The sequence below is a fragment of the Pseudomonas taiwanensis genome (assembly GCF_013393345.1).
Lineage (GTDB): Bacteria > Pseudomonadota > Gammaproteobacteria > Pseudomonadales > Pseudomonadaceae > Metapseudomonas > Metapseudomonas resinovorans_C.
Genome location: NZ_QJRF01000069.1, coordinates 113,210 through 167,650, shown reverse-complemented (window position 1 = coordinate 167,650; position 54,441 = coordinate 113,210). Strand labels below are relative to the sequence as shown.

Here is a 54,441-nt window from a genome sequence, read left to right as displayed (position 1 = left end):
GTTGCTGGCTGGGCAGCCACCGCTGGACGTGGCGCTAAGCCTCGGCTTCTACGATCAGGCGCATTTCTCCGGCACCTTCAAGCGCTTCACCGGCGTGACGCCGGGGCGATTCCGTCGCGCCGCACGTACCTGAGAGTCTGTCCACGATCTGCTGCGCGTCGGCCCTGCGGCGTTAAAAGCAGGCTCGGAATGCTCATTTACAACTAGTAAATTCCGCTTCCTCGCCTCCTTTTGCCTTGCATGGCTCTAGCTCGCGAAATCGTGATCAGACTCTGAGTTTTCTCCAAGACCACTCGCTTGCATGGCCTCGACACTGGCCGCCGTATTTCACGGAGGTCCGAAGCCATGCTCGCGTTGTTCCTGTTGGTCGCCAGTACCCATTTCGCAGCGCTGCTGTCGCCAGGTCCGGATTTTTTCCTGCTGCTGCGGGCGGGACTGGTCAGAGGGCTGCGCCATGCAGATGGTTGTGCGGCGGGTATCGCCCTGGCCAATTTGCTGAGCATGCTGCTGGTGTTGCTGACCCTCAGCCTGTTGCCCGCTTCCGACGGGACGTTCTGGCAGGTGCTGCAATTGGCTGGTGGAGGCTACTTCGTCTGGATCGGTGGCCGGGCAGTGCTGGCTCGACGTGAGCTGGTGTTGCCAGAGGCGGAGGCGGGGAGACAGGGTTCGTGGCGCCATGGCTTCATGGCGGGGTTGCTGGCCAGCAGCCTCAACCCCAAGCTGCCGATCTTCTACGCAGGCCTGTTCGGCGTCCTGCGCAATGCGGCGATGCCGGGTTGGGGGCTGGCCATGAGCATGGCCTGGATGACCGCGGTGGTGCTGTTCTGGGATATGGCGCTGGTGCGGCTGCTCGGCTATCCGCGCTGGCGAGGTTGGCTGCAGTTGCGGGTCAGGGCGCTGGATAGGCTTTGCGGTGCGTTGCTGCTGGTGCTGGGGGCATGGTTGCTAGCCGGCGTGTAGGAGCGAGCTCTGCTCGCGATCGGTTCGGCGCGAAGCTTCGCGAGCAGAGCTCGCGCCTACATACGTGTCGCGGGAGAGGCTCAGTCGCGCTCCAGCAGCCAGGCGCGCTTGCCGGGGGAGTATTCGGGCATCTCGTCGATATGCGCGCCGTTACGCGCTTCGAGGATTTCCAGCTCATCACCGTCGTGGACGAAGATCCATGCCGCGCCCTGGTTGCCGTTCTGCAGCCAGATGCTGTCGTTTTCGCCACTCATGGCTGCGCAATCACCCGCGAGGCAGAGTGCGTAGCGATCAGCGCCTGGGAAGCCTTCGAGGCTGCCATCGGGGTTGAACTTGACCACGCCGCCCTGGCCTTGGCCGTCGACGATTGTCCAGGTGCCACCGAGGTAGGCGGTGTAGAGCGCGTGCTCGAATGCACTGCCGGGCGGTGCGCCGTCTACGGGAGACTTGTCCGGGTGGACGAAGCGTTGCTCGGGGAGGTTTTCGCTGGCTTTCTGCACCAGTTCCGGGCCGTCCACTGTGAGCTCTTCGTGGTAGTCGCCGTAGAAATCCACTCGCCAGGCGCCATCTTCCTGGGCTGCGAGGCGTCCTTCGCCCAGCTCGAAACCATTGCTGTAGTGGGCTTCGCCTGTCTTCTGGTCGATCTGCCACTCCAGGTTGGGGCCGTAGGCGAGCAGAGACTCGCGCAGCTTGCCTTCTTTGGCTGCGGCATTGATGGCTGCCTGGTTGATCCAGATGCCGCTGGGGTCAGACGGGGCGCTGGAGCAGCCGCCAAGAATGGCCGCGCAGAGCAGCAGGGGGAGGGTGTGACGCATGACGTATTCCTTCCGGAACGATAGCCACGGACCGGACGGCCCGTGGCAGGGAGGCACTTATTCGAGGACCAGAATGGCGTCCATTTCCACCTGGGAACCACGCGGCAGGGCGGCTACGCCGATGGCTGCGCGAGCCGGGTAGGGCTGTTCGAAGTAACGGCCCATGACTTCGTTGACCTTGGCGAAGTGGGACAGGTCGGTCAGGAAGATGTTCAGCTTGACGATGTCCTTGAAGGAACCGCCGGCGGCTTCGGCCACAGCCTTCAGGTTTTCGAACACCTGAACGGTCTGGGCTTCGAAGCCTTCGACCAGTTCCATGGTTTTCGGGTCCAGCGGGATCTGGCCGGACATGTAGACGGTGTTGCCGGCCTTGATGGCCTGAGAGTAAGTGCCGATGGCGGCAGGTGCCTTGTCGCTGCTGATGACGGTCTTGCTCATGAGAACTCCTTGGGGCTCTTGGGATCAGCTACGCCCGCACGCGGGTGATACGGATCACCCCTTTGAGCGCGCGCAGCTTCTTGATCACTCGCGCCAGGTGCACACGGTCGTGCACGCTGACCACCAGCTGGACCACGCTGATGCGACCATCGCGCTCGTCCATGCTGATCTTCTCGATATTGCCGTCGGCGGCATTGACGCTGCTGGCCAGCAGGGCGATCAGGCCGCGCTGGTGCTCCAGCTCGACGCGCAGCTCGACGTTGAACTCGCCGGCAACGTCCTTGGCCCACGACAGCTGGATGCATTTCTCCGGGTTGTGCCGGATTTCGCTGATGTTCTTGCAGTTTTCCAGGTGCACCACCATGCCCTTGCCAGCGGAAAGGTGGCCGACGATGGGGTCGCCCGGAATCGGCGTGCAGCACTTGGCATAGCTCAGCACCAGACCCTCGGTGCCACGGATGGCCAGCGGACCTTCGGGGTTCGGCAACTGCTCGCCGTCGCTGGCCAGCAGGCGACGGGCGACTACATAGGCCATGCGGTTGCCGAGGCCGACGTCTTCCAGCAGGTCTTCGATCACGTCCAGGCGGTACTCGCCGAGGACGGCCTGGATGCGCTCGGGGCTGATCTTGTCCAGATGGCTTTCGAAGCCGGCCAGGGCCTTGTTCAGCAGGCGCTCGCCGAGGCTGATGGACTCCGAACGGCGCTGTTGCTTGAGGGCGTGGCGGATATGGGTGCGCGCCTTGCCGGTCACGACGAAGTTGAGCCAGGCGGGGTTCGGCCGCGCGCCGGGTGCCGTGACGATTTCCACGGTTTCACCACTCTGCAGCGGCTCCGAGAGGGGCGCCAGGCGACGGTTGATACGGCAGGCGATGCAGGTATTGCCGACGTCGGTATGCACCGCGTAGGCGAAGTCGACCGCAGTGGAGCCTTTTGGCAGCTCCATGATGCGACCCTTGGGCGTGAACACGTAGACCTCGTCGGGGAAGAGGTCGATCTTCACGCTCTCGATGAACTCCAGCGAGTTACCGGCGCGTTGCTGCAGTTCCAGGATGCCCTTGACCCACTGACGAGCCCGGGCATGGGTGCCCTTGGGCTGGTCGTCCTCGGTGGATTTGTACAGCCAGTGCGCGGCAATGCCGTTGTTGGCCATCTCTTCCATTTCGCGGGTGCGGATCTGGATTTCGATGGGCACGCCGTGCATGCCGAACAGGGTGGTATGCAACGACTGGTAGCCGTTGGCCTTGGGAATCGCGATGTAGTCCTTGAAACGGCCCGGCAGCGGCTTGTACAGGTTGTGCACGGCGCCGAGCACGCGGTAGCAGGTGTCGACCTTGTCGACGATGATGCGGAAGGCGTAGACGTCCATGATTTCATTGAACGCCCGGCGCTTGCCGCGCATCTTCTTGTAGATGCTGTAGAGGTGCTTCTCGCGGCCGATGACCTCGCCTTCCATGCCTTCGCGGCGCAGGCAGTTGGTCACCGATTCCTCGATCTTGTTGACGATTTCCTTGCGGTTGCCGCGGGCGCGGCGCACAGCGGCACGAATACGCTCCGAGCGCATCGGGTGCATGGCCTTGAAGCCGAGGTCCTCGAACTCCACGCGCATGCTGTGCATGCCCAGCCGGTTGGCGATGGGGGCGTAGATTTCCAGGGTTTCCTTGGCAATGCGCCGACGCTTCTCGCCGGACAGCACTTCCAGCGTGCGCATGTTGTGCAGGCGGTCGGCCAACTTGACCAGGATCACGCGGATGTCGCGCGCCATGGCCATGGCCATCTTCTGGAAGTTCTCGGCCTGGGCTTCGGCCTTGGACTCGAAATTCATCTGGGTCAGCTTGCTGACCCCATCCACCAGCTCGGCGACGGTCTCGCCGAATTGCGCGCAAAGGGCTTCCTTGGCGATGCCGGTGTCCTCGATCACGTCATGCAGCATCGCGGCCATCAGGCTCTGATGGTCCATGTGCATGTCGGCGAGGATGCTGGCTACGGCGAGCGGGTGGGTGACGTAGGCTTCACCGCTGCGACGGCGCTGGCCGTCGTGGGCCTGCTCGGCATAGAAGTAGGCTCGGCGCACCAGGTTGACCTGGTCGGCGCCGAGGTAGGTCGAAAGTCGTTCGGCAAGGGCGTCTATGCTCGGCAAGATATTTCTCCTTGCCGGCCTTGGTTACCCTGCGCCGTGCGACGTCGACCAGGCATGGAATCAGAGGGCCTCGTTGGCCTCGTCCTCGAATGCGGCAAACAGCGGCTCTTCTTCAACGATGTCTTCCTGGGCGACGACGTCATAGTCGACCAGGCCGGCAGCGATTTCGCGCAGGGCGACTACGGTCGGCTTGTCGTTTTCCCAGGCTACCTTCGGCTCTTTGCCGCCGGTGGCCAGCTGACGGGAACGCTTGGTGGCGAGCATGACCAGCTCGAAGCGGTTATCGACGTTGTCCAGGCAATCTTCAACGGTAACGCGGGCCATGGTGTTCCTCGTAGCACGAAATGAATGGCTGATGCTTTGCCCAATTGGGCGAGCGGACTGGATAGTCTAAAAAATCGCCAGCAATTAGGGAAGCGCCGATTTTCGGCGCTTTGCGGGTGGAGTGTGGCTCAAGGCAGGTGCGGGAGCCAGCTATTGCGGCGATAGAGACGCGTGCAACTAGTCGAGCAGGCGGGCCAGCAGGGCACCGTGGCGGACCTGTTGCGAGTCGTGGCGCAGCTGGTTCGCACGGAAGATGGCCTTGAGGTCTTCCAGGGCCGTGGCGAAGTCGTCGTTGATCACCAGGTAGTCGTACTCGACGTAATGGCTCATCTCGCTGACCGCCTCGCGCATGCGGCGCTCGATGATCTCTTCGCTGTCCTGGCCACGGTTGTCGAGGCGCTGGCGCAGGGCTTCCTGGCTCGGCGGCAGGATGAAAATGGACTTGGCCTGGGGCATCAGGCGACGGACCTGCTGGGCGCCTTGCCAGTCGATCTCGAGGATCAGGTCATGGCCTTCGGCCAGGGTCTGCTGAACCCAGCGCTGGGACGTGCCGTAGAGGTTGCCGAAGACTTCAGCGTGTTCCAGGAAGTCGCCGTGCTCGAGCATCTGCACGAACTCTTCGCGGCTCACGAAGTTGTAGTTGACGCTGTCTACCTCGCCCGGGCGCATGCCGCGGGTGGTGTGGGAAACCGAAACGCGGATGTTGGGCTCGGCGTCGATCAGCGCCTTGACCAGGCTGGTCTTGCCGGCGCCGGAGGGGGCGGAAACGATGTACAGGGTGCCGGGAGTGGCGGTCATGGGGGCAGTCTCTTACTCGATATTCTGGACTTGTTCGCGCATCTGCTCGATCAACACCTTGAGGTTGACCGCAGCCTGGGTGCTGCGCGGGTCGAAGGCCTTGGAGCCCAGGGTGTTGGCTTCGCGGTTGAGTTCCTGCATCAGGAAATCCAGACGGCGGCCTGCCGCGCCGCCAGCCTTGAGCACGCGGCGGACTTCGCTGATGTGGGTGCCGAGGCGATCCAGTTCTTCTGCGACGTCGCTCTTCTGCGCCAGTAGGACCATCTCCTGCTCCAATCGTTGCGGATCGAGCTCGGCCTTCATCTCGGCGAAGCGGTCGAGGATCTTCTGCCGCTGGGCCGCGAGCATCTGCGGCACGAGGGCGCGCAGGGCGGTGACGTCTTCCTGCATGGCGTCCAGGCGGTCATTGAGCAGGCGAGCCAGCTCGGCCCCTTCGCGGGCACGGCCTTTCTTCAGCTCGTCGAGCGCCTTGGCGAACGCTTCCATGGCGGCAGCGTTGAGCGCCTGCGGGTCCGCGGCATCGGCGACCAGAACGCCCGGCCAGGCGAGGACTTCCAGGGGGTTGAGCGGAGCGGGTTGCTGGATCAGCGCGGCGACGCTTTCGGCGGCCTGGATCAGTTGGCTGGCGCGTTCACGGTCCACTTGCAGCGGTTTGCCGGCGCTTTCTTCGGCCAGGCGCAGGGTGATTTCCACCTTGCCGCGCGACAGGCCCTGGCGCAGGGCGTCGCGCACGGGGCCTTCGAGGTCGCGGAAGGCCTCCGGCAGGCGCAGGTGGGGTTCGAGGTAACGGTGATTGACCGAGCGCAGTTCCCAGCTCAGGGTGCCGTGGGAGCCAGCCCGTTCAACGCGGGCGAAGGCGGTCATGCTGTGCACCATGGGGTTTCCTCTCGGTTTCGACGATCAAAGGAGGGGATTGTAGCCCAGGCGGCCTGCGCCTCCCAACGCGGCGATGTCCCCCTTGCCCGAGGGCCTCTATAATGGCGGGCAGATTTCTCCCGAACAGGTAAGCCCGAATGAAACGTCCCAGTGGCCGCGCGGCCGAACAGCTGCGTCCGATCCGCATCACCCGTAACTACACCAAGCACGCCGAAGGTTCGGTGCTGGTTGAGTTCGGGGATACCAAGGTGATCTGCACGGCCAGCGTCGAGTCCGGCGTGCCGCGCTTCCTCAAGGGCCAGGGCCAGGGTTGGCTGACCGCCGAGTACGGCATGCTGCCGCGCGCGACCGGTGAGCGTAACCAGCGCGAGGCCAGCCGTGGCAAACAGGGTGGCCGCACCCTGGAGATCCAGCGTCTGATCGGCCGCTCGCTGCGCGCCGCGCTGGACATGACCAAGCTGGGCGAGAACACCATCTATCTGGATTGCGATGTGATCCAGGCCGACGGTGGCACCCGCACCGCCTCCATCACTGGTGCCATGGTGGCCCTGGTCGATGCGCTGAAGGTGTTGAAGAAGCGCGGCGCATTGAAGGGCGACCCGCTGAAGCAGATGGTCGCCGCCGTTTCCGTGGGCATCTACCAGGGTGAGCCGGTGCTGGACCTGGATTACCTGGAAGACGCTGCCGCCGAGACCGACCTCAACGTGGTCATGACCGATGCCGGCGGCTTCATCGAAGTCCAGGGCACCGCCGAAGGTGCTCCGTTCCAGCCGGAAGAGCTGACCGCCATGCTCGACCTGGCGCGCAAGGGCCTGAACGAGCTGTTCGAGCTGCAGCGCGCCGCGCTGGCCGACTGACTGCAGATCCGCACGAGGAGACGTGGGAATGGACGAACCTACTCAGTATCAGGAGCCGAACCGGGAAGTACGGCAATGGGCGATGTTCTGCCATTTCTCCGCCTTCCTCGGCTTGGTGTTTCCCTTCGGCAATCTGCTGGGGCCCCTGATCGTCTGGCAGATCAAGAAGGACCTCGATCCTTTCGTTGACGCCCAGGGCAAGGAAGCGCTGAACTTCCAGATCACCGTGGCGCTGGCCGTCGTGCTGTGCTTCCTGCTGATGCTGGTGGTGATCGGCTTCCCGCTGCTCGGCCTGGTGAGTATCGGTGCGCTGGTATTGACCATCATCGCCGGGATCAAGGCCAACGAAGGTCAGGCGTATCGCTACCCCTTCTGCTGGCGCCTGGTGAAATAGGCCGAATCGCGGACAAGAAAAAGCCGGCTCGAAAGCCGGCTTTTTTCTGCCTGGATCACACGCTCAGCAGCCAGTCGTAATCAACGATCAGCGGCGCATGCTGCGAGAAGCGCGGTTGGCGCGGCAGCTTGGCGCTGCGCACGAAGCGACGCAGGCCCGGGGTCAGCACCTGGTAATCGAAACGCCAGCCGAGGTTGAGCATCTCGGCCTGCTCGCTGTCCGGCCACCAGCTGAACTGGTCGCCTTCGCGGCTGACTTCGCGCAGGGCATCGACATAACCCATGTTGCCGAACACTTCGTCCATCCACGCACGCTCGGGCGCCAGGAAGCCGGGGATCTGCTGGCAATCGCGCCAGTTCTTCACATCCAGCTTCTGATGAGCGACGTACAGCGAGCCGCAGTAGATGTATTCGCGACGCTTGCGGCGCTGCTTGTTGAGGTAATGGGTGAGGTCGTCCATGAACTTGAACTTGTGGTTCAGGTTCTCGTCCCCGCCTTGCCCGGATGGCAGCAGCAGGGTGGCGATGCTCACTTTGTCGAAATCTGCCTGCAGGTAGCGTCCGTACCGATCGCAGGACTCGAAACCGAGTCCCCAGATAACCGCCTTGGGTTGCAACCGCGAATAGAGTGCCACGCCACCTTGGGCTGGCACTTCGGCATCGCCGGCATAGAGGAAATAACCATCCAGTTGGAAGGCAGGGTCGTCCAGGTCGAAGGCGGAGGCACGGGTGTCTTGCAGGCAGATCACGTCGGCATTCTGAGCTTGCAGCCAACTGAGGAGACCTCGCTCGGCTGCCGCTTGAATACCATTCACGTTCACACTGATGATCCGCATAAATGGCCCCCAAAAACACGTGCGTGTATGATACCCGAGCTCTTTCTATTTAGCTAAATCCGTGCCGTCCGAGGCTTTTCATGCAGGCGTATCAGCGCGATTTCATTCGCTTTGCCATCGAGCGCGGGGTTCTGCGTTTCGGTGAGTTCACTCTCAAATCTGGTCGTACCAGCCCCTATTTCTTCAACGCCGGCCTGTTCAACAGCGGCCTGGCGCTTGCCCAGCTCGGCCGATTCTATGCGGCTGCGGTGGTCGACAGCGGCATTCCTTTCGATGTGCTGTTCGGCCCGGCCTACAAGGGCATTCCGCTGGCTGCGGCTACTGCCGTGGCGCTGGCCGAGCATCACCAGATCGACACCCCGTGGTGCTTCAATCGCAAGGAAGCCAAGGATCATGGCGAAGGCGGCACCTTGGTCGGCGCCCCCCTTTCCGGTCGCGTGCTGATCATCGATGACGTGATCACCGCCGGCACCGCGATCCGCGAAGTGATGCAGATCATCCAGGCCCAGGACGCCCAGGCAGCCGGTGTACTGATCGCTTTGAATCGCCAGGAACGCGGTCAGGGCGAACTCTCGGCTATACAGGAAGTAGAGCGCGATTTCGGCATGCCGGTGATCAGCATCGTATCCCTGGAGCAGGTACTGGAGTACCTGGCCGGTGATGCGGAGCTGAAGAAGCACCTGCCAGCCGTGGAAACCTATCGCGCCAACTTCGGTATCTGACCATTCGGGGCCGGGAGTCCTCATGCTGAAGTCGTCTGCATTCCGCTACAGCCTGGCGTTGGTTCTGCTGCTGCCGGCGCTGGCCGGCGCGGCTGAGCTGTATCGCTACGTCGATGACAAGGGCGTGACCGTCCTGGATCGTCAGGGCGTTCCGCCGGAATACATCGGCAAGGGCTATGAAGTGCTCAACGAGCAGGGCCGGGTCATTCGCGTGATCCCGCCCGCGCCGAGCCGTGAGGAAATGCAGCGTCAGCTCGACGCCAAGGCGCGCGCCAGTTCCGATGCCCAGTTGCTGCGTCTCTACACCAGCGTCGAGGACGTCGACCGCGCCCTGGGGCGCAAGCTCGCCGAGCTGGATGGGATGATCGGTGTTGCCCGGGGCAACCAGCAGTCGCTGCGCACCCAGCAGGCTAACCTGCAGAGCGTGGCTGCGGAAAGCGAGCGGGCCGGACGTGAAGTGCCGGCCCACCTGGTGGAGCAGATCAACAACCTGCGCGACCAGCAGAAAGGCCTCGACACGGATATCGCCCGCTACGAGAAGAGCCGCGACGCCGCCAAGGCCGCATTTGCCGCGGATCGTGCGCGCCTGGCCGAACTGCTCGGCGGCGTTCGCTGACGCGGCTCAGTCGGCCGGTGCGACTCGCTCGAAACCCCGCACCCTTTCCCTCAGCCAGTCCGGCAAGCGCAGGCTCCTGCGATTGTCGGCGTCGGCATGCACGTAGACCACCTCGCCCGAGGTGAGCTGGTCGCCCCCACGCCAGATTCCCAGTTCGAAGGCCATGCTCGCGCCACCCAGGCGGCTGACCCGCACGCCGATATCCAGCAGGTCGTCGAAGCGCGCCGGCGCCAGGTATTCGAGCAGTGTCTTCACTGCGAAAAAGTCGCCGCCATCCTTCAGCAAGTCGGCCGGGTAGGCGACGTCCAGGCTTCGGAAATACTCGGTGATGGCGACGTCGGCGTAGGTCAGGTAGTTGCCATTGAAGACGATGCCTTGCGGGTCGACTTCGGCCCAGCGCACGCGCAGGGGGTGGAAGAAACTGAAGTCATCACGGGACAGCTTGGCCATTTCTGCTCCTTGAAAAAGAACAGGCCGGATCACTCCGGCCTGTCTGGGTTTCGCTCCGCTCAGTGACGCTTGCGGTTGGTGATCAAAGTGCCGACACCGCTGTCGGTGAAGATCTCCAGCAGCACCGCATGGGGCACGCGGCCGTCGATGATGTGCGCGGCATTCACGCCGCCCTGCACCGCATCCAGGGCGCAGCGGATCTTCGGCAGCATGCCGCCGTAGATGGTGCCATCGGCGATCAGGTCGTTGACCTGCTCGGTGGACAGGCCGGTGAGCACTTGGCCCTGCTTGTCCATCAGGCCGGCGATGTTGGTCAGCAGCATAAGCTTCTCGGCCTTCAGCGCTTCGGCCACCTTGCCGGCCACCAGGTCGGCGTTGATGTTGTACGACTCGCCATTGGCGCCGACACCGATCGGGGCGATCACTGGAATGAAGTCGCCCTTCACCAGCATGTTCAGCAGGTCGGTATTGACGCTGGCGACCTCGCCCACGTGGCCGATGTCGATGATTTCCGGCTGGGTCATCTCCGGGGTCTGGCGGGTGACGGTGAGCTTCTTCGCGCGAATCAGCTCAGCGTCCTTGCCGGTCAGGCCGATGGCGCTGCCGCCGTGGCGGTTGATCAGGTTGACGATGTCCTTGTTCACCTGGCCGCCGAGGACCATTTCCACCACATCCATGGTCTGCGCGTCGGTCACGCGCATGCCGTCGACGAAGTGGCTTTCGATGGACAGGCGCTTGAGCAGGTCACCGATCTGCGGGCCGCCGCCGTGCACTACCACGGGGTTGATGCCGACGGCTTTCATCAGCACGACATCGCGGGCGAAGCTGGCCTTCAGCTCGTCGCTTTCCATGGCGTTGCCGCCGTACTTGACCACCAGGGTCTTGCCGACGAAGCGGCGGATATAGGGCAGCGCTTCGGACAGGACCTGGGCGACGTGGGAAGCAGCGTCAAGGCTGAGGGTCATGCTGGGCTCCAGTGAAACGGATCAGAACGGCAGGTTGAGTTCAGGGGCGATGAGGGTGAGCTGGCTGCGGAATACCTGCTTGATGCGCTCCAGCTCTTCCTCAGTGTCGGCCTCGAAGCGCAGCACCAGCACGGGAGTCGTGTTGGAGGCGCGGCACAGGCCCCAGCCCTTCGGATAATCGACACGCACGCCATCGAGGGTGGTGAGGTTGGCTTCGCCCCAATTGGCCTCGCGCTGCAGGCGCTCGATCAGGTGGAACTTGGTCTCGTCGGTGACAGTGATGTTGATTTCCGGAGTGGAGACGTCTTTCGGGAAGGCCGAGAACACATGTTCGGCATCACGCTTGTCCTGGCTGAGGATTTCCAGCAGGCGTGCAGCGCTGTAGATGCCGTCGTCGAAGCCGTACCAGCGCTCCTTGAAGAAGATGTGGCCGCTCATTTCGCCCGCCAGCAGGGCGCCGGTTTCCTTCATCTTCTTCTTGATCAGCGAGTGACCGGTCTTCCACATCACCGGGCGGCCGCCGTAGCCGCTGATGAGGGAGGTCAGGCGGCGGGTGCACTTGACGTCGAAGATGATGTCCGCGCCCGGATTGCGCGATACCACGTCCTTGGCGAACAGCATCAGCAGGCGGTCCGGGTAGATGATGGTGCCTTCGTTGGTCACCACGCCGACACGGTCGCCGTCGCCGTCGAAGGCCAGGCCCAGGTCAGCCTTCTCTTCTTTCACCTTGGCGATCAGGTCTTCCAGGTTCTCCGGCTTGCCCGGGTCCGGATGGTGGTTCGGGAAGGTGCCGTCAACGTCGCAGAAGAGCGGGATCACGGTGCAGCCCAGGGCTTCGATCAGCTGCGGGGCGATCACGCCGGCGACGCCGTTGCCGCAGTCCACCACCACTTTCATGGGCTTGGCCAGGGCGATGTCGTCGCGGATTTCGCGGAAGTAGCGGTCCAGCACGTCGACCGCTTCAATGCTGCCGACGCCGCTGGCCAGGTCGTTGTTCTGGATGCGGGTGTGCAGGGCGGTGATCTGTTCGTTGGCCAGGGTTTCGCCGGCGACCATGATCTTGAAGCCGTTGTAGTCCGGCGGGTTGTGGCTGCCGGTGAGCATCACGCCGGATTTGCCAGCCAGGACGTTGGCGGCGTAGTAGAGCGCCGGAGTCGGCACCATGCCGACGTCGGTGACCTGGCAGCCACAATCCATCAGGCCCTGGATCAGCGCCTGGACCAGCTCGGGGCCGGACAGGCGACCGTCGCGGCCGACCGAAACGCAGGGTTCGCCGCGAGCCAGGCTCTCGGAGCCGATGGCGCGACCTACCCAGTAGGCGGTTTCTGTGGTGAGGGTATCGCCGACCACGCCGCGAATGTCATAGGCGCGGAAAATGCTGGCGGGCAGGGGGGGAGCGATCTGTTCGATGCTGGTCATGGCGGGGGCTTGCTCCAATCCCAGGAGGTCCTGGTCTTCGTCGAGGATGTCGATATCGAGAATGTCGGTATCTTGGAAAAGCGGGTCGGCCGATTCGGCTGGTCGGGCGGATGCCGGGGCAACATGGTTGCCGGCGGGCGTCTGGACCAGGCCATTGTCCGGCGCCGGCTCGGGTTTGCGCCTGGGTTGGCGGGCTAGCGCCTGGGCCAGGCTGTCCAGCGCCGGCAGGCGCAGACTGAAGGCTTTGACGCTCTTGCCGTTGGAGAGTTCTTGCAATAGTTGATTGAGCTGCTGGGCGTCGTCGCGCAACTTGCGTTGCAGGGCGCCCTGGCTGAGTTTCAGACCGAGCACTGCACCGCCAAGAGCGAGCAGGGCGGCCAGGGCCAGCAGCAGGGGCGAGAAGTGGGTCTGGGTCAGGGCCTGGCCGGGCGTGAAGCTGAGCTTCCAGTTCGGATTGCCACTGTCCAGGGCGATGGGTGCGGCGTCGCCGGCCTGGCCGCGCTGGGCGAGGACCTGGATCGGGGCATTGCTGAATTGCTGGGTCAGCTGCAACTGGCCGATATCCGCCGATACCGACGGCAGGCTGCGCAGCAGTCGGTCCAGGTCGAACACCATCAGCAGGGTGCCCTGGGAGACGCTCTGTTCATTCAGGCGCAGCGGCGCGGCGCTGTAGACCAGCCAGCGCTCCCCCACCTTGTAGGCTTCCGGGCTGGGTTGCTGGCCACTTTCCAGGCGCCGCAGCATGTCGAGCGCAGCGAAGTTCATCGGCGCGGCACGCTGGGTGTTCTGCTGGGCCTGCCCGGGCAGGTTGAGGTGGGCATCGACCACGCCGTCGCGATAACCCAGTCCGCGTTCGGCCGCCAACAACTGGCCAGCGTCGCCACCGGTGAGGGCGGTGATCAGGCTGGGGTCATGGGCGGCGGCACTGGTATCGGCCTGCAGTTGGGCGATGGCCTGGCGCAGGGTGGCGGCCTGACTGCCGCCCCAGGCCTGGCCGAGCTGGTCGATCCGGGCCTGTTCGGCAGGGCCGAGGACGCCGAACCAGAGCAGCGCGCCGGCGGCGACCACACCCGTGAGGGCGGCGAGCGCACCGGGGAGCAGGTCGTCAGAGCTCTTGCGAACGGCCCGGGAGTCGGCCGGCCGGATGGCCGCTCCATTGGTGGCGGCGTCCTTGCTGCTGCGCTTGAAGAGTTTCACTGAACGTCTCCTGGGCGGTTCGTCCTGGTGTGGTTCTGTCAGTGGCTGCCGGTGTGACCGAACCCGCCGGCACCACGTTCGCTTTCGTGGAACTCGTCGACCAGTTCGAAGTGCGCCTGGACCACGGGCACCAGTACCAGCTGGGCAATACGTTCGCCAATGGCGATACGGAAGGCGGTCTGGCCGCGGTTCCAGCAGGACACCATCAGCTCGCCCTGGTAGTCGGAGTCGATCAGGCCCACGAGGTTCCCGAGGACCACGCCGTGCTTGTGGCCAAGGCCGGAGCGTGGCAGGACCAGCGCGGCCAGGCCCGGGTCGGCGATGTGGATCGACAGGCCAGTGGGAATCAGGATGGTCTGGCCCGGCTCAAGGACGACTTCTTCCTTGAGCATGGCGCGCAGGTCGAGGCCGGCGGAGCCTGGGGTGGCGTATTGCGGCAGCGGGAATTCGCTGCCGAGACGGGAATCGAGGATCTTGGCTTGCAGTGAGTGCATGGAGTCTCAGGCCTGGTTGAGGCGGTCGGCGATGAAGGCGATCAGCTGGCGGGCGATCTTGCCCTTGCTGGTCTGGGCGAAGCTGGATTGGGCCAGGTCACGGTCGATGACGGTGATGGCGTTCTCCTCGCTGTTGAAGCCAATGCTCGGGTTGGCCACGTCATTGGCGACGATGAGGTCGAGGTTCTTGTCCTTGAGCTTGCGCGAAGCGTACTCGAGCAGGTTCTCGGTCTCGGCGGCGAAGCCCACGCTGAAGGGGCGGTCGGCGCGGCCGGCGAGCGTCGCGAGGATATCGGGGTTGCGTACCAGCTGCAGTAGCAGGCCCTCGCCACTGGTCGGGTCTTTCTTCATTTTGTGCTGTGCAACCACTTCCGGGCGGTAATCAGCCACAGCGGCGGCGGCGATCAGCAGGTCGCAGGGCATGGCCGCTTCACAGGCGGCGAGCATGTCGCGGGCGCTGACGACGTCGATGCGGTTGACCCGGTCTGGCGTCGGCAGGTGAACCGGGCCGGTGATCAGGGTCACCTTGGCGCCGGCTTCCACGGCGGCTTCGGCGAGGGCGAAGCCCATCTTTCCGGAGCTGTGGTTGGTGATGTAGCGCACCGGGTCGATGTTTTCCTGGGTCGGTCCGGCGGTGATCAGTACGTGGCGACCGGTGAGCGCGCGATGCTCGAAGCAGTCGGCGGCGAGCTGGGCCAGTTCCTCGGCTTCGAGCATGCGGCCCAGGCCGACGTCGCCACAGGCCTGGCTGCCGGCCGCTGGGCCGAACAGGCGCAGTCCGCGTTTGCCGAGGAGCTCCAGGTTGGCCTGGGTGGCCGGATCGCGCCACATGGCCTGGTTCATCGCGGGAGCGAGGGCAACCGGGGCATCGGTGGCGAGCACCAGGGTGGTCAGCAGGTCATCCGCGACGCCTTGCGCCAGGCGTGCCATCAGGTCGGCCGTGGCCGGCGCGATCAGCACCAGGTCGGCCCAGCGAGCCAGCTCGATATGCCCCATGGCCGCTTCGGCGGCGGAGTCGAGCAGTTCGAGGTGAACGGGATGCCCGGAGAGGGCCTGGAGGGTCAGCGGGGTGATGAACTCGCGGCCGCCCTGGGTCATTACCACGCGGACCTCGGCGCCCTGGTCGCGCAGTCGGCGAACCAGTTCAGCGCTCTTGTAGGCGGCAATGCCGCCGCCCACGCCCAGAAGGATGCGTTTCCGATAGAGCCGCTGCATAGGCCTGCCTTTATGAGGTTGAAGATGTGCTGCGGCGAAGGCGCCTCCCCAGGCCGATCGTCGCGCAAAAAAGGTGGGTTAAGATAGCACAGCGCCCGCACTGGAACAGCGGCGCGGCTCAACCATGGAGGTGTCATGAGCATCCGCAATTGGCCCGCGGCGGAGCGTCCGCGGGAGAAGCTTCTTGAACTGGGTGCGGCGGCCCTGAGCGACGCCGAGCTCCTCGCCATTTTCCTGCGAACCGGGGTGGCTGGCCGCAGTGCCGTCGATCTGGCGCGCCACCTGCTGAACGACTTCGGCAGCCTGCGTGCCTTGCTGGAGGCCGAATTGCAGGAGTTCAGCCAGCACCTGGGCCTGGGGCCGGCGAAGTTCGCCCAGTTGCAGGCGGTGTTGGAGATGTCCCGTCGCCACCTGGCCGAAGGGCTGCGTCGCGACTCTGCGCTGGAAAGTCCCCAGGCGGTGCGTGACTTCCTCAAGGCGCAGTTGCGCCATTCCCAACACGAGCAGTTCGCTTGTCTGTTTCTCGACGCCAAGCATCGGGTACTGGCCTTCGAAGTGCTGTTCCACGGCACCATCGATGGCGCCAGCGTCTATCCCCGCCAGGTGGTCAAGCGCGCGCTGGCACACAACGCGGCAGCGCTGATCCTCAGCCACAACCATCCTTCCGGGGTCGCCGAGCCCAGCGAAGCGGATCGTCAGCTGACCCGGCGTCTCAAGGAGGCGCTGGCGCTGATCGATGTGCGCGTGCTCGACCACTTCATCGTGGGGGATGGTGAGCCGCTGTCGATGGCCGAGTGGGGCTGGGTCTAGTCCAGGCTCACCTTCGAGAAATCCTGCCGGCCGAAGGGGCTGACCTGATAACCCTCGACGTTCGAGCGGGTCAGTGCGAAGGCCGTGGGATGGGCCAGGGGCAGCCAGAGTGCCTGTTCGCGGATGATCTGCTGTGCCTTTGTATAAAGGCTGGTGCGCTCGGCCGGGTCGGTGTGGCTCTTGCCATCGGCGATCAGCTTGTCGAGCCCGGCGTCGCAGTAGCGTGCGAAGTTGAGCCCGGATTGCACCGAGGCGCAGGAAAACTGCGGAGTGAGGAAGTTGTCCGGGTCGCCGTTGTCGCCGGCCCAGCCCATGAACAGCAGGTCGTGCTCGCCGGCCTTGGCGCGACGGATCAGCTCGCCCCATTCGATCACGCGGATCTCGGCCTGAATGCCCACCTTGGCCAGGTCGGCCTGGAGCAGTTGGGCACCCAGGCTCGGGTTGGGGTTGAGCAGGCTGCCGGAGGGGCGGGTCCAGATGGTGGTCTTGAATCCGTCCTTCAGGCCCGCCTGGGCAAGCAGGGCCTTGGCTTTCTGCAGGTCGTGCGGGTAAACCGGCAGGTCTTTGGCGTAGCTCCAGGTGTTCGGCGGGTACGGACCATCGGCCGCGGTGGCGCTGCCTTCGAAAACAGCCTTGATGTAGCTCGGTTTGTCGAAGGCAAGGTTGATTGCCTGGCGGACTTCAGGCTTGTCCAGCGGCGGATGCTGGCTGTTGATGCCGACGAAGGCGGTCATGAAGGCGGGGGTCTGGATCACCTTGATGTTCTTGTCGCTGGCGGCCGACTGCACGTCCAGGGGCTTGGGCGACAGGGCGACCTGGCATTCGCCGCGACGCAGCTTCTGCAGGCGCACATTGGCGTCGGGGGTGATGGCAAAGACCAGGCCATCGACGCCCGGTTTGCCGCCGAAGTAGTCGGGGTTGGCGGCGTAGCGAACAGCAGCGTCCTTCTGGAAGCGACGGAAGACGAACGGGCCGGTGCCGATGGGCTGGGCATTGAGCTTCTCGGGCGTACCCGCCTTCATCAGCTGGTCGGCATATTCGGCCGAATAGATGGAGGCGAAGCCCATGCTCAGGGTGGCGAGGAAGGTGGAGTCCGGCTTGTTGAGGGTAAAGCGCACCTGCCGGTCGTCCAGCTTGTCGATGCTTTTGATGAGGCCAGGCAGCTGCATGGACTGGGCATGGGGGAACCCGCTTTGCGCGACCTTGTGCCAGGGGTTGGCCGGGTCGAGCATGCGCTGGAAACTGAATACCACGTCGTCAGCAGCCAGCGTGCGGCTCGGCTTGAAGTAGTCGGTCGAGTGGAAGGCCACGTCCTGGCGCAGATGGAAGGTGTAGGTCAGTCCATCGGCGGAGACATCCCAGCGTTCAGCCAGCCCCGGCACCAGTTTGCTGGCCTGGGCATCGAATTCCACCAGTCGGTTCATCAGCACATCGGCCGAGGCATTGGTGGTGGTGAGGGAGTTGTACTGCACCACGTCGAACCCCTCGGGGCTGGCCTCGGTGCAGACGCTCAATGTAGCGGCCTGGGCGAATAGCGGGGCGAACAGCAGCGGGAGGGCGGCGAAACGCATGGCAAGCTCCTTTGCATGGGAGGGCGGGCCCGCGGCGGGCCAAAGGCCTTACCCTAGACCAAGCCAGGGCGGCGGACAATGCGCGAGGGCGACGAGCGGTTACCTCTCCGGAGCCCCTTTGGTGCGGCGGCGCGGGTATGATTGCGGCTTCTCGGGGCCTGTGGGTAAAACGCTACGACCCTTGCTGCACTAGGGCCTTTCTGATATAAAGCAGCGCTCTTTTCTGGGGGCCCGGTCTTTCGCAGTCAAAATGCGGCCGGTAAGACCCCGACGAGACGGGCGTTCAAGCGCCCAAAAATGTGAGAGTTCAAGCGGCCAACCCATGCCGGGTTGGGCATGTGGTTTAGAGGGCTGAGTCATGTCGAGAGTCTGTCAAGTAACCGGTAAGGGTCCGGCTACTGGGAACAACATTTCCCACGCAAACAACAAAACCCGTCGTCGTTTCCTGCCGAACCTGCAGCACCATCGCTTCTGGGTCGAGTCCGAGAAGCGCTTTGTACGTCTGCGCGTTTCCGCCAAGGGTATGCGTGTCATCGACAAGCGCGGCATCGACGTAGTTCTGTCTGAACTGCGCGCTCGCGGCGAAAAGGTTTAAGGAGCTAATCATGCGTGAACTGATCCGTTTGGTGTCCAGTGCCGGTACCGGCCACTTCTACACCACCGACAAGAACAAGCGCACCACTCCCGACAAGATCGAAATCAAGAAATTCGATCCGGTCGTGCGTAAGCATGTGATGTACAAGGAAGCCAAGATCAAGTAATTGATCCGGCCCTTGTCGAGAAAGCCCGCCTAGTGCGGGCTTTTTCATGCCTGTGATTTGCTGCCGGCGGATTGGCTTCGGGCTACAGACCTGGCTTGTGGGGGCGAATTCATTCGCTAAGGGCGGCGAAGCCGACCCAGTGAGGGGCAGAGGGCAGGCCTGCGGCCTGCTCAGCGATTGAAATCGCCCCCACAGAAAAAACAATCCTTGGCTTTTGCCCATAAAAAAGCCCGCCAATGGCGGGCTGAAGGGTGACAAGCATTGGACAGGGCAGGCTTAGCCGGCAGCCTGCTCGAAAATCACGTAGACCTTGCGGCAAGGCTCGAGCACTTCCCAGGTGCCCGAGAAGCCCGCCGGGATAACGAAGCGATCGCCGGCCCGCACGGTCTTGGCGTTGCCGTCCGCATCACGGATGACCGACACGCCCTGGAGAATCTCGCAGTACTCGTGCTCGCTGTAGCTCACGGTCCAGTGACCCACGGCGCCTTCCCAGATACCCACATTGAACTGGCCGCACGGACTGCCGTAGTGGTTGCGCACGCTCTGCTCGGGATCGCCCTTGAGGATCTTCTCGGGGGCGGGACGGTAGTGCTCCGGTGCGGTGGTGGCCTGGGCGAAGTCGACGATCTGCTGGATGTTCATTGTGCGGTCCTTGTTCAGACGGCCTTGCGGATGGAGTCGGCGAGCTTGCCGACGAGAATGTCGATCTGTTCCTTTTCCACGATCAGCGGTGGCGACATGGCGATGGTGTCGCCGGTGACGCGGACCATCAGGTCGTCGTGGAAGCACTGCTCGAACACCTGGAAGCCGCGCTTGCCGACGCCTTCGGCGCTCGGGGCGAGCTGGACGCCGCCGACCAGGCCGACTGCGCGAATGTCGATCACGTTGGGCAGGTCACGCAGGCTGAGCAGTGCGTCCTGCCAGTAGCCTTCCAGTTCAACGGCGCGCTCGAACAGGCGCTCGCCCTGGTAGATGTCCAGGGTTGCCAGGGCGGCGGCGCAAGCCACCGGGTGGCCGGAGTAGGTATAGCCGTGGAAGAACTCGATGGCACTTTCCGGGCCGTGCATGAAGGCCTGGTAAATCTCCTCGGCGACGAACACTGCGCCCATGGGAATGGCACCGTTGGTCAGGCCTTTGGCGCAAGTGATGATGTCCGGGGTGACGCCCCAGCGCTGGGCGGCGAAGGCTTGGCCGACGCGGCCGAAGCCGGTGATGACTTCGTCGAAGATCAACAGGATGCCGTGCTTGCGGGTGATGTCGCGCAGGCGCTGCAGGTAGCCCACCGGAGGCAGGATCACGCCAGCCGAGCCGGACATGGGCTCGACGATCACGGCGGCGATGTTCTCGGCTCCATGCAGGGTCACCAGGCGCTCCAGCTCGTCGGCCTTCTCGATGCCGAACTCCGGCAGGCCGCGGCTGAAGGCATTGCGCTGGATGTCCAAGGTGTGTGGCAGGTGATCGACGTTAGGCAGCAGGGCAGGGAAGGCCTTGCGGTTGTTGACCATGCCACCTACCGAAATGCCGCCGAACCCTACCCCGTGGTAACCCAGCTCGCGGCCGATCAGGCGGGTGCGGGTGCCCTGGCCGATGGCGCGCTGGTAGGCGAGGGCGATCTTCAGCGCCGTATCCGCCGACTCCGAACCGGAGTTGGTGAAGAACACCTTGTTGAGACCTTTGGGGGCGATATCGGCCAGGCGTTCAGCCAGCTCGAAGGGCAGGGGATGCCCCATCTGGAAGGTCGGTGCGAAATCCAGCTTGGCGATCTGCTTGCTCACCGCCTCGGTGATCTCGCGGCGACCGTGGCCGGCGTTGCAGCACCAGAGCCCGGCGGTGCCATCGAGGACCTGGCGGCCATCGGTGCTGGTGAAGTACATCCCTTCGGCACTTTCCAGCAGGCGCGGGTTGGCCTTGAACTGGCGGTTGGCGGTGAAAGGCATCCAGAAGTCGTCCAGGCTGTTGGATATTCTGCCCGGTAGAGGTGCGAAGGCGTTTGTCATTGTGACCACCAGGGGAGGCGAGGTGAGGTGTTGTAATGATTTTGGCGGAGTCTATGTTTAATATAACGAACATGACAAGGGCGTTTGGCCGCCAACTGTAAAATATATTGAAAAGGCTAGTCTCTCTGGTTTAGGGTTGCGAGGATGGCCAGATGTAGGTTGGCCTTGCAGAATTTTTGACAGTGCATGCCTGAGCTGGCGGCACTCTTCTAATAAGAGGAAAGCTCCGATGACCACCCTGACCCGTGCAGACTGGGAACAACGCGCCAAGTCCGTGCAGATCGAGACCCGCGCCTTCATCCATGGCGAATACACCAACGCCGTTTCCGGCGAGACCTTCGATTGCATCAGCCCGGTCGATGGTCGTCTGCTGGGCAAGGTCGCCAGCTGCGATCTGGCCGACGCCGAGTTGGCAGTGAAGGATGCCCGCGCCGTGTTCGAGTCCGGTGTGTGGTCGCGCCTGGCGCCGGTCAAGCGCAAAGAAGTGATGATTCGTTTCGCCGACCTGATCGACGCCCACGCCGAAGAGCTGGCCCTGCTGGAAACCCTGGATATGGGCAAGCCGATCAGTGACTCCCTGAGCGTCGACGTCCCGTCCGCATCCCGCGCCATCCGTTGGAGCGGCGAGGCCATCGACAAGATCTACGACGAAGTGGCGGCCACCCCGCACAACGAACTGGGCCTGGTGACCCGTGAGCCGGTAGGCGTTGTCGCTGCCATCGTGCCGTGGAACTTCCCGCTGCTGATGACCTGCTGGAAGCTCGGCCCGGCACTGTCCACCGGCAACTCGCTGGTGCTGAAACCCTCCGAGAAGTCGCCGCTGACCGCTATTCGCCTGGGCCAGCTGGCCATCGAAGCCGGTATCCCGGCGGGTGTGCTGAACGTGCTGCCGGGCTTCGGCCACACCGTGGGCAAGGCCCTGGCCCTGCACATGGACGTCGACACCCTGGTGTTCACCGGCTCCACCAAGATCGCCAAGCAACTGATGATCTACGCCGGCGAATCCAACATGAAGCGCGTCTGGCTGGAAGCCGGCGGCAAGAGCCCGAACATCGTCTTCGCCGACGCCCCTGACCTGCAGGCCGCCGCCGAAGCCGCGGCTGGTGCCATCGCCTTCAACCAGGGCGAAGTCTGCACCGCCGGTTCGCGCCTGCTGGTGGAGCGCTCCATCAAGGACAAGTTCGTGCCCATGGTGGTCGAGGCGATCAAGGCCTGGAAACCGGGCAACCCGCTGGACCCGGCAACCAACGTCGGTGCCCTGGTGGATACCACCCAGATGAACAACGTGCTGTCCTACATCCAGGCCGGCCATGACGACGGCGCCAAGCTGGTGGCCGGTGGCAAGCGCGTGCTGGAAGAAACCGGCGGCACCTACGTCGAGCCGACCATCTTCGACGGCGTGAGCAACGCCATGCGCATCGCCAAGGAAGAGATCTTCGGCCCGGTGCTCTCGGTCATCGCCTTCGACAGCGAAGAAGAAGCCGTCGCCATCGCCAACGACACCATCTACGGCCTGGCCGCAGCGGTATGGACCAACAACCTGTCCCGCGCTCACCTGGTCGGCAAGGCCCTGCGCGCCGGCAGCGTCTGGATCAACCAGTACGACGGCGGCGACATGACCGCCCCCTTCGGCGGCTTCAAGCAGTCCGGCAACGGTCGCGACAAGTCCCTGCACGCCTTCGACAAGTACACCGAGCTGAAGTCCACCTGGATCAAGCTCTGATACGCCATTGAGGTCCGCCCCTCCGATTCGAGGGGCCGGCTCTTCGAGCCACGCCTGCGGCCGGGTTTCCAGTAATGGAGCCCGGCCGTTTTGCTTTGCCCACACGGAAGGGAGGACATCGGCGATGCGTTGGGGAACCTATTTCGCGGTGTGCGGCGCGGTCATCAGCATCGGCCTCGCCCTGGGCGTGACCATGCCGTTGGTGTCGCTGCGGCTGGAGAGCTGGGGCTATGACAGCTTCGCCATCGGTGTGATGGCGGCGACCCCGGCGGTAGGCGTGCTGCTCGGTGCTGTGATCGCCGGACGCCTGGCGGCGCGGTTCGGCACCACGACCCTGATGCAGCTCTGCCTGCTCGTGGGCGCGGTGTCCGTGGGCTTGCTGGCGCTGGTCCAGGTTTATCCCGTCTGGTTGTTGCTGCGGTTGCTGATCGGTGTCGCCCTGACGGTGGTGTTTATCCTCGGCGAAAGCTGGATCAACCAATTGGCAGTGGAGGAGTGGCGCGGCCGCCTGGTGGCTCTCTATGGCACCGGCTACGCCCTGAGCCAACTGTCCGGCCCGTTGCTGCTCGCGGCAATCGGCACCGGCAACGACCTCGGTTTCTGGACCGGCACCGGACTGCTGGTGGGTGGTTCGCTGCTATTGCTCGGCCGTACCGGCGCCCCCAGCGTCGATGCCCATAGCGCGTCGGGTCGCGGGCTCTGGTCCTTCTGCGCGCGCCTGCCGACCATTGCCTGGGCAGTCGTACTGTTCGCCGCCTTTGAAGCGATGATGCTGACCTTGCTGCCGATATATGGCCTGCGCCAGGGATTCACCCAGGAAGTGGCCTTGTTGATGGCCAGCGTGGTGGTGGTGGGTGATGCTGCGCTGCAGCTGCCCATTGGCTGGCTGGCAGATCGGATGTCCCGCCTCAGCCTGTTCCGCGCCTGTGGCGTCACGCTGCTGGCGAGCAGCCTGGCCATTCCGCTATTGCTTCATACACCGCTGATCTGGCCGATCTGGGTGCTGTTCGGGGCCAGCGCTGGCGGCCTCTTCACCCTGGCGCTGATCCTGATCGGTGAGCGCTATCGGGATGACGAGCTGGTGCGGGCCAACGCCCATATCGCCCAGCTCTGGGGGGTTGGCTGCCTGATCGGGCCTCTGGTAACCGGCGCCGCAAGCCAGTGGATAAGTGGCCATGCGCTGCCGCTGATGATGGCCCTGGGCGCTGCGGGATTCGTCTGGCTGGCCTGGACCCGCGAACTATTCGACGACGGCGCCGAAGCGGTCGCCGACTGAGACGACAAGGGCCGCATGTGCGGCCCTTGTCTCGTAAAGGAATTCGCTCCCACGGGATGGTCAGACGATCCCCACCGCTTCCTTCATCCGGTACCAGAGCATCCCGAGTGCCAGCAGCGGCGAACGCAGGTGGCGGCCGCCCGGGAAGGTGATGTGCGGGACCCTGGAGAAGATATCGAAGCCGTTGCTCTGCTCGCCACAAATGGCCTCGGCCAGCAATTGGCCGGCCAGGTGGGTGGCGTTCACGCCGTGGCCGGAATAGGCCTGGGCGAAGTAGACATTGGGCTGGTCAGGCAGCTTGCCGATCTGCGGTAGACGGTTGGCGCCGATGCCGATCATGCCGCCCCACTGGTAATCGATACGCACGTTCTCCAATTGCGGGAACACCTTGAGCATCTTCGGTCGCATGTAGGCGGCGATGTCCGCCGGGTCACGTCCCGAATAGTGGCAAGCACCGCCGAACAGCAGGCGGTTGTCGGCGGAGAGCCGGTAGTAATCCAACGCCACGCGCTGGTCGCAGACCGCCATGTTCTGCGGCAGCAGTTCACGGGCGAGTTCGGCCGACAGTGGCTCGGTGGCGATCACGTAGCTGCCGGCGGGCAGCACCTTGCCGCCGAGGGTGGAGTTGAGGTTGTTCATGTACGCGTTGCAACCCAGCACGAGGGTCTTGGCGCGAACGTGTCCGCGGGCGGTATGCACCTTCACTTCGGGGCCGTAGTCGATGCGGGTGACTGCGGAATGCTCGAACAGGCGCACGCCGAGGGATTGCGCGGCAGCGGCCTCGCCCAGGGCGAGGTTCAGCGGATGCAGGTGACCGGAACCCATGTCGATCAGGCCGCCCACATAGCGGTCCGAGCCGACCACGCTGCGCATCTCATGGGCTTGCAGCAGGCGCATTTCATGGCGGTAGCCGAGGCCTTTCAGCTCTTCCATGTCTTCCGCGAAGCCGGCGAGGTCGCGCGGCTTGTTGGCCAGGTCGCAGTAGCCCCAGGTCAGGTCGCAGTCGATGGAGAACTCCGCGACGCGGCGGCGGACGATCTCCACTGCTTCCAGACCCATGAGCTTGAGTGAGCGCACGCCTTCGGCGCCGATCACCGACTCGAACTGCTCGACGCCATGGCCAACGCCACGAATCAGCTGCCCGCCATTGCGCCCGCTGGCGCCCCAGCCGATCTGCCGGGATTCCAGCAACACCACGGAACGACCGCGCTTGGCCAGTTCGATCGCCGTGTTCAGCCCGGAGTAACCGCCACCGACAATGCACACGTCGGCCACCTCCTCTCCCGCCAGGGATGGGTAATCGATACGCCGATTGGCGGTCGCTGCGTAATAGGAGGGGGCATGGTGTTCGGTATGCACCGGGATGCGAACGCGGGCGTTCATGTGCGAAATCCTGATTTTGTTGTTTGGAAAATTTTACGCCCGGGCAGGATAAGGCGAACCCCCGAGCTGTGCCAAGGGGTTCGGAACGCTCGTAACAAATCAGTCGGGGATCGGCAGGTTCAGTGACTCTTTCACTTCTTCCATGACGATGTAGGACTTGGATTCACGCACGTGAGGCAGCTTCAGCAGGATGTCGCCGAGCAGCTTGCGGTAGGAGGCCATCTCATTGATTCGGGCCTTCACCAGGTAGTCGAAATCGCCCGAGACCAGGTGGCATTCGAGTACATGGGGCAGCTTGAGTACGGCGCGGCGGAAGTCTTCGAAGGTGTCGCCGGACTTGTAGTCCAGGCTGATCTCGACGAATACCAGCAGGCTGGCCTTCAGGTGCTGCGGGTTCAGCCGCGCGTTGTAGCCGAGGATGATCCCCTCTCGCTCCAGGCGGCGCACACGCTCGGTGCAGGGCGTAGTGGAAAGCCCCACGCGTTCGCCCAGCTCGGTGAAGGAGATCCGGCCGTCTTCCTGCAGGATTCGTAAAATATTCCGGTCTATCTTGTCCAGTTCACGACGGGATTGATGCTGGGTGCGCATGGTGGATGCCCCTCCGCTGAAGCGCATTCTGCCGAGAATTATCGCCAAATATGGCTATCTATATAGTGAATATCACTGCGTTTGTCTCCCTATACTTCGCGTCAACGACGCTCAAAATAACAAACGCAGCGGAATCCCCGTTGCGAATGGAGACAGACATGCGAGTGATGGTCCTTGGCAGTGGTGTGATCGGTACGACTAGCGCCTATTACTTGGCCCAGGCGGGGTTCGAGGTGGTCGTGGTCGACCGCCAGAACGCCGTGGCCATGGAAACCAGCTTCGCCAACGCTGGCCAGGTTTCCCCCGGTTACGCATCGCCCTGGGCGGCGCCCGGCGTGCCGCTGAAGGCCGTCAAATGGATGCTGCAGCAGCACGCGCCGCTGGCCATCCGCACCACCAGCGACATCGACCAGTACCTGTGGATGACGCAGATGCTGCGCAACTGCACCGCCGCCCGCTATGCAGTGAACAAGGAACGCATGGTGCGTCTGTCCGAGTACAGCCGCGACTGCCTCGACGAGCTCCGCGCTGAAACCGGCATCAGCTATGAAGGCCGCGCCCTCGGCACGACCCAGCTGTTCCGCACCCAGGCCCAGGTAGACGCCGCGGCCAAGGACATCGCCGTGCTCGAAGCATCCGGCGTGCCCTACGAATTGCTCGACCGTGACGGCATCGCCCGCGTCGAACCGGCCCTGGCCAACGTCAAGCACAAGCTGGCCGGCGCCCTGCGCCTGCCCAACGACCAGACCGGCGACTGCCAGATGTTCACCACCCGCCTCGCCGAGATGGCGGAGAAGCTGGGCGTGGAATTCCGCTTCGGCCAGAACATCGAAGGCCTGGACTTCGCCGGCGACCGCATCAATGGCGTGTGGATCGATGGCAAGCTGGAAACCGCAGACCGCTACGTCCTGGCGCTCGGCAGCTACACCCCGCAAATGCTCAAGCCGCTGGGCATCAAGGCCCCGGTCTATCCGCTCAAGGGTTATTCGCTGACCGTGCCGATCACCAATCCGGCCATGGCTCCGACTTCGACCATTCTCGATGAGACCTACAAGGTCGCCATCACTCGCTTCGACAAGCGCATCCGCGTGGGCGGCATGGCCGAGATCACCGGTTTCAACCTGGACCTGAATCCGGCTCGCCGTGACACGCTGGAAATGATCACCGCCGACCTCTATCCGGAAGGTGGCGATCTGTCCCAGGCGAGCTTCTGGACCGGCCTGCGCCCGGCGACTCCGGACGGCACCCCGATCGTGGGCGCCACTCCGTTCCGCAACCTGTTCCTCAATACCGGCCACGGCACCCTGGGTTGGACCATGGCCTGCGGCTCCGGCCGCCTGCTGGCGGACCTGATGGCGCGCAAGCGTCCGCAGATCAGCGCAGAAGGCCTGGACATCTTCCGCTACGGCAATTCCAAAGAGACCCCGAGCAATGTCAATCCAGCGCCTGCGCACTGAAACCCGCTACAGCGAAATCGTCATCCACAACGGCACGGTCTACCTGGCCGGCCAACTGGATGAGAAGCACAGCGCGGGTGTCGGCCAGCAGACTCGCGAAACCCTGGCTGCCATTGACGCGCTGCTGGACGAGGCCGGTACCGACAGGAGTCGCATCCTGTCGGTGACCATCTACCTGAAGGACATGGAGGCGGACTACGCCGCGATGAATGCGGTGTGGGATGCCTGGGTGCCGAAAGGCGCTGCTCCGGCCCGTGCCTGCGTCGAGGCGAAGATGTACTCGCCCGATGTGCTGGTGGAAATGACGGTCGTCGCCGCGCTTCCCTAAGTTTCTTGCTCAGCCCGGCGTTCGCGCCGGGTTTTTTCCACCCGATCAATTAGAAGAAGCCCTCGCCATGCGTCCCGCCCGTGCCCTGATCGATCTAGAAGCGCTGCGCCACAACTACCGCCTCGCCCGCGAAGTCAGCGGCGCCAAGGCGCTCGCCGTGGTCAAGGCCGATGCTTATGGCCATGGTGCGGTGCGCTGCGCCCAGGCACTGGAATCCGAGGCCAACGGCTTTGCCGTGGCCTGCATCGAGGAAGCGCTGCAATTGCGCGCGGCGGGTATCCGCAAGCCGATCCTGCTGCTGGAAGGATTCTTCGAGGCCGACGAGCTGGATCTGATCCAGGAACACGATTTCTGGACCGTGGTGCACGCCAGCTGGCAGCTGGACGCCATCGAGCGCGCCAATCTGCACAAGCCGCTGACCGTCTGGCTCAAGCTGGATTCGGGCATGCACCGCGTTGGCCTGCATCCGGCTGAGTACCGTGATGCCTGGCAGCGCCTGCAGGCGAGTGGAAAGGTCGAGAAGATCGTATTGATGAGCCACTTCGCCCGCGCCGATGAGCTGGATTGCAGCAGCAGCGTCGAGCAGGTGGCGGTATTCGAGCAGGCCCGCGCCGGACTCGAGGCCGAGGTCAGCCTGCGCAACTCGCCGGCCGTGCTGGGTTGGCCGCAGGTGCCGAGCGATTGGGTGCGCCCCGGCATCATGCTCTACGGCGCGACTCCCTTTGAGCAGCCCAACGCCCTGGCGGAGCGCCTGAAACCGGTGATGACCCTCGAATCGAAGATCATCAGCGTACGTGAACTGCCGGCTGGTCAGCCGGTTGGCTATGGCGCGAAGTTCGTCACCGAGCGCCCGACTCGCGTCGGCGTCGTCGCCATGGGATACGCCGATGGTTATCCGCGCCACGCGCCCACCGGGACTCCGGTGAGCATCGACGGGCAGCCGAGCCGCCTGATTGGCCGGGTCTCCATGGACATGCTCACGGTCGACCTCACCGATCTGCCCGATGCAGGTTTGGGCAGCCGAGTCGAACTCTGGGGCAAGGAAGTTCTGGCCAGTGACGTGGCGGCTCATGCCGGCACCATTCCCTATCAGATCTTCTGCAACCTGCGCCGGGTGCCACTCGTCTACAGCGGATCCTGATTCTTCGGTGAAGTGATCGGTATCTTGATCATTTCGCCGATATTCAATGCGTTTTCTCCGACGTTCTCCGGGGCTCACCTGGAGAGGGCAAAGTTCGTCCCGGATCCACAGCCGAAGTGTTGTAAATACTGAACGCTGTTGCCATGATACGGCGACCGTGACTACCCCTGATCCCCAAGGAGGATCCCGCCATTGGACGTCGGCGTTCGACTGCAAGCCATCCGTAAGCTGAAAGGCCTGTCCCAGCGTGAGCTCGCCAAGCGCGCGGGAGTCACCAACAGCACGATTTCCATGATCGAGAAGAACAGTGTCAGCCCTTCAATCAGCTCGCTGAAGAAGGTGCTGGGGGGCATTCCCATGTCGCTGGTGGAGTTCTTCTCCCTTGATCTCGAGCAGGAAAACCAGGTCCAGGTGGTTTATCGGGCATCCGAACTCACCGATATCTGCAGCGGTGCCATCACCATGAAGCTGGTGGGCAAGGCCCATCCGAGCCGCGCCCTGGCCTTCCTCGACGAGACCTATCCGCCGGGTTCCGACACCGGCGACGAGATGTACGCCCATGATGGCGAAGAGGCCGGCATGCTGGTGGAAGGCCGCCTGGAGCTGACCATCGGCAGCGAGGTGTACGTCCTCGAGCCTGGCGACAGCTACTACTTCGAAAGCAGCAAGCCGCACCGCTTCCGCAATCCCTTCGATGCCCCGGCACGCCTGATCAGCGCGACCACGCCGGCGAACTTCTGAATTCCATAACCGCCAAGGACATTTCCCTGCGACAAGTTGGGTTGTTTCAGCGTGGCGGACTAACCGTATATACTTGCGCCCGCTCGCGAAACCGTGGCCGCGGGCGATACTAGCCACGATGAGGGTGTAAGGGTGAACCTAATCAAGAAGATGCTGGCGGCCCATGCTGCCGTATTGGCCCTGTGGGCTGTTAGCGCCCAGGCCGCGACCGACGACGCCATTGCCGAGCGCATCAAGCCGGTGGGCGAGGTCTGCGTCCAGGGTCAGGAATGCAAGGGCGTTGGCGCCGTAGCAGCCGCTGCTGGCGGCGGTGCGCGTACGCCGGACGACATCATTGCCAAGCACTGTGGCGCCTGCCACACCGCTGGTGTTCTCGGCGCGCCGAAGATTGGCGATACCGCTGCCTGGAAAGAGCGTGCTGACCACCAGGGCGGCCTCGACGGCATCCTGGCCAAGGCCATCACCGGCATCAACAGCATGCCGCCGAAGGGCACCTGCGCTGACTGCACCGATGATGAGCTGAAAGGCGCCATCAAGAAGATGTCCGGCCTGTAACAGCGCCGCCATCAATGAAAAAGCCGCCCAAGGGCGGCTTTTTTGTGCCTGCTTGCTGCGACCTGTTGTCGCAGCCCGGGCGCGCTGTGTGAATTCATTCGCGACTCCTCGGGCCGGTAGGTTGGGCTGAGCTCTGCGAAGCCCAACGATACCAATTGAGCACGCCCGTTGGGCTTCGTGGGCTCAGCCACAACCTACGGCAGGACTTCGTCCTGCGTCGCGATTGAAATCGCTCCCACACCATCACGAGTCGCTTGTACCTCGACCCAACCTACGGCAGGACTGCGTCCTGCTTGGCGAATGAATTCGCCCCTACAGCATCTCGGGTCGTTCGCGGATCAGTCGACGAAGGTGACCTTGCCGTCAGCGAGCGATGCGACGCGTGCCAGGGACTCGATCCGGTAGCCTTCGCTTTCCAGCAGTGCGCGGCCCTCTTGGAAGGACTTCTCGATCACGATGCCGATACCGGCAACGCTGGCGCCGGCTTGCTGGATCAGGTCGATCAGCGCCTTGGCGGCGTGGCCGTTGGCGAGGAAGTCGTCGATCACCAGTACGTTGTCGGCTGCAGTCAGGTGCTTGGCCGAGATGGCGATGGTGCTCTCTGTCTGCTTGGTGAAGGAGAACACCTTGGAGATCAGCAAATCGTTCTTCAGGGTTAGCGACTGGAACTTGCGGGCGAAGATCACCGGCACGCCCAGTTCCAGGCCGGCCATCACCGCCGGAGCGATGCCGGAGGCTTCGATGGTGACGATCTTGGTGATGCCCTGGCCCTTGAAGCGTTCGGCGAACTCATGGCCCACCTGCTGCATCAGGCGCGGATCGATCTGGTGGTTGAGAAAGGCGTCGACCTTCAGTACCTGCTCGGACAGTACGATGCCTTCTTCACGAATCTTCTGTTTCAGCGCTTCCACGCCTGTACCCTCATATGTGTATGCCCGGTCTTTCGCCGGGGTGTCTTCTGATTACGATTTCTTCAGCATGGCACGGATGTCGGACAGGGCCGTGTTGCCGCGCGCGGCCTTCACCTCCACTGGCGCGTCGTCCATGCCTTCCCATTCCAGGTCTTCCTGGGGCAGTTCCTCGAGGAAGCGACTGGGGGAGCAATCGATGATTTCGCCGTACTGCTTGCGCTTGGCGGCGAAGGTCATGGCCAGGTTCTGCCGCGCGCGGGTGATACCCACGTAGGCCAGACGGCGTTCCTCTTCGATGGTGTCGGCTTCGATGCTGGAGCGGTGGGGAAGGATGTCTTCCTCCACGCCCATGATGAAGACGTAGGGAAACTCCAGGCCCTTGGAGGCGTGCAGGGTCATCATCTGCACACCATCCGCGCCTTCCTCTTCCTCCTGCTGGCGCTCGAGCATGTCGCGCAGCACCAGCTTGGCGATGGCTTCCTCGATGGTCATGCCGCCTTCTTCGTCGCGCTCCAGCGTGTTCTTCAGCGCGTCGACGAGGAACCAGACGTTGCCCATGCGGAACTCGGCGACCTTGTCGCTGGAAGCGTTCTGGCGGATCCAGTTTTCGTAGTCGATGTCCATCACCATGCTGCGCAGGGCGGCGATGGGATCGTTCTGCGCGCACTGCTGGCGCACGCCGTCGATGAAGCGCTTGAAGCGCTGCAGGCGTTCGGTGAAGCGGCTGTCGAGATGCTCGGACAGGCCCATCTCGTCGCACGCGGCGAACATCGAGACGCCGCGCTCGGTGGCGTAGTTGCCGAGCTTCTCCAGGGTCGTCGAACCGATTTCCCGGCGCGGGACGTTGATCACGCGGAGGAAGGCGTTGTCGTCGTCCGGGTTCACCAGCAGGCGGAAGTAGGACATCAGGTCCTTCACTTCCTGGCGGCCGAAGAAGCTGGTGCCGCCGGACAGCCGATAGGGAATCTGATGGTGCTGGAGCTTGAGCTCCATCAGCTTGGCCTGGTGGTTGCCCCGGTAGAGGATGGCGAACTCGCTGTACGGCCGCTGGGTGCGCAGGTGCAGGGTGAGGATTTCCATGGCGATTCGCTCGGCCTCGGCGTCCTCGTTGCGGCAACGGATCACCCGGATCGGATCGCCCACGCCCATCTCGCTCCACAGCTGCTTCTCGAACACGTGGGGGTTGTTGGCGATGAGGATGTTCGCGCATTTGAGGATGCGGCTGGTGGAGCGGTAGTTCTGCTCCAGCATCACCACTTTCAGCGAAGGGAAGTCTTCCTTCAGCTGCATCAGGTTTTCCGGCCGCGCACCGCGCCAGGCGTAGATCGACTGGTCATCGTCGCCGACCACGGTGAACTGCGCCCGATGCTGGACCAGCAGCTTCACCAGCAGGTATTGGCTGGCGTTGGTGTCCTGGTACTCGTCCACCAGCATGTAGCGCACGCGGTTCTGCCACTTTTCCAGGATATCGGGGTTGTCCTGGAACAACTTCACCGGCATCAGGATCAGGTCGTCGAAGTCCACCGCGTTGTACGCCTTGAGAGTGCGCTGGTAGTGCAGGTAAACGACGGCGGCAGTCTGCTCCTTCGGGTTGCGTGCCTTGGCCAGCGCCTCCTCCGGCAGGATCAGGTCGTTCTTCCAGTTGCCGATGTAGCCCTTGATCTCGTCGACGCCATCATCCCCGGCATATTCCTTTTGCATGATGTCGGTCAGCAGCGCCTTGATGTCCGACTCGTCGAAGATCGAGAACCCGGGCTTGAAGCCCAGGCGCGCGTGTTCCTTGCGGATGATGTTCAGGCCGAGGTTGTGGAAGGTGGAGACGGTCAGGCCTTTGCCTTCGCCGCCACGCAGCAGGGTGCTTACGCGCTCTTTCATTTCGCGCGCGGCCTTGTTGGTGAAGGTCACCGCGACGATGTACTGCGCGCGGATTCCGCACTGCTGCACCAGGTAGGCGATCTTGCGGGTGATCACGCTGGTCTTGCCGGAACCGGCGCCGGCGAGCACCAAAAGCGGACCACCGACGTAGTTCACGGCTTCCTGCTGCCGGGGATTGAGTCGGGACATGCTGGGGCTGGAAAAGGCGAATGGCCGCGCATTCTATCAGGCCGGCCGGGTTGTACCGAAGTACCTCTGGGCAACTGTGATGCAACCTCGATTGCTAGCGGGTTGCCCTTGGAAATTTCCACGCAACCAGTACGATGGTGCGGTCTTCATCGGCGAATCGGTGAAGTCCACGCAGGGACGCGTGGTAAGAGCGACGCCGAAATGGCGCAGCCTGGCGCGAAAGTGCCGAAGTATCTGACCCCGGGGAGGTCATTTGTCCGCGCTCGTCGAGCCCCTGCGCATGCTCCTGTTGGCGGAATCGCCGGCGTGGGCGGAATTGCTTCGCGATCTCCTGGCCGCGATGGGCAGCGCATCCTCCCTGATCACCGCCGCGTCCTGGGACGTTGCAAGCGGCATGGCCGACGAACTCGATTGCGCCCTGGTGCTCTGTACCCCCCGACTGCTGCCGTCCGCCGGGCGTTGCCCGCTGCCGATCATCCTCCTGCTGGAAGAGGAGCCCGCCGAAGCGCCCCAAGGGGTCAGCGATTGGCTGGTGCGCGAGCATCTGGGTGTCGACACGTTGCGTCGCACCCTGCGCCACATCCGTGAGCGGCGGAACCTGCAGCACGCCCTGCAGCGGCTGGCCGAACAGGACCCGCTCACCGGCATCGCCAACCGCCAGGGTTTCCAGACCCTGCTGGCCGCGCGCCTGGTGGAATACGAAGGGCGGGGGCTGGTCCTCGGTCACCTGGACCTGGACAACTTCCGCCATGCCAACGATGCCCTCGGCTACCAGGCCGGCGATCGCCTGATCCTGCAGGTGGTGGCACGGCTCAAGGCGCAACTGCGCGCTGGCGACCAGTTGGCGCGCCTGGGCAGCGACGAGTTCGGCCTGCTGCTGGATACCCGACGCGATCCGGCGCGCGCGGTGCGGGTTGCCGAGCGCATCGCCGAATGCCTGGCCGAGCCCTACCAGGTGGACGGCGAGAGCCTGCTGCTGGGCTGCAGCCTGGGGTTGGCACATTCCCGTGCCAATGAAAGTGCCGACCCGCTGATGTGGCATGCCCACATCGCCATGCAGCAAGCCAAGGCCAGCCAGGGCTGCACTTTCCATATCTTCGATGAACGCATCAATCGCAGCGCCCGCAGCCGCGCCGACCTGGAAAGCGAACTGCGCCGAGCGTTGCGCCGCGATGAACTGGAACTCCACTACCAGCCGCGTCTGTGCCTGGAAACCGGCAACATCCTTGGACTGGAGGCGCTGGTGCGCTGGCGTCATAGTGAGCGCGGCCTGCTGACTCCCGCCGAATTCGTGCCGCTGGCCGAGGAAAGTGGCCTGATCGTGCCATTGGGCTACTGGGTGATTTCCCGCGCCCTGCGCGATATGCAGTGGCTGCGCGGGCGCGGGCTGCCGCCGTTGCATATGGCGGTGAACCTGTCGTTCCGCCAGTTCCAGGACAGCCAGCTGCTTTCCACGCTCAGCCGGCTGATCCGCGAGCGCGGAGTCGATGCGCGCTGGCTGGAGTTCGAACTGACCGAAACAGCGGTGATGCGCCGCAGCGAGCAGGTGCGCCAGACCATGGATGCCCTGGGACACTTGGGCGTGCGCTTTTCCCTCGACGACTTCGGCACGGGCTTTTCCTCATTCGTCCACCTCAACAGCCTGCCCATCGCGCTGCTGAAGATCGACAAGAGCTTCGTCGGCGGCATGCATGATCGCCCCGAGAATCGCCAGTTGGTGAAGGCCATGATCAACCTGGCGCAGAACCTCAAGCTGGAAGTGGTCGCGGAAGGCGTGGAAAGCGCCGAGCAGCTGTCGTTGCTGCGCCAGTTCGGCTGCAACCAGGTCCAGGGCTACTGGATCAGCCGTCCGTTACCCCTGGCCGAGCTGGCGCGCTTCCTGGTGTTCGGCGCGCGCCAGGCGCTGCTTGCCAGCCAGGAGCTTTGATTCGCGAGCTGTGGCTGGCGCATACCTGTAGGTTGGGCCAAGCGCAGCGCGGCCCAACGTGGGAGGGTGGGACGGGGATGTTGGGCTTCCCGTAGCTCAGCCACAACCTACGGTCCCCGCGCAGTTATCCACAGGCCGCAGCAGTCGCGCGGTCTTCCACTCGAAGCCAAGGGTCAGCCCCAGCGCCGCGCAGGCGAGGCCCAGCGCCAGGCCCCACCAGACGCCGGTCGCGCCCCAGCCCAGGGGGAAGGCCAGCAGCCAGGCCGTCGGGGCGCCCACCAGCCAGTAGCAGCCAAGGCCGACCAGGAAGGTGGTCTTGGCATCCTTGAGACCACGAATCGCACCCATGGCGATGGTCTGGATGCCGTCGAACAGCTCGAACCAGGCTGCCACCGCCAGCAGGCTCACGGCCAATTGCACGATCCCCTGGAATTCCGGCGCATGGTGGTCGAGGAACAGACCCACCACCAGCTCCGGCGCGACCCAGAACAGCACCGCGAAGGCCAGCATGCAACCGGCACCGAAACCGATGCCCAGGCGGCCTGCCCGGCGCGCTTCTTCAAGCCGTCCGGCGCCGAAATGCTGGCCGATGCGGAAGGTCACCGCGTAGGAAATCCCGACCGGCACCATGAACGCCACATACACCGACTGGATGGCGATCTGGTGTGCCGCGAGCTGGGTGCTGCCCAGGGCGCCCATGCACAGCGCGGCGAAGGCGAACAGGCCGGATTCCACCGCATAGGTGCCGCCAATGGGCAGGCCCAGGCGCACCAGTTCGGCGAGCGCCTCGCGGGACGGACGTTGCAGCCCCTTGAGCAGCGGATAGGCGGCGTAGGCCGGGTTGCGCACGATATGCCAGGCGAGGAGCAGCGCCATGCTGTTCATCACCACGGCGGTGACCAGGCCGATGCCCGCGAGGCCCATTTTCGGCAGGCCGAACATGCCGTGTATCAGCGCATAGTTGAGGAGGAAGTTGGTCAGCGCGCCGCCAATGCTGATGGCCATTACCGGGCCGGGTCGGCCGATGGCGCTGGTGAAACCGCGCAGCGCCATGAAGCCGAGGTAGCCGGGCAGGGCGAAGACCAGGGTGGAGAGGAACTGCATGGCGCCTTCCACGCTTTCCGGTGCCTGACCGAAGGCGAGCAGCACGGGTTTCAGGTTCCACAGCAGCAGGCCGGCGCCCAGGGCCATGGCGAAGGCCAGCCAGAGGCCGCTCTGGGTCAGGCGGGTAGCGCCGGTCTTGTCGTCGGCGCCATGGCGGATGGCGACCAGGTTGCCCACGGCGGCGATCACACCGACGCAGAAGATCGACACGAAGGAATAGCTGGCCGCGCCGAGGCCGCCGCCGGCCAGGGCTTCGGGGCCGATCAGGCCCATCATCACGGTGTCGGTGAAGACCATCACCACGTGGGCCAGTTGGGCCGCGATCAGCGGGCCGGCCAGGCGCAGGATGGCGACCAGTTCATTGCGTATGCTCTGCGGCATGAGTAAGGCTCACTATCTTGGAGAGCCGGCCAATCCTCTTGCCCGGCATTGAATTCAGCAATTCTCCGAGCCTTGATGAATCGGCACAAAAGGAAAAAAATGATGCCATCCATGACTTTGACTCATAGGTAGAGGCATATGTCGCGTCGCCTGCCCCCGCTCTACGCCCTGCGTGCCTTCGAGGCCGCCGCCCGGCATGCGTCCTTCACGCGCGCCGCCGAGGAGTTGGCCATCACCCAGAGCGCGGTGAGCCGGCACATCCGAACCCTGGAAGAGCATTTCTCCTGTCGCCTGTTCGAGCGCCAGGGGCGCAACCTGCAACTCACGGAGCCGGCGCGCATGCTGCTTCCCGGTTTGCGCGACGGTTTCGACGCGCTGGAGCGCGCCTGCACCACCCTGCGGGTCGACGACGCCACTGTTCGGCTGAAGGCACCGTCCACCCTGACCATGCGCTGGTTGCTGTCGCGCCTCAGTCGTTTCCGTCATCTCAACACCGACATCGAGGTGCAGCTGACCAGCGCCTGGATGGATGTGGATAAGGTGGACTTCCAGCACGAGCCCTTCGATTGCGCGGTGCTGCTCAGCGACGGCCATTTCACCCAGGACTGGGAGGTGACCCTGCTGTTCAGCGAATGGCTGATTCCGGTCTGTGAACCGTCCCAGGCCGGAGAGCCCTGGAGCCTGGAGCGCCTGCAGGCCACCGAACTGTTGCACCCGACGCCGGACCGCCGCGATTGGCGCCGCTGGCTGCAGCGCATGGACCTTGGCGAGGAGGTGTCGCTCAAGGGCGGCCAGGTATTCGACACCCTGGAGCTGGGGATAGTCGCTGCCGCTCGGGGTTATGGGGTGTCCATCGGTGATCTGGTGATGGTGACCGAGGACGTCACTCAGGGCCGCATCGGCCTGCCCTGGCCCACGGCGGTGGCTAGTGGTGATAGCTACTACCTAGTCTGGCCCCGCGCCCGCAGTGGTCAGGACCGCCTTCGGCGGCTGCGTGACTTCTTGCAGGCGGAGGTGGCGGCCATGGCGCTGCCAGCGGTGGAGCTGCTGGGCTAGCTGCAGCTGCTGGAACCTGGCGCCGTTGCAACTGCGCCAGGCCGCAGCTTGATGTTTCAGCGGACCACGTGCAGGAAGTGCAGGTGCTTCTCGTACTGGTCGAGCAGGTCGCCGATCACTTCCTCACGGCTCCAGCCCATCACGTCGTAGTCCTGTCCGCCCTCACGCAGGTAAACCTCGGCGCGGAAGTACTTGCGCGAGTCGGCGCCTTCTTCACCGCCATCGCGTCCCACGAAGCGGGGCAGCAGCAAGGAGCGGGGGCGTACCTCGTAGCTGAAATCGACTTCGCTGCCGTGGCCGACGTTCAACTTGCAGCGCCCGTCCTGGCCGTTCTGTACGTCCACGTCGTAACCCTGCTTGCGCAGCTCCTCGGACACTTCCTGGCAGGCGGGGCGCACGACTTCCTCGATGAAGCGGGTGACATGGCTGCGGCGCGGGAACATCAGGATATTGCGCAGGCGCCGCTGCCAGCCGCCGTGCTGGCGCTGGGCCGGCCGCGAGAGGTTGAGCGCCTGGTAGCGGATGCCGCGTTTGGTGGCGTCCAGGCGGAGGGCCTTGAGCAGGCCCCAGGTCGCCGCCAGCAGCACTACGGCAAAGGGCAGGGCGCTGGCGATGGTCGCGGTCTGCAGGGCCTTCAGGCCGTCGGCGACCAGCAAGGCCATGGCCACGACACCCATCAGGATCGACCAGAACAGGCGCTGCCACAGCGGCGTCACCTCGCGGCCGCCGGAGGCCAGCATGTCGACCACCAGCGCGCCGGAGTCGGCGGAGGTGACGAAGAACACCACCACCATCAGCACCGCCACCAGGGAAAGCACGTTGGCGAAGGGGAACTGCTGGAGGAAGGCGAACAGCGCCAGGGAGCTGTCCTGGGCCACGGTATCCGCCAGGCTGTGCACGCCGTCTTGCAGCACCATGTGGATGGCCGAGTCACCGAATACGGTCATCCACAGCAGGGTGAAGCCCGCCGGAACGAACAGCACGCCGCAGACGAACTGGCGGATGGTGCGCCCGCGGGAGATGCGGGCGATGAACAGGCCGACGAAGGGCGACCAGGACAGCCACCAGCCCCAGTAGAGCAGCGTCCAGCCGCCGATCCAGTCACTGGACTCATAGGCGTAGAGATTGAAGGTCTTGCTGACGATCTCGGACAGGTAGCCGCCGGTGTTCTGGATGAACGTCTTGAACAGAAACACCGTAGGACCCAGCAACAGCACCACGATCAGCAGGATGACCGCCAGCAGCAGGTTGAGCTCGGAGAGAATCTTGATGCCCTTGTTCAGACCGCTCGCCACCGACAGCGTCGCCAGGGCACAGGTGCCGGCGATCAACCCGAGTTGCACAGGCACGCTCACCGGCAGGCCGAACAGCTGGTTCAGGCCGCTGTTGATCTGCAGCACGCCGTAGCCGAGCGACGTAGCCACGCCGAACACGGTGCCGAGGATGGCGAAGATATCCACAGCGTGGCCGATGGGGCCGTAGATGCGCTCGCCTATCAGGGGATAGAGCGCCGAACGCAGCGTCAGGGGCAGGTCATGGCGGAAGCAGAAAAACGCCAGGATCAGCGCGACGATCGCGTAGATCGCCCAGGCATGCAGCCCCCAATGGAAGAAGGTCAGCTTCATGGCCTCCCTCGCGGCGGCCACGGTATTTGGATCGCCCACCGGTGGGTTGGCGTAATGCATCAGCGGTTCGGCGACGCCGAAGAACATCAGGCCGATGCCCATGCCGGCGGAGAACAGCATGGCGAACCAGGTGCCGTTGCGGTATTCGGGCTGGCTATGGTCGGGGCCGAGCTTGATGTCGCCGAAGCGGCTGACGGCAAGAAACACAACAGTGATGAGGATCAGCGCGACCGCCAGGACGTAGAACCAGCTGGCATTGACGATGATCCAGTCCTGGATGTGGATGAACAGTGTTTGCGCTTGATCGCGGGCGAGGGTGCTGTAGAGCACCAGGGCGATGATGAGGATGGCGGAGCCGAAAAAGACCGGCGGATTGAGGGTGGATTGCGAAGACGAACGTGCCTCCATTGAGCTAGCTCTCCTTTTAATCGGATGGCCGCCAAGGGCGGAAGGCGCGCAATTCTAACAACTTCGATAGAAAAAGTCTTTCATTGGTGCATTTTCAATAGTTTTTGTTGCTTCAGGTCATGGTTTCGGGACGGTACTGCAGGGCTTCGCCGAGGTGATGGCGGGATATGGTTCCGGCCTGCTCCAGGTCAGCCAGGGTGCGGGCCACCTTGAGGATGCGATGGGCCGCACGTAGGGACAGGTTGAGCCGTTCGCAGGCCTCCTCCAGCCAGATGCGGTCTGCGCTATCCAGGGCGCAATGCTGGCGCAGGCCCTTGAGGTCGAGGAAGGCGTTGGCACACCCCTGGCGTTGGAGTTGCACGCGGCGCGACCGCGCCACGATTTCGGCGACTTCCGCGCTGCCCGGCCCTGTGTGGGTAGGTGGCGCCAGCGCTGTGGCTTCGCGTGCGACGGTCAGATGCAGGTCGATCCGGTCGAGCAGGGGGCCTGAAAGCTTGGCGCGGTAACGCTGGATCTGTTCCGGAGTACAGCGACATCGCCCGGCAGGCTCGCCGAGATATCCACAGGGGCAGGGGTTCATCGCGGCGACCAGCTGGAAGCGCGCTGGAAAACGGACCTTGTCATGGGCGCGGGCAATGACGATCTCGCCGCTTTCCATGGGCTCTCGCAAGACCTCCAGCACCTTGCGCTCGAACTCCGGAAGTTCATCGAGAAACAGCACGCCCTGATGCGCCAGCGTGATTTCGCCTGGCTTCGGACGACTGCCGCCTCCTACCAGTGCGGCGCCGGAAGCGCTGTGATGAGGCTGGCGGAAGGGACGTTGCGGCCAGCTTTTCAGCGGCGCATGGCTGGCGACTGAGTGGATGGCGGCTACCTCCAGTGCTTCATGCTCTTCCAGCGGTGGCAGCAGGCCGGGCAGGCGGCTGGCGAGCAAGGTCTTACCGGTGCCGGGTGGTCCGCAGAGCAACAGGTTGTGCGAGCCGGCCGCAGCTACGAGGAGCGCGCGCTTCGCCGCGACCTGACCCTGGACTTCCGCAAGGTCTGGGTAGGGTGGGCGCTCGTCCACCAGACCCTGCGCCTGGTAGGGCGGGAGCGGCGTATGGCCGGCAAAGTGCGCGGTCAGTTCCAACAGGTGCGACGCGGCCAGTACCTTGAGGCCACTGGCGAGGCTGGCTTCTTCGGCATTCTCCCGTGGCACCACCAGGGTGCGGCCGGCCGCGCGAGCGGCGAGTGCGGCAGGGAGTACGCCTTGCACAGGACGCAGCGCACCGGAGAGCGCCAGTTCACCCAGGCATTCCACCTCGTCCAGGGTGCCGGCCGGCAACTGGCCGCTGGCGGCGAGGACACCAAGGGCGATGGCGAGGTCGAAACGGCCGCCATCCTTCGGCAGATCTGCAGGAGCGAGGTTGAGGGTGATGCGCCTGGGGGGAAAGTCGAACCCGCTGTTCTGGATCGCGCTACGCACGCGGTCCTTGCTTTCCTTCACGGCGGTTTCCGGAAGGCCCACCAGAGCCAGGGACGGCAAGCCATTGGCGAGGTGCGCTTCGACGCTCACGGCAGGGGCTTCGACGCCAACCTGCGCGCGACTGTGGACGATGGCCAGGGACATTGATCACTCCTTGATCGGTCCGCCGGGCCGGAGCGGTATCACTCCGCCGGCGGCGGGTTCAGCTTGGCTTCCAGTTCCGCGACTTTGGCTTCCAGGGCTTCCAGGCGGGCGCGAGTGCGGGCGAGTACCACCATCTGGCTGTCGAATTCGTCACGAGTGACCAGGTCGAGCTTGCCGAAGGCGCTTTGCAGCAAGACCTTGAACTGGGCCTCGACCTCGGCGCGAGGCAACGGACTGTCACTGCTGAACAGACGCGAAGCGGTGGCGGCGAGGGTGTCGAGCAGGGCTTTGGGCGGCAGCATGGCGGTTTCCATAAGTGAATGGGGCAGGAGTCTATCACGGTGCCTCAGGCGGCCGTGCCAGTGGCGGGCGGTGCACACTTTTTGAGCAATGGCTTGGGGCGGTGCGCACTCCTTTGGTGCGATGAAACTCGGGCCAGGGCCCGTAAAAAGCGGCATCCGGCCAGTATCTGCTTGAAAAAGCGCATGTTGTTCGGAGCTGGCAAGGTTTCTGCTTGGAGCTGAGTGACGCATGCACCGAGGCAGTTCCGGTGCACCGGGCGAGGCGGGGGAGTGTTTCGCCAGAAGCGGTTGGTTGGTGTCGGAGTGCCGAGGCAGGGCGGACCGACGCGTTACAAAAGCCAGACACTGCGCTTAGACTTGAGCCGGGTTCGTTTTTCCTGGGGCAAGTCAACCAAACACGGGAGAAGTTTCATGAAGCTAGTCACCGCCATCATCAAGCCTTTCAAGCTCGACGACGTGCGCGAGTCGTTGTCCGAGATCGGCGTGCAGGGCATCACTGTCACCGAGGTCAAGGGCTTCGGGCGGCAAAAAGGCCACACCGAGTTGTACCGTGGCGCCGAATACGTTGTCGATTTCCTGCCGAAGGTGAAGATCGATGTGGCCATCGCCGACGATCAACTCGATCGCGTGATCGAGGCCATTACCAAGGCAGCCAACACCGGCAAGATCGGTGACGGCAAGATCTTCGTCGTCAATCTGGAACAGGCCATCCGTATCCGTACCGGCGAAACCGGCACAGACGCGATCTAAGCCGCCGAACCCCAACGCCCCAGGAGAAAACAACATGACTCTGCGTAAAGTCGCAGGGCTAGGAGCCCTTTTGTCCCTCGTTACCCCCGGCCTGGCCATGGCCGCCGACGAGGTTGTGCTGAACAGTGGTGACACGGCGTGGATGATCGTCGCTACTGCACTGGTGCTGTTCATGACCATCCCCGGCCTGGCGCTGTTCTATGGCGGCATGGTGCGCTCCAAGAACGTCCTTTCGGTGATGATGCAGTGCTTCGCCATCACCGGCCTGATCAGCATCCTCTGGGTGGTCTATGGCTATAGCCTGGCTTTCGACACCACCGGCATGGAACAGGGGGTGATCAACTTCAATTCCTTCGTGGGTGGTCTGTCCAAGGCGTTCCTCAGCGGCCTGAACACCAGCAGCCTGGTGTACGCGATTCCTGAAAGCGTGTTCATCACCTTCCAGATGACCTTCGCCATCATCACCCCGGCCCTGATCGTCGGCGCCTTCGCCGAGCGCATGAAGTTCTCCGCCATGCTGATCTTCATGGCCGTCTGGTTCACCCTGGTGTATGCCCCGATCGCCCACATGGTGTGGAGCGGCAACGGTGGCCTGATGTGGGACTGGGGCGTGCTCGACTTCGCCGGTGGCACCGTGGTGCACATCAACGCGGGTGTCGCCGGTCTCGTAGCCTGCCTGGTACTGGGCAAGCGCAAGGGCTATCCGACCACTCCGATGGCTCCGCACAACCTGGGCTACACCCTGCTCGGCGCCGCCATGCTCTGGGTGGGCTGGTTCGGCTTCAACGCCGGCTCCGCGGTTGCCGCCAACGGCACTGCCGGCATGGCCATGCTGGTCACCCAGATCGCCACTGCCGCCGCCGCCCTGGGCTGGATGTTCGCCGAATGGCTGACCCACGGTAAGCCGAGTGCACTGGGCATCGCGTCCGGCGTGGTCGCCGGCCTGGTTGCCATCACCCCTGCTGCCGGCACCGTCGGCCCCATGGGCGCCCTGATCATCGGCCTGGTTGCTGGCGTGGTCTGCTACTTCTGCGCCACCAGCCTGAAGCGCAAGCTGGGCTATGACGACTCCCTGGACGCCTTCGGCGTGCACGGCATCGGCGGTATCGTCGGCGCCCTGCTGACCGGCGTGTTCGCCGCACCGGCGCTGGGTGGTTTCGGCACCGTGGAAGACATTGGCGCCCAGCTGCTCATCCAGTTCGAGGGTGTCGCCTTCACCGTCGTCTACACCGGTATCGTGACCTTCGTGATCCTGAAAGTCCTGGACGTGGTCATCGGCCTGCGCGTCAACGAAGAAGAAGAGACCGTCGGCCTCGACCTGGCTCAGCACAACGAGCGCGGCTACAACCTCTGATCCTCATGATTTCCCCGTTCGGCGGTTGCCGGCGGGGATGTCGACGGGATTGCCAAAAAGGGCGCCGAAAGGCGCCCTTTGTTTTTTTTTCGGCCGCGCTAGAATGCCCGCCGTACGAGCCGGAACAGGTATTCGCGCATGTGGCAGCAGACCCTGATCACCTTGCGTCCGAGGCCGCGTGGCTTCCATCTGGTCACCGAAGAAATCCTGGCCGCGTTGCCGGAACTGCGGCGCTACCGGGTGGGTCTGTTGCACCTCTGGCTGCAGCATACGTCGGCTTCCCTGACGGTGAACGAGAACGCCGACCCCGCGGTCCGGCGTGACTTCGAGCGATTCTTCAATCGCCTGGTGCCCCAGGGTGAAAGCGGCTATGAACATGACTATGAAGGGCCGGACGACTTGCCCGCGCACTTCAAGGGCAGCCTCCTCGGCTGTCAGCTGAGTCTGCCGGTCCAGGACGGGCAGCTGGCGATGGGCACCTGGCAAGGTGTCTACCTGGGCGAGCACCGTGATCACGGCGGTTCGCGGCGGGTACTGGCGACCTTGCATGGCGAGGCGTACTGAATTTTTTCTGGCAGCGTTAGAAAGCTGGCGCAGCTGGGCTATAACTAACCTGCTTTGGCAAGGCATGAGGTAGAACATGAGCGACGAAGAACTGGAACAAGACGAGCTGGAAGCGGCCGACGAGGACGACGGCGAAGAGCTGGCTGCAGCCGATGATGGTGACAGCGACGACGACAGCGAGGCCCCTGCTCCCTCCGGGAAGAAGGCCAAGGCTGCGGTCGAAGTCGAGGAAATGCCCAGCATCGAAGCCAAGCAGAAAGAGCGCGATGCCCTGGCCAAGGCCATGGAAGATTTCCTGGCCCGTGGCGGCAAGGTGCAAGAGGTCGAGCCCAATGTGGTTGCCGACCCGCCGAAGAAGCCGGACAGCAAGTACGGCAGCCGCCCCATCTGAGGCCGGCACCCGTCGAAAAAGCCCGCCATTGGCGGGCTTTTTCATGGGCGAAGGATGGGTAAGGAAGTGCCTAACGCGATGCGTCCGCTCAGTGCCACTTCGCCCAGCGCGCGAGAACTTCGGGCAGCTCCCTCAGGCTGGTGATTTCCGCGTCGGGCAGTTGCTCGCCGGTCCACTCCTTGCCAAGCGGGTTGAACCAGATGGCGCGCAGGCCTGCACGGCGGGCGCCTTCGATATCGTCGGCCGGGTGGTCGCCGATGTGCACGGCTTCGCCGGCGCTGACACCACCGCGCTTGAGCGCTTCGAGGAACGGCATCGGGTCGGGCTTGCCGATGCCCAGCTCTTCGGCGCACAGGGCGAACTTGAAGTAGTCGGCCAGACCCAGGCGGCGCACGTCGGCATTGCCGTTGGTGATCACCCCCAGGCTGTAGCGAATGGCCAGGCGCTCGAGAGTGGGCACGGTATCGGGGAAGAAGGTGATGCGGTGACGGGCGTGGAGCATGGCCTGGAAAGCGCCTTCGGCCAGATCGATGGCATCCTCGGTGGAGTAACCGACACCTTCCAGTGCGCGGCGCAGGGTACGGCGGCGCAGTTCACTGAGGCGGTGCTTCAGGCTGGGCTCGGCAGCCAGGACCTCGCCACGAATGGCCCAGAGGTGCTCCACCGGCAGGCTGCCCAACGCCGGGGTGTGTTCCATCAGCCAGTCGCGCATGGCGGTTTCGGCGCCCTCGATTACCGGGCGGTTATCCCAGAGGGTGTCGTCCAGGTCGAAGGTAATCAGCTGGATACTCATTCGTCAGCTCCCCGTCGCTTCGCCCTCGGATGGGCCTGGTCGTAGACCGAGGCCAGGTGCTGGAAGTCCAGGTGGGTATAGATCTGGGTGGTGGAGATGTCGGCGTGGCCGAGCAACTCCTGCACCGCTCGCAAGTCCTGGGACGACTCCAGCATATGGCTGGCGAAGGAATGTCGCAGCATGTGCGGATGCAAATGCTGGCCCAGTTCACGAACGCCCGCCTGGCGGACCCTCAGTTGGATTGCGCGCGGTGTCAGGCGGCGGCCTTGCTGGCTGATGAAGACCGCGCCGTCACCGGGATTGGCGGCTGCGCGCAGGGGCAGCCATTCTTCCAGCGCCTCACGAGCCTTGCTGCCCACGGGCAACTCGCGGGTCTTGTTGCCCTTGCCAATTACCCGCACGAGGCCCGCGGAGAGGTCGAGTCCTTCGAGGTCCAGGCCCACCAGTTCGGATAGCCGCAGGCCCGAGGAATAGAACAGCTCCAGCATGGCCTGGTCGCGGCGGGCGATGAAATCGTCTTCCACGCCCCCGTCCAGCAACTGCTGGGCGCGGTCGGCGTCGAGTGCGCGAGGAAGTCGGCGAGCCCCCTTGGGCGCGGCGAGGCCATTGGCGGGATCGTGACGGCAGCGACCCTCGCGGATCAGGTACTGATAAAGGCCGCGCACGGCCGAGAGCAGGCGCGCCAGGCTGCGGCTGGACAGGCCGTCCTGATGCAGTCGGGCAACGAAGCTGCGCAGGCTGCGGACATCCAGATCGGTCCAGTCGGCAATGCCGTACTTCTCGCAGAGCGCGCGCACCTTGAGCAGGTCGCGGTGGTAGCCGTCCAGGGTATGGGCCGACACCTGACGCTCGCTGCGCAGGTGGTTCAGGTAGGCGTCCAGGTCGGCATTCATGGGACTTCCTTGGAATGCGCGGCGGTGGGTTATCTCACCGAACGCAGGGGGGATGCGAAGCGCGGCAGTACCCGGGCCAGCACTTCAGCGACATAACCGAGGAACAGGGTGCCGAGGGAGCTCTTGTAATGCTGCGGATCGGGACTGCCGATGGCGAGCACGCCGTGCAGACCCTGGTGAGTCAGGCTGACCACTGCAGCGGAGCCCACCTGGTCGCGTTCTTCGGCGCCGAACAGGAACTCCAGTTCATGGCTGCGCAGCACGCCGCAGATGGTCTTGCCGCCGGCCAGCAGGCCGCCGATGCTCTGGTGGGCTTCGGCGGTGGTGACACTGCGGCCCACCGGCAGGGTGATCTCGCTGAACAGGATGAGGCTGACGAAGGGCACCTGGAATTCGTGGCGCAGGCTGTCTTCCACGGCGCCGACCACTTCTTCCAGGCTGGAGGCGTCGAGCAGGTCGAGCACCAGGCGCCGGGTCTTGTCGAACAGACGGTCGTTCTCCCGGGCCACGTCCATCAGTTGCGACAGGCGATGGCGCATTTCGATGTTGCGCTCGCGCAGCAGCTTCACCTGGCGTTCCACCAGGGATACGGCGTCTCCGGGCTGGTGGGGGATGCGCATCTCGGGGATCAGTTCCTCGTGCTGGACGAAGAACTCCGGATGGAGGCGCAGGTAGGCTGCCACCGTTTCGGAGTCGAGGTGCTGCGGCTGGTCCTGGTGCTGGTCGGTCATAGGCGAACCTGTCCTTCGAATACGCGGACGGCGGGTCCGGTCATCATAACGGGCTGTCCCGGACCCTCCCACTCGATCAGCAGCCGGCCACCCGGCAAGTCGAGTTGCACCGGGGAGTCCATCCAACCCTGGCGGATCGCAGCCACTGCCGCGGCGCAGGCGCCAGTGCCACAGGCCTGGGTTTCCCCGGCGCCGCGTTCCCAGACGCGCAGCTTCGCCAGCTTGCGATCGACGATCTGCAGGAAGCCCACGTTTACCCGCTGCGGGAAACGTGGATGGTTTTCCAGCTTCGGCCCGAGGCTGTGTACCGGGGCGGTGGTGACATCATCGACGCGCAGCACCGCATGGGGGTTGCCCATGGAAATGGCTGCCAGCTCGACGGTCTGGCCGTCCACATCGACCGGATAAACCAGCGCTTCCGTGTCGGCGACGAAGGGAATCTGCTGCGGCACGAGGCGCGGCGGCCCCATGTCCACGGTGACCTGGCCGTCGGCACGCACATCGAGCTCGATGATGCCGCCCTTGGTTTCCACGCGGATGCGCTTCTTCACCGTCAGGCGCTTGTCGATGACGAAGCGGGCAAAGCAGCGCGCACCGTTGCCGCACTGCTCCACTTCCGAACCATCGGAGTTGAAGATGCGGTAACGGAAGTCGACGTCAGGATTGGTGGGAGCCTCGACTATCAGCAGCTGGTCGAAACCGACACCCGTGTTGCGGTCGCCCCACTGCTTCGCGTGCTTGGGCTGGATGTGGGCGTGCTGGCTGACCAGGTCGAGGACCATGAAGTCGTTGCCGAGGCCGTGCATCTTGGTGAAGCGCAATAGCATGGATGCGCCCTCACTGCGGCAGCAGGCTTTCGCCGGCATAAAGGTCTTCGATAGTCTCGCGGCGGCGCACCTCAAAGGCTTGCTCGCCATCCACCAGCACCTCGGCGGCACGGCCGCGGGTGTTGTAGTTGGAACTCATCACGAAACCGTAGGCGCCAGCGGAGCGAATCGCCAGCAGATCACCCTCGGCCAGCACCAGGCTGCGTTCGCGGGCGAGGAAATCGCCGGTTTCGCAGATCGGGCCGACCAGGTCGTAGGTGCGCTCGGTACCGGCATGGGGTTGCACCGGCACCACGTCCATCCAGGCCTGGTAGAGGGCCGGGCGGATCAGGTCGTTCATGGCCGCGTCGATCACCGCGAAATCCTTGTTTTCTGTGAGCTTGAGGTATTCCACCTGGGTCAGCAGCACGCCTGCGTTGGCGACTATGGAGCGGCCGGGCTCGAACAGCAGCTCCAGGTTGCGACCCTTGATGCGCTGGCGCACGGCCTGGATGTACTCGCTGGGCAGCGGCGGCTGCTCATCGCGGTAGCGCACGCCAAGGCCGCCACCGAGGTCCAGGTGGCGAATGGCGATGCCACGTTCGTTCAGGCGGTCGATCAGGTCCAGGAGGCGGTCGAGGGCATCGAGGAAGGGCTCCAGGCTGGTGAGCTGGGAGCCGATATGGCAGTCGACGCCGATCACATCGAGGTGGGACAGGCTGGCGGCCTGGACATACACCGCTTCGGCTTCGTCTATGGAGATGCCGAACTTGTTTTCCTTCAGGCCCGTGGCGATGTACGGGTGGGTGCCGGCATCCACGTCGGGATTCACCCGCAGCGAGACCGGCGCCTTCACGTCCATGGCGGCCGCCACGTTCTGCAGGCGCTCCAGTTCGTTGCGCGACTCGACGTTGAAGCAGTGCACGCCTGCTTCCAGGGCACGGCGCATGTCGTCGCGGCTCTTGCCGACGCCGGAAAAGACGATGCGCTCCGGAGCACCGCCGGCAGCCAGCACGCGCTCCAGTTCACCGCTGGACACGATGTCGAAGCCCGCGCCGAGACGCGCCAGCAGGTTCAGCACACCGAGGTTGGAATTGGCCTTGACCGCGTAGCAAACCATCCCCGGCGAACCGGCGAGGGCGTCGGCATAGGCCTTGTAACCTGCCTCGATCGCGGCGCGGGAATAGACATAGGTGGGCGTGCCGAAGCGAGCGGCGATATCGGACAGCGCTACGCCTTCCGCGAACAGCTCCCCGTCGCGGTACGTGAAAGCGTCCATGACAGCTCCCCCGATCAGCGGATGTACACGTCTTTCTGGTGTTCTTTCGCTGCTTTCTCGTCGTCAGGCATGTAAAGCGGGCCTTTCTGACCACAGCCGGCCAACAGGCAGACAGCGGCGAGCAGCGCGACGAAGGGTGCGTGGAGTCGCTTCATGACGGAATCCTTGCAGAAAACGTGAATTGTTCCGGAGTATACCGACCCCCCGCCGCCTTGCCTATTCGGTGAAATTCCCGCCCGGCGTGGCCTGCGGGCCTTTGCGGCGCTAGCATTGGCGACTGAAAAAGGAGCTCTCATGGACAACGCCGCATCCCTGGCCGGCTCGGTCTCGGTCGCCTATCTGCAGGGGCTGGTGGAGCGCATCGAACAGTTCGGCGTGGCCCCTGCCGAGTTGCTGGGTCACGTCCAGCTGACAGCCGCGATACTTTCCCAGCGCGACCAGCGCATCGCCGCCAGCGCTTACCTTGAACTGCTTGGCCATGCCGCGCGGCTTTCCGGCGACCCGCACCTCGGCCTGCACCTGGGCGAAGCCGTTCGTCCCGGCCATTACGGCGTGTTGGGCTTTCTGCTGATGAGCTGCGCCACCCTCGCCGATGCCTTGCATCGCCAGGCGCGTTACGCGGCCCTGGTGGGCAACCTGGGTCATGTGGAATTGGCCGACGAGCCGCCGCGCCATGGGTTGGAGCCTTTGGTGGCGCACAGCTGGGCGTCCATCCTGCCCCAGCAGCGCGCGCTGCTGGCGGAAGAAACCCTGTCCGGCTGGGTGACCTTCGGTCGCTGGATAACCGGGTTGGACATCCCGCCAACCGAAGTGCGTTTCCAGCACCCCGCGCCAGCCGACACTACCGAACACCAGCGGATCTTTCGCTGCCCGGTGCTGTTCGGCCAGGCAGACAATGCCCTGATTTTCCCCAAACGCCTGTTGGCGACGCCGCTGGGCCAGGCCGATGCCGAAGTGCGCCGGCTGTTCGATGGTTACGCCGAGCGCCTGCTCAGCGAGCTGCGCCAGGGTCACAGCGTGCTGGGCCGGGCCCGTGAACTGCTGGCCGCGCAGTTGTCTGCCGAAGGGCCCGACCTGGAGCGCCTGGCCGACGAACTGGCGTTGAGTCCTCGCACCCTGCAGCGTCGCCTGCGCGAGGCCGGGTTATCCTTCAGCCAGCTGGTGGATGAGACTCGCCAGCAGTTGGTGCTGCACTACCTGCGTGATCCGACCCTGGAGCTGGCCGATATCGCTTTCCTGGTCGGTTTCAGTGAACCCGGCTCCCTCGGCCGCGCCTTCCGGCGCTGGACCGGACAGAGCCTTGGCGAGTACCGTCGCCCTCCATCCCAAATGCCTTGAGGTAAACCCCGATGAGTTTGACCGAAGCCCGATTCCACGACCTGGTCGATGAAGCCCAGGAGCGCGTGGAAGACGTGTTCGATGACAGCGACCTGGACCTGGACCTGGAGAACAGCGCCGGCGTGCTCACCGTGCGTTTCGAAAACGGCAGCCAGGTGATCCTCAGCCGCCAGGAGCCGCTGCGTCAGCTCTGGGTGGCAGCGCGCTCGGGGGGCTTCCACTTCGACTATGACCAGGCCAGCGGTCGCTGGATCTGCGACAGCAGCGATGAGCCGCTGGGTGAGCTCCTCAACCGAGTGACCCGCGAGCAGGCGGGCGAAGACCTTGAGTTCGACGAACTCTGATAGCGCACCCCCGGCACGTCACCCGTCGCCCTGCATCCGACATTGCTGCCTGGACGACACCGACGTGTGCGTAGGCTGTGGCCGAACCCTGGCGGAAATCTGCGAGTGGGGCGCGGCGAACGACCAGCGCCGACGCGAAATCTGCACCGCCGCCGAGCAGCGAAAGCGGCCGCTGCCCGGGTGACCGGGTGGTCTTGCCAATCGCAGTCGCGCTGACGTACTGTCGGGCTTCCGGCAATTTTGTCCGGGCAGACAGAATCTGAAACCCCGCCCTCGGGCGGGGTTTCGCTTTTCTTGCACACTGAACAAGGAGTCGCGCGTTCGCCATGAACACCCACCCGCCCATCACCATTACCCGTCTCGACCTGCAACGCCTGGAGCGCCTGCTCGACAGCCTGGCGGAGTTCGGCCCCGCCGCCGAGGCGCTGGAGAGCGAGCTGGCTCGCGCCCAGGTGGTTGGCCATGAGGAGGTTCCGCCGGGCGTCGTCACCATGAACTCGCGCGTGCATTGCCGCGAAGAAAGCAGTGGCAAGGACTACCACCTGACCCTGGTCTACCCGGAAGACGCGGGTGGCGAAGGCAAGGTTTCCATTCTCGCCCCGGTGGGCAGCGCGCTGCTCGGCCTGTCCGTCGGCCAGCACATCGACTGGCCGGTCCCCGGCGGCAAGACTCTCAAACTGACCCTGCTGGACGTCGAGTACCAGCCGGAAGCCGCGGGCGAGTACGCGCGCTGATTCGTACACCTTGTCCTGTGGGAGCGAATTCATTCGCGATTGAAATCGCCCCCACAAGGTAGCCGGATTCCAGCGATCGGTAGGTTGGTCTGAGCTCCGCGAAGCCCAACGTTTGCAACTGAGTCCGCCCGCTGGGCTTCGTGGGCTCAGCCACAACCTACGGCAGGACTTCGTCCTGCATCGCGAATGAATTCGCTCCCACAAGTCCCATTTGCCTGGGGCCGGTTCGGGTCTGTAGGTTGGGCTGAGCTCTGCGAAGCCCAACGTTGTCAGCTGATTCCGATCATTGGGCTTCGTGGGGCTCAGCCACAACCTACGGCAGGACGTCGCCCTGCATTTAGCTTTCTCGCAATGCGCGGTTCAGCCTTTCTTCCAACTCCACCTTGTAGCGCAGGTAGTGCACCGTCTGCGCCTGGCCCTTGCCAGGGATTCGCGACAGGTCGAGATCGGTGATGTAGCAGGGATAGCGCTCCGGCTCGCGGCGCTGGGCGAGGATATGCCGCGCCACGGCCGCGAACAGGCCTGAGCCGTATTCCAGCTCGGAAAACTCGCGGTGGTTGCAGTAGAGCGTCACGTGCACCAGGCCCTGCTCGGCGGGTTCGACGATGGCCTGTACGTCGTAGAAGGGATGGCTGACCGCGGCTGAAGGCGCCGCGCGGCGTTCCAGGTGACGGCCCTGGCGCACCACTTCGTAGTAGACGATTTCCGGTGCGAGTGCAGGGAGCGGGCTGTCCAGCGGCAGCAGGGCGTTGCGCCGGTAGAGCAGTGACTGCAGGAAGCGGTGCAGCGGCGTCAACAGGCTCTGTTCGTCGCGGAACGGCAGGCGCTGGCGCCAGAGCGCGTTGTGTTCATCCAGCAGGCTGATCTCGGCACTATCGCCGTCCTGGCGATAGAACACCTGAATGCAGTTCGGCCGACCGAGGGGCAGGATCACTGCCAGGTCCTGATCCTCCAGGGCATGGCGGTCGAGTTGCAGCGGACTGTATCGCGGCAGGTCGCGGCCCAGGTGCTCGACCAAGGCGGACAGGTCGGCCAGGCTGGCATGGCTGACTTGTCCCGGCTCCAGTTGCAGCACATGGAAGCGCTGCTGCACCTGCAGCAGGAATCGCGGCACGCCGGTGGTTCCGAGCAGTTCCTGAGCGTCGTCGAACAGTTCCTGTACCCGTTGGCTGATGGCCTGGGCGCGATTACGACAGAAGCTGCGCACCTTCAGACCTGGACGGGCGCCGCTGGCCGGCAGGCTGTTGAGGTAATCGCGCAGGCAGGCGAGCAGGGCGTCGGGCCCCTCGTAGCGGCTGACGAGCAATTCGTTCCAACTGTTCAGGGTCACCTGGTCGATGGTCACCACCAGGTTTTCGCGCACGCCCGAGTAACCGAGGGCGTCGGTGCGCTCCGTGGTCATGTGGAGATTCTTCTGGCTGTGTTGCCTCAGCGGGTCGATCCCGACGTTCACTAGCAGCAGCACTTCCGATGGCACCCCCGCGCGCAGCAGGGCGTTTTCATCCACCTGTCCCAGTGGCTGGGGGAAGGTCTGCTGCAGGCTGGCCAGCAGATTGGACAACTCGTGTTCGGTCAGGTCGCTGTTGCCCGGATGCAGGGAGAGGCGGGTGCCGGTATCGATCACACCATTGCGGTGGCACCAGGCGAGCAGGGGGATCAACTCGCGGCTGCGCTTCAGCGGGGCGAAGTCCCGCCACTCCAGAGCCTTCAGGCTGCCGGAGAAAAGCGCCCACTGGGTGTCACCCTCGGCGTCGGGGCTGGGACCCTGGACCAGCGTCAGGGTGTCTTCGGCGATGTCCGGAGCGATCCCCGGGTTGATGAACTCGATCTTGCCGGCCTTGCGTTCGAAGGCGGCATAAAGACGCCGGCCCAGTACGCCCAGGTCGCGGCTGCTGAGGGTGCCGCTGGCTTGTTCGCTGCGGGCGAACTGAGACAGGAAGCGGTAGCTGTAGGTCAGTTCGTTGACCAGCGCACGGCGCTCGGCCAGGACCTGGCGCACCTTCCACTGGCTGCGGCTGTCCAGCATCGCCAATTGCCGATGCTGCCAGTGCCATTCAGCGGTGAGGCGTTCCAGCAGCATGCGTTGCCAGCTTTTGCTGCGATTGCGTGGCGGTCGGCTGAGCTTCTTGTTCACCTTCAAATAAAGGCAACGGCGGATCAGTTCCAGTCGCTCGGTTTCGTTGCGCCCGCGCAGGTATTCCTCCAAGCGGCGATAAACCACCATGTAGGGGTCGAGTTCGTCCAGGTCCAGGCGGTTGGCATAAACCGCCTCCTTGAAACGCAGGGACAAGCAGGCCACCCGTGGATGTTCGCTGGCGTAGACCTCGGTGAGCAGCAGTTTGAGCACCGACTTGTAGGGTGACTCGATGCCCTTGAACAACTGCCACATGCTTGCGCCGATGAACTCGCCCGGCGGGATGTGCGCCAGATGGCCGAGGTCGAGCACTTCCTCGGCACGGATGAAGCGTTTCGATAGCAGCGTGCGGGTGTACTCGGCGTAGCGCGCTTCCTCATACACCGGCACCAACCACCAGAGCGGGGTGCGTCCGGCCAGCCAGATGGCAGTGCGGTAGAACTCGTCCAGCAATAGGTAATGCTGGGTGGTGCCGCAGTCGTCGGAGGTCAGCCGGGCCTCTCGGTCACCCTGGGTGAAGCGCGCCGGGTCGATCAGGAAGAAGTGCGCTTCGGCCCCCTGGCTGGCCGCCCACTCTTCCAGGGCAGTGCATTTGCGTTGCAGTTCCGCGGTGGCGCCGGCGTCCAGTTCGGGCGCGTGGCAGACCCAGATATCCATGTCGCTTTGCTCGGCCTGGGCGATGGTGCCCAGGCTGCCCATCAGGAACAGGCCGTGGATGGGCGTTGGCTGCGGGCCGCGGCGCGCCTTGTAGGCGAAGGAACGCGTCAAGCGCTGGGCCTCGGCCAGCAGGTCGTCATCGGGCTCGTAAGCGGCGACGCCGGCCGGCGCGGTGCCGGACACGTAGCCGGGGAGGAGCGGGTGGTTGACATGGAACAGCAGCGGCAGGAGCTTCAGGACCAGCTGCTGTCGCGTGGAGAGCGCCTGCATGGCCCGATCCAGGCGGCCTTCGTTGACCTTGAGGAAGCGGGCGCGCAGCTGCGCGAGGACCTTGCGGTCGATACCGTCGTCGATGTCCGGGCGGATTTCCTGGGTACGCGTCATGCTCTGCTCATGTCCCGATGCTGGCGGCCTGGCCGGCAACCTTCGCTGCCGGCAGGCGT

56 protein-coding genes (1 of these 56 running past the window's edge) are annotated in these 54,441 nt (G+C 64.2%); 26 read left to right on the top strand and 30 right to left on the bottom strand.

Translation table 11 applies throughout. The features are described 5' to 3' along the window. Together DM872_RS21505 and DM872_RS21500 are read left to right on the top strand one after the other, a co-directional pair. Window positions 1-133 carry the final stretch of an AraC family transcriptional regulator gene (locus DM872_RS21505; RefSeq protein WP_179061343.1) on the top strand. 668 nt of this gene lie to the left of the window's left edge, so the window shows 133 of its 801 coding nt (coding positions 669-801); the start codon falls outside the window, past its left edge; the stop codon is at window positions 131-133. Between the two features lie 212 nt (window positions 134-345). Further along, window positions 346-960: a LysE family translocator gene (locus DM872_RS21500; protein ID WP_179061342.1), complete on the top strand. Its 615-nt coding sequence runs from the start codon at window positions 346-348 to the stop codon at window positions 958-960. 80 nt (window positions 961-1,040) lie between these two features. Here DM872_RS21500 and DM872_RS21495 read toward each other — a convergent pair whose 3' ends face one another. From DM872_RS21495 to DM872_RS21470, 6 genes are all read right to left on the bottom strand, one after another. Next, window positions 1,041-1,775 carry a hypothetical protein gene (locus DM872_RS21495; RefSeq protein WP_179061341.1) on the bottom strand — a complete coding sequence of 245 codons (735 nt, stop codon included), beginning with the start codon at window positions 1,773-1,775 and terminating at the stop codon, window positions 1,041-1,043. A gap of 57 nt (window positions 1,776-1,832) precedes the next feature. Beyond that, the gene (locus tag DM872_RS21490; protein WP_077524919.1) at window positions 1,833-2,213 is read right to left on the bottom strand and encodes a RidA family protein; all 381 of its coding nucleotides are present in this window, start codon (window positions 2,211-2,213) and stop codon (window positions 1,833-1,835) included. 28 nt (window positions 2,214-2,241) lie between these two features. Next, window positions 2,242-4,350, bottom strand: a complete 2,109-nt coding sequence (gene spoT / locus DM872_RS21485) for a bifunctional GTP diphosphokinase/guanosine-3',5'-bis pyrophosphate 3'-pyrophosphohydrolase (RefSeq protein WP_179061340.1) — start codon at window positions 4,348-4,350, stop codon at window positions 2,242-2,244. A 60-nt stretch (window positions 4,351-4,410) separates the two neighbouring features. Then, window positions 4,411-4,674 carry a DNA-directed RNA polymerase subunit omega gene (gene rpoZ, locus DM872_RS21480; protein ID WP_179061339.1) on the bottom strand — a complete coding sequence of 88 codons (264 nt, stop codon included), beginning with the start codon at window positions 4,672-4,674 and terminating at the stop codon, window positions 4,411-4,413. Window positions 4,675-4,851: 177 nt separating this feature from the next. Next, window positions 4,852-5,472 (bottom strand): guanylate kinase, encoded by a 621-nt coding sequence (gene gmk, locus DM872_RS21475; RefSeq protein WP_077524921.1) that lies wholly within the window; start codon window positions 5,470-5,472, stop codon window positions 4,852-4,854. A 12-nt stretch (window positions 5,473-5,484) separates the two neighbouring features. After that, a complete protein-coding gene (locus DM872_RS21470) occupies window positions 5,485-6,348 on the bottom strand; it encodes a YicC/YloC family endoribonuclease (protein ID WP_179061338.1) in 864 nt (287 codons plus the stop codon). Window positions 6,349-6,485: 137 nt separating this feature from the next. Here DM872_RS21470 and rph point away from each other — a divergent pair, with 137 nt between their 5' ends. Together rph and DM872_RS21460 are read left to right on the top strand one after the other, a co-directional pair. Further along, window positions 6,486-7,205 (top strand): ribonuclease PH, encoded by a 720-nt coding sequence (rph, locus tag DM872_RS21465; protein ID WP_179061337.1) that lies wholly within the window; start codon window positions 6,486-6,488, stop codon window positions 7,203-7,205. Between the two features lie 28 nt (window positions 7,206-7,233). Beyond that, window positions 7,234-7,599: a DUF4870 domain-containing protein gene (locus tag DM872_RS21460; RefSeq protein ID WP_028626898.1), complete on the top strand. Its 366-nt coding sequence runs from the start codon at window positions 7,234-7,236 to the stop codon at window positions 7,597-7,599. Window positions 7,600-7,654: 55 nt separating this feature from the next. Here the strand turns inward: DM872_RS21460 and DM872_RS21455 are convergent, their stop codons facing one another. Continuing rightward, a complete protein-coding gene (locus tag DM872_RS21455) occupies window positions 7,655-8,434 on the bottom strand; it encodes an exodeoxyribonuclease III (RefSeq protein WP_069086259.1) in 780 nt (259 codons plus the stop codon). Between the two features lie 80 nt (window positions 8,435-8,514). Here DM872_RS21455 and pyrE point away from each other — a divergent pair, with 80 nt between their 5' ends. Both pyrE and DM872_RS21445 read left to right on the top strand, forming a co-directional pair. Next, window positions 8,515-9,156 (top strand): orotate phosphoribosyltransferase, encoded by a 642-nt coding sequence (gene pyrE / locus DM872_RS21450; RefSeq protein ID WP_077525533.1) that lies wholly within the window; start codon window positions 8,515-8,517, stop codon window positions 9,154-9,156. A 22-nt stretch (window positions 9,157-9,178) separates the two neighbouring features. Continuing rightward, complete coding sequence (locus tag DM872_RS21445) at window positions 9,179-9,772, top strand: DUF4124 domain-containing protein (RefSeq protein WP_179061336.1); 594 nt, start codon at window positions 9,179-9,181, stop codon at window positions 9,770-9,772. A gap of 6 nt (window positions 9,773-9,778) precedes the next feature. Here the strand turns inward: DM872_RS21445 and DM872_RS21440 are convergent, their stop codons facing one another. The 5 genes from DM872_RS21440 to coaBC form a co-directional block, all read right to left on the bottom strand. Further along, window positions 9,779-10,222: an acyl-CoA thioesterase gene (locus DM872_RS21440; protein ID WP_179061335.1), complete on the bottom strand. Its 444-nt coding sequence runs from the start codon at window positions 10,220-10,222 to the stop codon at window positions 9,779-9,781. Between the two features lie 59 nt (window positions 10,223-10,281). Next, a complete protein-coding gene (argB, locus tag DM872_RS21435; protein WP_028626893.1) occupies window positions 10,282-11,187 on the bottom strand; it encodes an acetylglutamate kinase in 906 nt (301 codons plus the stop codon). Window positions 11,188-11,208: 21 nt separating this feature from the next. Next, entirely contained in the window at window positions 11,209-12,606 is a 1,398-nt protein-coding gene (algC, locus tag DM872_RS30340) for a phosphomannomutase/phosphoglucomutase (RefSeq protein ID WP_218649511.1), read from the bottom strand. Between the two features lie 1,235 nt (window positions 12,607-13,841). Then, window positions 13,842-14,297 carry a dUTP diphosphatase gene (dut, locus tag DM872_RS21425; RefSeq protein ID WP_077525536.1) on the bottom strand — a complete coding sequence of 152 codons (456 nt, stop codon included), beginning with the start codon at window positions 14,295-14,297 and terminating at the stop codon, window positions 13,842-13,844. A gap of 6 nt (window positions 14,298-14,303) precedes the next feature. Further along, window positions 14,304-15,512 (bottom strand): bifunctional phosphopantothenoylcysteine decarboxylase/phosphopantothenate--cysteine ligase CoaBC, encoded by a 1,209-nt coding sequence (coaBC, locus tag DM872_RS21420; protein WP_179061333.1) that lies wholly within the window; start codon window positions 15,510-15,512, stop codon window positions 14,304-14,306. 135 nt (window positions 15,513-15,647) lie between these two features. Between coaBC and radC the strand changes: the two genes are divergently transcribed. Further along, entirely contained in the window at window positions 15,648-16,322 is a 675-nt protein-coding gene (gene radC / locus DM872_RS21415; RefSeq protein WP_179061332.1) for a RadC family protein, read from the top strand. Here radC and DM872_RS21410 read toward each other — a convergent pair. Further along, on the bottom strand, window positions 16,319-17,893 hold the full coding sequence (locus tag DM872_RS21410; protein WP_179061331.1) for an ABC transporter substrate-binding protein: 1,575 nt from the start codon (window positions 17,891-17,893) through the stop codon (window positions 16,319-16,321). The two genes, radC and DM872_RS21410, sit on opposite strands and share 4 nt — an antisense overlap. Before the next feature lie 358 nt (window positions 17,894-18,251). On the opposite strand from DM872_RS21410, the gene rpmB reads away from it, so the two are divergent. Next, complete coding sequence (rpmB, locus tag DM872_RS21405) at window positions 18,252-18,488, top strand: 50S ribosomal protein L28 (RefSeq protein ID WP_077525540.1); 237 nt, start codon at window positions 18,252-18,254, stop codon at window positions 18,486-18,488. Window positions 18,489-18,498: 10 nt separating this feature from the next. After that, on the top strand, window positions 18,499-18,654 hold the full coding sequence (gene rpmG / locus DM872_RS21400) for a 50S ribosomal protein L33 (RefSeq protein ID WP_003464575.1): 156 nt from the start codon (window positions 18,499-18,501) through the stop codon (window positions 18,652-18,654). 276 nt (window positions 18,655-18,930) lie between these two features. Here rpmG and DM872_RS21395 read toward each other — a convergent pair whose 3' ends face one another. Both DM872_RS21395 and DM872_RS21390 read right to left on the bottom strand, forming a co-directional pair. After that, on the bottom strand, window positions 18,931-19,296 hold the full coding sequence (locus DM872_RS21395) for a cupin domain-containing protein (protein ID WP_077525541.1): 366 nt from the start codon (window positions 19,294-19,296) through the stop codon (window positions 18,931-18,933). Window positions 19,297-19,310: 14 nt separating this feature from the next. Further along, entirely contained in the window at window positions 19,311-20,651 is a 1,341-nt protein-coding gene (locus DM872_RS21390; RefSeq protein ID WP_179061330.1) for an aspartate aminotransferase family protein, read from the bottom strand. Window positions 20,652-20,880: 229 nt separating this feature from the next. On the opposite strand from DM872_RS21390, the gene DM872_RS21385 reads away from it, so the two are divergent. After that, window positions 20,881-22,374 (top strand): aldehyde dehydrogenase, encoded by a 1,494-nt coding sequence (locus DM872_RS21385; RefSeq protein WP_077525543.1) that lies wholly within the window; start codon window positions 20,881-20,883, stop codon window positions 22,372-22,374. Window positions 22,375-22,498: 124 nt separating this feature from the next. After that, window positions 22,499-23,650, top strand: coding sequence for an MFS transporter (locus tag DM872_RS21380; RefSeq protein ID WP_179061329.1), 1,152 nt, complete (start codon window positions 22,499-22,501; stop codon window positions 23,648-23,650). Between the two features lie 60 nt (window positions 23,651-23,710). Here the strand turns inward: DM872_RS21380 and DM872_RS21375 are convergent, their stop codons facing one another. Together DM872_RS21375 and DM872_RS21370 are read right to left on the bottom strand one after the other, a co-directional pair. Further along, on the bottom strand, window positions 23,711-25,033 hold the full coding sequence (locus DM872_RS21375) for an NAD(P)/FAD-dependent oxidoreductase (protein WP_179061328.1): 1,323 nt from the start codon (window positions 25,031-25,033) through the stop codon (window positions 23,711-23,713). Window positions 25,034-25,132: 99 nt separating this feature from the next. Beyond that, window positions 25,133-25,621 carry an Lrp/AsnC ligand binding domain-containing protein gene (locus tag DM872_RS21370; protein ID WP_016495366.1) on the bottom strand — a complete coding sequence of 163 codons (489 nt, stop codon included), beginning with the start codon at window positions 25,619-25,621 and terminating at the stop codon, window positions 25,133-25,135. Between the two features lie 158 nt (window positions 25,622-25,779). On the opposite strand from DM872_RS21370, the gene dadA reads away from it, so the two are divergent. The 5 genes from dadA to DM872_RS21345 all read left to right on the top strand — a co-directional run bounded on the left by dadA (window position 25,780) and on the right by DM872_RS21345 (window position 29,843). Further along, entirely contained in the window at window positions 25,780-27,078 is a 1,299-nt protein-coding gene (gene dadA, locus DM872_RS21365; RefSeq protein WP_077525546.1) for a D-amino acid dehydrogenase, read from the top strand. After that, complete coding sequence (locus DM872_RS21360) at window positions 27,053-27,406, top strand: RidA family protein (protein ID WP_077525547.1); 354 nt, start codon at window positions 27,053-27,055, stop codon at window positions 27,404-27,406. The genes dadA and DM872_RS21360 overlap by 26 nt, the downstream gene beginning before the upstream one ends. A gap of 67 nt (window positions 27,407-27,473) precedes the next feature. Further along, a complete protein-coding gene (gene alr, locus DM872_RS21355) occupies window positions 27,474-28,547 on the top strand; it encodes an alanine racemase (protein ID WP_179061327.1) in 1,074 nt (357 codons plus the stop codon). Window positions 28,548-28,739: 192 nt separating this feature from the next. After that, complete coding sequence (locus DM872_RS21350; protein WP_077525549.1) at window positions 28,740-29,288, top strand: cupin domain-containing protein; 549 nt, start codon at window positions 28,740-28,742, stop codon at window positions 29,286-29,288. Between the two features lie 132 nt (window positions 29,289-29,420). Beyond that, the gene (locus DM872_RS21345) at window positions 29,421-29,843 is read left to right on the top strand and encodes a c-type cytochrome (protein WP_069086241.1); all 423 of its coding nucleotides are present in this window, start codon (window positions 29,421-29,423) and stop codon (window positions 29,841-29,843) included. A 338-nt stretch (window positions 29,844-30,181) separates the two neighbouring features. Here DM872_RS21345 and DM872_RS21340 read toward each other — a convergent pair whose 3' ends face one another. Next, a complete protein-coding gene (locus DM872_RS21340) occupies window positions 30,182-30,754 on the bottom strand; it encodes a xanthine phosphoribosyltransferase (RefSeq protein WP_179061326.1) in 573 nt (190 codons plus the stop codon). 51 nt (window positions 30,755-30,805) lie between these two features. Further along, window positions 30,806-32,818, bottom strand: coding sequence for a DNA helicase Rep (rep, locus tag DM872_RS21335; protein ID WP_179061325.1), 2,013 nt, complete (start codon window positions 32,816-32,818; stop codon window positions 30,806-30,808). A gap of 253 nt (window positions 32,819-33,071) precedes the next feature. Here rep and DM872_RS21330 point away from each other — a divergent pair, with 253 nt between their 5' ends. After that, window positions 33,072-34,745, top strand: coding sequence for a putative bifunctional diguanylate cyclase/phosphodiesterase (locus tag DM872_RS21330; protein WP_179061324.1), 1,674 nt, complete (start codon window positions 33,072-33,074; stop codon window positions 34,743-34,745). A 96-nt stretch (window positions 34,746-34,841) separates the two neighbouring features. Here the strand turns inward: DM872_RS21330 and DM872_RS21325 are convergent, their stop codons facing one another. Next, window positions 34,842-36,230 (bottom strand): NorM family multidrug efflux MATE transporter, encoded by a 1,389-nt coding sequence (locus DM872_RS21325; protein ID WP_179061323.1) that lies wholly within the window; start codon window positions 36,228-36,230, stop codon window positions 34,842-34,844. Between the two features lie 138 nt (window positions 36,231-36,368). On the opposite strand from DM872_RS21325, the gene DM872_RS21320 reads away from it, so the two are divergent. Next, window positions 36,369-37,286 carry a LysR substrate-binding domain-containing protein gene (locus DM872_RS21320; protein WP_179061322.1) on the top strand — a complete coding sequence of 306 codons (918 nt, stop codon included), beginning with the start codon at window positions 36,369-36,371 and terminating at the stop codon, window positions 37,284-37,286. A gap of 56 nt (window positions 37,287-37,342) precedes the next feature. Here the strand turns inward: DM872_RS21320 and DM872_RS21315 are convergent, their stop codons facing one another. From DM872_RS21315 to DM872_RS21305, 3 genes are all read right to left on the bottom strand, one after another. Continuing rightward, complete coding sequence (locus DM872_RS21315; RefSeq protein WP_179061321.1) at window positions 37,343-39,319, bottom strand: BCCT family transporter; 1,977 nt, start codon at window positions 39,317-39,319, stop codon at window positions 37,343-37,345. A 112-nt stretch (window positions 39,320-39,431) separates the two neighbouring features. Beyond that, window positions 39,432-40,928, bottom strand: a complete 1,497-nt coding sequence (locus DM872_RS21310) for a YifB family Mg chelatase-like AAA ATPase (protein ID WP_179061320.1) — start codon at window positions 40,926-40,928, stop codon at window positions 39,432-39,434. 38 nt (window positions 40,929-40,966) lie between these two features. After that, complete coding sequence (locus DM872_RS21305; RefSeq protein WP_077525558.1) at window positions 40,967-41,230, bottom strand: accessory factor UbiK family protein; 264 nt, start codon at window positions 41,228-41,230, stop codon at window positions 40,967-40,969. 411 nt (window positions 41,231-41,641) lie between these two features. On the opposite strand from DM872_RS21305, the gene glnK reads away from it, so the two are divergent. The 4 genes from glnK (at window position 41,642) to sutA (ending at window position 44,289) form a co-directional block, all read left to right on the top strand. Then, window positions 41,642-41,980, top strand: a complete 339-nt coding sequence (glnK, locus tag DM872_RS21300; RefSeq protein ID WP_003457590.1) for a P-II family nitrogen regulator — start codon at window positions 41,642-41,644, stop codon at window positions 41,978-41,980. A gap of 34 nt (window positions 41,981-42,014) precedes the next feature. Beyond that, window positions 42,015-43,334, top strand: coding sequence for an ammonium transporter (locus DM872_RS21295; RefSeq protein WP_179061319.1), 1,320 nt, complete (start codon window positions 42,015-42,017; stop codon window positions 43,332-43,334). 138 nt (window positions 43,335-43,472) lie between these two features. Next, on the top strand, window positions 43,473-43,898 hold the full coding sequence (locus DM872_RS21290) for a secondary thiamine-phosphate synthase enzyme YjbQ (protein WP_179061318.1): 426 nt from the start codon (window positions 43,473-43,475) through the stop codon (window positions 43,896-43,898). Between the two features lie 76 nt (window positions 43,899-43,974). After that, complete coding sequence (sutA, locus tag DM872_RS21285) at window positions 43,975-44,289, top strand: transcriptional regulator SutA (RefSeq protein WP_179061317.1); 315 nt, start codon at window positions 43,975-43,977, stop codon at window positions 44,287-44,289. An 88-nt stretch (window positions 44,290-44,377) separates the two neighbouring features. Here the strand turns inward: sutA and DM872_RS21280 are convergent, their stop codons facing one another. From DM872_RS21280 to lptM, 6 genes are read right to left on the bottom strand one after another with little or no spacing between them, the layout of a single operon-like run. Beyond that, the gene (locus tag DM872_RS21280) at window positions 44,378-45,082 is read right to left on the bottom strand and encodes an HAD family hydrolase (protein WP_179061316.1); all 705 of its coding nucleotides are present in this window, start codon (window positions 45,080-45,082) and stop codon (window positions 44,378-44,380) included. Beyond that, window positions 45,079-45,975: a tyrosine recombinase XerC gene (xerC, locus tag DM872_RS21275; RefSeq protein WP_179061315.1), complete on the bottom strand. Its 897-nt coding sequence runs from the start codon at window positions 45,973-45,975 to the stop codon at window positions 45,079-45,081. The genes DM872_RS21280 and xerC overlap by 4 nt, the downstream gene beginning before the upstream one ends. A gap of 29 nt (window positions 45,976-46,004) precedes the next feature. Next, complete coding sequence (locus DM872_RS21270) at window positions 46,005-46,706, bottom strand: DUF484 family protein (RefSeq protein ID WP_179061314.1); 702 nt, start codon at window positions 46,704-46,706, stop codon at window positions 46,005-46,007. Next, window positions 46,703-47,533 (bottom strand): diaminopimelate epimerase, encoded by an 831-nt coding sequence (gene dapF / locus DM872_RS21265; RefSeq protein ID WP_179061313.1) that lies wholly within the window; start codon window positions 47,531-47,533, stop codon window positions 46,703-46,705. Before dapF ends, DM872_RS21270 begins: the two co-directional genes overlap by 4 nt. A gap of 10 nt (window positions 47,534-47,543) precedes the next feature. Then, entirely contained in the window at window positions 47,544-48,791 is a 1,248-nt protein-coding gene (gene lysA / locus DM872_RS21260; protein WP_179061312.1) for a diaminopimelate decarboxylase, read from the bottom strand. Window positions 48,792-48,805: 14 nt separating this feature from the next. Then, window positions 48,806-48,946: an LPS translocon maturation chaperone LptM gene (gene lptM, locus DM872_RS21255; RefSeq protein WP_077525566.1), complete on the bottom strand. Its 141-nt coding sequence runs from the start codon at window positions 48,944-48,946 to the stop codon at window positions 48,806-48,808. Between the two features lie 139 nt (window positions 48,947-49,085). Here lptM and DM872_RS21250 point away from each other — a divergent pair, with 139 nt between their 5' ends. From DM872_RS21250 to rnk, 4 genes are all read left to right on the top strand, one after another. Further along, window positions 49,086-50,129 (top strand): AraC family transcriptional regulator, encoded by a 1,044-nt coding sequence (locus DM872_RS21250; protein WP_179061311.1) that lies wholly within the window; start codon window positions 49,086-49,088, stop codon window positions 50,127-50,129. Window positions 50,130-50,140: 11 nt separating this feature from the next. Beyond that, window positions 50,141-50,473: an iron donor protein CyaY gene (gene cyaY / locus DM872_RS21245; RefSeq protein WP_179061310.1), complete on the top strand. Its 333-nt coding sequence runs from the start codon at window positions 50,141-50,143 to the stop codon at window positions 50,471-50,473. Further along, complete coding sequence (locus DM872_RS21240) at window positions 50,454-50,657, top strand: DUF1289 domain-containing protein (RefSeq protein WP_179061309.1); 204 nt, start codon at window positions 50,454-50,456, stop codon at window positions 50,655-50,657. Before cyaY ends, DM872_RS21240 begins: the two co-directional genes overlap by 20 nt. 142 nt (window positions 50,658-50,799) lie before the next feature. Next, window positions 50,800-51,207 (top strand): nucleoside diphosphate kinase regulator, encoded by a 408-nt coding sequence (gene rnk, locus DM872_RS21235; protein ID WP_179061308.1) that lies wholly within the window; start codon window positions 50,800-50,802, stop codon window positions 51,205-51,207. Between the two features lie 337 nt (window positions 51,208-51,544). Here the strand turns inward: rnk and DM872_RS21230 are convergent, their stop codons facing one another. Continuing rightward, on the bottom strand, window positions 51,545-54,382 hold the full coding sequence (locus DM872_RS21230) for a class I adenylate cyclase (RefSeq protein ID WP_179061307.1): 2,838 nt from the start codon (window positions 54,380-54,382) through the stop codon (window positions 51,545-51,547). Window positions 54,383-54,441: the final 59 nt, after the last annotated feature.

What these genes read in the sequence shown, in the direction of transcription:
- DM872_RS21385 (WP_077525543.1), top strand. Translation starts at nt 20,881, where the DNA reads ATGACCACCCTGACCCGTGCAGACTGGGAACAACGCGCCAAGTCCGTG.
- DM872_RS21320 (WP_179061322.1), top strand. Translation starts at nt 36,369, where the DNA reads ATGTCGCGTCGCCTGCCCCCGCTCTACGCCCTGCGTGCCTTCGAGGCC.
- DM872_RS21270 (WP_179061314.1), bottom strand. Translation starts at nt 46,706, where the DNA reads ATGACCGACCAGCACCAGGACCAGCCGCAGCACCTCGACTCCGAAACG.
- DM872_RS21470 (WP_179061338.1), bottom strand. Translation starts at nt 6,348, where the DNA reads ATGGTGCACAGCATGACCGCCTTCGCCCGCGTTGAACGGGCTGGCTCC.
- DM872_RS21380 (WP_179061329.1), top strand. Translation starts at nt 22,499, where the DNA reads ATGCGTTGGGGAACCTATTTCGCGGTGTGCGGCGCGGTCATCAGCATC.
- DM872_RS21460 (WP_028626898.1), top strand. Translation starts at nt 7,234, where the DNA reads ATGGACGAACCTACTCAGTATCAGGAGCCGAACCGGGAAGTACGGCAA.
- DM872_RS21280 (WP_179061316.1), bottom strand. Translation starts at nt 45,082, where the DNA reads ATGAGTATCCAGCTGATTACCTTCGACCTGGACGACACCCTCTGGGAT.
- DM872_RS21490 (WP_077524919.1), bottom strand. Translation starts at nt 2,213, where the DNA reads ATGAGCAAGACCGTCATCAGCAGCGACAAGGCACCTGCCGCCATCGGC.
- gmk (WP_077524921.1), bottom strand. Translation starts at nt 5,472, where the DNA reads ATGACCGCCACTCCCGGCACCCTGTACATCGTTTCCGCCCCCTCCGGC.
- DM872_RS21375 (WP_179061328.1), bottom strand. Translation starts at nt 25,033, where the DNA reads ATGAACGCCCGCGTTCGCATCCCGGTGCATACCGAACACCATGCCCCC.
- pyrE (WP_077525533.1), top strand. Translation starts at nt 8,515, where the DNA reads ATGCAGGCGTATCAGCGCGATTTCATTCGCTTTGCCATCGAGCGCGGG.
- rpmB (WP_077525540.1), top strand. Translation starts at nt 18,252, where the DNA reads ATGTCGAGAGTCTGTCAAGTAACCGGTAAGGGTCCGGCTACTGGGAAC.
- dapF (WP_179061313.1), bottom strand. Translation starts at nt 47,533, where the DNA reads ATGCTATTGCGCTTCACCAAGATGCACGGCCTCGGCAACGACTTCATG.
- DM872_RS21315 (WP_179061321.1), bottom strand. Translation starts at nt 39,319, where the DNA reads ATGGAGGCACGTTCGTCTTCGCAATCCACCCTCAATCCGCCGGTCTTT.
- argB (WP_028626893.1), bottom strand. Translation starts at nt 11,187, where the DNA reads ATGACCCTCAGCCTTGACGCTGCTTCCCACGTCGCCCAGGTCCTGTCC.
- DM872_RS21455 (WP_069086259.1), bottom strand. Translation starts at nt 8,434, where the DNA reads ATGCGGATCATCAGTGTGAACGTGAATGGTATTCAAGCGGCAGCCGAG.
- xerC (WP_179061315.1), bottom strand. Translation starts at nt 45,975, where the DNA reads ATGAATGCCGACCTGGACGCCTACCTGAACCACCTGCGCAGCGAGCGT.
- DM872_RS21395 (WP_077525541.1), bottom strand. Translation starts at nt 19,296, where the DNA reads ATGAACATCCAGCAGATCGTCGACTTCGCCCAGGCCACCACCGCACCG.
- DM872_RS21445 (WP_179061336.1), top strand. Translation starts at nt 9,179, where the DNA reads ATGCTGAAGTCGTCTGCATTCCGCTACAGCCTGGCGTTGGTTCTGCTG.
- DM872_RS21495 (WP_179061341.1), bottom strand. Translation starts at nt 1,775, where the DNA reads ATGCGTCACACCCTCCCCCTGCTGCTCTGCGCGGCCATTCTTGGCGGC.
- lptM (WP_077525566.1), bottom strand. Translation starts at nt 48,946, where the DNA reads ATGAAGCGACTCCACGCACCCTTCGTCGCGCTGCTCGCCGCTGTCTGC.
- DM872_RS21295 (WP_179061319.1), top strand. Translation starts at nt 42,015, where the DNA reads ATGACTCTGCGTAAAGTCGCAGGGCTAGGAGCCCTTTTGTCCCTCGTT.
- DM872_RS21390 (WP_179061330.1), bottom strand. Translation starts at nt 20,651, where the DNA reads ATGACAAACGCCTTCGCACCTCTACCGGGCAGAATATCCAACAGCCTG.
- rep (WP_179061325.1), bottom strand. Translation starts at nt 32,818, where the DNA reads ATGTCCCGACTCAATCCCCGGCAGCAGGAAGCCGTGAACTACGTCGGT.
- cyaY (WP_179061310.1), top strand. Translation starts at nt 50,141, where the DNA reads ATGAGTTTGACCGAAGCCCGATTCCACGACCTGGTCGATGAAGCCCAG.
- DM872_RS21440 (WP_179061335.1), bottom strand. Translation starts at nt 10,222, where the DNA reads ATGGCCAAGCTGTCCCGTGATGACTTCAGTTTCTTCCACCCCCTGCGC.
- alr (WP_179061327.1), top strand. Translation starts at nt 27,474, where the DNA reads ATGCGTCCCGCCCGTGCCCTGATCGATCTAGAAGCGCTGCGCCACAAC.
- DM872_RS21310 (WP_179061320.1), bottom strand. Translation starts at nt 40,928, where the DNA reads ATGTCCCTGGCCATCGTCCACAGTCGCGCGCAGGTTGGCGTCGAAGCC.
- DM872_RS21250 (WP_179061311.1), top strand. Translation starts at nt 49,086, where the DNA reads ATGGACAACGCCGCATCCCTGGCCGGCTCGGTCTCGGTCGCCTATCTG.
- DM872_RS21305 (WP_077525558.1), bottom strand. Translation starts at nt 41,230, where the DNA reads ATGCTGCCGCCCAAAGCCCTGCTCGACACCCTCGCCGCCACCGCTTCG.
- dut (WP_077525536.1), bottom strand. Translation starts at nt 14,297, where the DNA reads ATGCACTCACTGCAAGCCAAGATCCTCGATTCCCGTCTCGGCAGCGAA.
- lysA (WP_179061312.1), bottom strand. Translation starts at nt 48,791, where the DNA reads ATGGACGCTTTCACGTACCGCGACGGGGAGCTGTTCGCGGAAGGCGTA.
- dadA (WP_077525546.1), top strand. Translation starts at nt 25,780, where the DNA reads ATGCGAGTGATGGTCCTTGGCAGTGGTGTGATCGGTACGACTAGCGCC.
- DM872_RS21230 (WP_179061307.1), bottom strand. Translation starts at nt 54,382, where the DNA reads ATGACGCGTACCCAGGAAATCCGCCCGGACATCGACGACGGTATCGAC.
- glnK (WP_003457590.1), top strand. Translation starts at nt 41,642, where the DNA reads ATGAAGCTAGTCACCGCCATCATCAAGCCTTTCAAGCTCGACGACGTG.
- coaBC (WP_179061333.1), bottom strand. Translation starts at nt 15,512, where the DNA reads ATGCAGCGGCTCTATCGGAAACGCATCCTTCTGGGCGTGGGCGGCGGC.
- DM872_RS21370 (WP_016495366.1), bottom strand. Translation starts at nt 25,621, where the DNA reads ATGCGCACCCAGCATCAATCCCGTCGTGAACTGGACAAGATAGACCGG.
- rpoZ (WP_179061339.1), bottom strand. Translation starts at nt 4,674, where the DNA reads ATGGCCCGCGTTACCGTTGAAGATTGCCTGGACAACGTCGATAACCGC.
- algC (WP_218649511.1), bottom strand. Translation starts at nt 12,606, where the DNA reads ATGACCAGCATCGAACAGATCGCTCCCCCCCTGCCCGCCAGCATTTTC.
- DM872_RS21290 (WP_179061318.1), top strand. Translation starts at nt 43,473, where the DNA reads ATGTGGCAGCAGACCCTGATCACCTTGCGTCCGAGGCCGCGTGGCTTC.
- DM872_RS21325 (WP_179061323.1), bottom strand. Translation starts at nt 36,230, where the DNA reads ATGCCGCAGAGCATACGCAATGAACTGGTCGCCATCCTGCGCCTGGCC.
- rpmG (WP_003464575.1), top strand. Translation starts at nt 18,499, where the DNA reads ATGCGTGAACTGATCCGTTTGGTGTCCAGTGCCGGTACCGGCCACTTC.
- rph (WP_179061337.1), top strand. Translation starts at nt 6,486, where the DNA reads ATGAAACGTCCCAGTGGCCGCGCGGCCGAACAGCTGCGTCCGATCCGC.
- DM872_RS21410 (WP_179061331.1), bottom strand. Translation starts at nt 17,893, where the DNA reads ATGCGTTTCGCCGCCCTCCCGCTGCTGTTCGCCCCGCTATTCGCCCAG.
- sutA (WP_179061317.1), top strand. Translation starts at nt 43,975, where the DNA reads ATGAGCGACGAAGAACTGGAACAAGACGAGCTGGAAGCGGCCGACGAG.
- rnk (WP_179061308.1), top strand. Translation starts at nt 50,800, where the DNA reads ATGAACACCCACCCGCCCATCACCATTACCCGTCTCGACCTGCAACGC.
- DM872_RS21360 (WP_077525547.1), top strand. Translation starts at nt 27,053, where the DNA reads ATGTCAATCCAGCGCCTGCGCACTGAAACCCGCTACAGCGAAATCGTC.
- DM872_RS21500 (WP_179061342.1), top strand. Translation starts at nt 346, where the DNA reads ATGCTCGCGTTGTTCCTGTTGGTCGCCAGTACCCATTTCGCAGCGCTG.
- radC (WP_179061332.1), top strand. Translation starts at nt 15,648, where the DNA reads ATGAGCATCCGCAATTGGCCCGCGGCGGAGCGTCCGCGGGAGAAGCTT.